Raw genomic sequence first — 52074 nt, forward strand, 5'->3', positions numbered from 1 at the left:
AAGCTTCTTAAACTTACCTGTCCAGAACCAATGAATTATAAGTATATGCGAAAGCTTATCGCTCAAGATAATTCAATTAAAAATAGTGTAATTAAAGATCCTCAATCATTAGATATTATAAAGGAAATGAATACACTTGACTTTGAACTATATGAATATGTCAAAAATGAACTATTCCCTAAAAGGTTGGCTTTACATGAGAAAGAACTTAACAAAGTAATCTTACCTAAAGAGAGATATAAAAATCATTTAACGCTCAATTATCAAATGAGTGTTGGCTTTAATAAGTTTATTTATAGACAACTAATAAAGTTATTAAATTAAAAAAATAGGAGTGGGAGTAAAAATGAATACTACCTCATATTACTTTGAGAATCTTGGAAATAGATTTCAATACCTATCAAAGTTTAGATTTCAAGTTTATTTTGAAAGTCTTGGTAAAAGGTAACTTACTTGAATAACAAGATGTATTTTAAATTTAAACAAGAAAGCATATTAAAACCCCGGAAAGTCAATCTAGACATTTTTCGGGGTTTTATATACTCCGTTTATTTTTACAAATTATTTTCAATAGTTTAAACTTTTGTTGAAATATTTCTTTAGCTTAAAATAAACGAAGAGAATTTTTCCAGCTGATAATTAAAATCAAATTTCTTTTCAAAAATAAATTCCCTTGGAGTATCTATTAAACCTAATATTACATCCCTTATATTAATATCTGAATAAAAAACAGCATTATTCCTAAATTCTTCTTTTTTTAAAGTTTCATGAAGAATCATAACTTTCTGATGTGCATATGCTAAATTAAAAGTACCTGTAATTTGAAAATTATACATATCATTATCTGATGTAATTTCAACAAAAGGTAATATATAATCAGACTTTTTTAAATAAGAGTGAAATTCTATATTACTGAGAAAATCCTTCCAATAAATTATATTAGATTCAATATTATTTTGTTCAATTAGTTTTTCTAAATGTTCTATATTTTCAGTATTACTACTCCCTAGAAGAATAAACTTTATATTTTTATATTCTCTGAAACTAGAAATTTGTTGAATTAACTTTTGATAAGGTCTCCTTTTAAAATTAATACTGCCAGGAATAGTTATCCAAACTTCCCCATCTTCTTTAGGAATATCAATTAATTTATAATTAGGGAAATATATAGGGTAAATTGAAGTGAATTTTGTTTTTGATTTGGTCGTATTTCTTAAAAGATAATCAGCTAAAATAAAATATTTTTTACACTTTAAGCCTATTATTTTTTGACCAATGCTTCTTTGTAATTTTTTCGTATTATGTAAAATACCAATAAATTCTATCTTTTTAGGATATGGAAAAAGTGATAGCTTTTTAGCAATATCTCCTTGTCCTGTATTAAAGATAATTTTATCAAAATCTTTGTTTACTACGTATTTTCTTACTTTCCATAAATCTGTTAAAGATGAATTATCGATATCAAATGTTTTCACTTCATCAAATTCATCTTGAAAGTCACTTGAAGAATGTAATAAATTAGGCGTTCTTATTAAAGTAATTTTCACATCACTCATTCGTTTGAAAAAAAGTAGCTGTGTATAAATACATTCAGCATGTGATTTACTTAACTCAATAATTCCTATTTTCATTTTATCTATTGAACTTTCTAAAATAACTTCTGACTTTTAAAGTAATTACTCCAAAGAAAGCCTCTTTAAAAATACTTGTACTCATCTTAGATGTACCTCTAGTTCTATCTGTAAAAACGATAGGTACTTCTTGTATTTTATAACCATACATCCATGTTTTGAATTTCATTTCAATTTGAAAAGCATATCCTACAAAATGAATCTTATCTTTTGTGAGTATAGTATTTAAAACTCTGTTTGTATAACATTTAAAACCAGCTGTAGTATCATTTATTGGAAGTCCAGTAATGAATTGTACATATTTGCTAGCAAAATAAGACATTAGAACTCTTCCCATTGGCCAGTTTACCACATTGACTCCAGACTTATATCTTGATCCAACAGCCATATCGTTGCCATCTTCTTTACACGCTTTGTAAAGTTTTTCAAGGTCATTTGGGTTGTGAGAGAAATCAGCATCCATTTCATAGATAAATTGATAATCTCTTTCCAATGCCCATTTGAAGCCATGTATGTAAGCAGTACCTAGTCCATTCTTGCCTGTTCTTTCTTCTAAAAATAGACGATCAGGGAATTCAGCTATCAACTCTTTGACCTTCTGACCTGTACCGTCAGGTGACCCATCATCAACAATCAGCATGTCGAAAGGTGTCTCGAGATTCATAACCGCACGTATGATTAACTCTACGTTTTCAATCTCGTTATATGTTGGTGTTATTACTAGATTTTCTTTCACGGTGCAAAGATAGAAGTTTGTTTGTAGATAAAGAAAATAAGGTTATTGAATACGTTAATTCAGGCAATTATTTAATAATTTTATAATTTTTATATTCACCAATGATGTAACCGCCCGTTATTTTCTTGATCAGTTGTTTAAAACCTTCTTTATAAGAGATATTATTTAGAGATAGATCTCTATCAAATTCCCAATTCATCTTTTGTATTCTGGGTAAAAAACACTTGGATGACTATCTGTAAATAAGTCAAGGAGGTCTATTGATGAAAAATCACATCTTTAGCAGCGAATTTTTCATTTTGAATAACTAACACTAAGACGATATATGTGGAATGACTTGAAATAAAAAAAAGATGTTGTGTTGAAAGATTCAATATTATTTAGAAAGAAGAAAATCAACAAATTCTCTTACAGCTCCTTCACCACCACTTTTTGTAAGATGCTTGATGTTAGGAATTGCTTTTATTTTTGGTAATGCATTGGCAGGGCAAGCAGCAACTCCTACATTAGATAGTAATTCAAAGCAGTTAATATCATCCCCAATGTAGGCAGTTTCCTCAAGGGTAATTCCTAGTTCATCACAAATACTCTGAGCTGTTTCAAGCTTTCCACCATGCTTTTTTCCTTGATATAAGAAATCAACTTTCATTTTTTGACCTCTTCTTTCTACCATTTTGGTATTTTCAGAAGTGACAATGCCAGTTTTGATCCCATTTTCTCTCAATAATTGAAAAGCCATACCATCATGAGTGTTGAATTTTTTCAATTCATCACCTGATTCTGTGTAATACATTCCTGCATCAGTAAGTACACCATCAACGTCAGATAAGAAAAGTTTAATCGTCTTCTCTTCTTTCTTTTCATTAATTATATATTTCTTCATCAACTTTTCAGCAATCACCCAATCATCCGGCTCATCAATCTCAGTCATGGTATATTCAGGCATTTTATACACTGCAATTTTCCCACTGAGACGATTATGATCTTGCTTTATATTCTTGATTGAATTGATATAAAATGCACCATTTTCAATAAGAGCACCATCAAAATCTTGTCTTCTTGGGCGAGCTTTATAATCGTAATTTAAAGGTGTACCTTCTTCACTCCAGAAAAAACGTTTGACAACAGATACACTCAGTAAAGAATCATTTCCAGAAGTTTCAAGTAGTTGAATACCTTCTATTAAGTCAGAAGCTTGTAGTAAAGGTGAAGTAGCTTGAATTAACATAAAGCGATCTTCATCTTTTAAATCTTGCTTTGCTATATATTCTAACATGACACTTTCTGTAGAAGATATGTCTTGAGCATTTTCCTCTAACCGACGGTATACTTTTAATTTACTAAAACCAAAAGCATTTACAACTTCTTCAATATCGTCACTATCAGTGGCAATGATTAATTCATCAATAGCTTCAGTATCTTGCGCAGCCAAAGCTGTCCAATACACTAAAGGTTGACCACAGAAAGGTTTAATATTCTTTTTTGGAATTGATTTACTACCTCCTCTAACGGGTATAAAAGCAACTGTTTTCATATTTATTTCTAAAAGAAAAGAGTTGAATTTAAGGTATTAAAAACAACTCTTTTTGGTTTTACTTTATATTGATTTTACTTAAGCTTTTCTGTACTTAAGTTTATCTCTTTGAACCTGCTCGATATCAAGAATTTCTTTTTCTTTATAAGATAATGCTTGGTGAGTAGCCTTTAAATCACGACATAACTTTTTCAAACCTGTTGGTTCTAAAGAAGCAGCATGGTCAGTACCTTTCCAAGTTCTATCTTTTGTAAAGTGTCTTTCTACCCAAGTAGCACCCAATGTATAGGCAGCCATATCAATAGCAATGCCTAAATGGTGACCAGAGAATCCTAAAAGTTTTACTCTATCTTGGTATGCAGCTTTTAAATTATTGATTTCTAAAAGACATACATCTTCAAAAGGAACTGGGTAGCCAGAAGTACAGTTGTAAACAACTAAACGGTCTTTAGCAGCACCTGTTTCTTCAAAGAAAGAAATGATTTGCTCTACTTCATCCTTTAATGTCATACCAGTAGAAACGTGTACTTCACCAGTATATTCATCACGAAGTACTTTTAGCATATCAAAGTTATTGTTACAAGCTGAAGGTACTTTGATTAATTCAGGATTAATAGAAACGATTTCTTTTGCAGAAGTAACATCCCAAACAGAAGTAGAATAAACAATACCTAAAGACTCACAATAGTCTTTTAATTCTTGGTGTTGCTCTACTGTAAACTCCAAAAATTCTCTATGCGCACCATAAGTGTCACCGTAAGAGTTTCTTGGATTAGGGTGAGGAGCATTGTATTGTTCTTCAGTAAGAAGTTCATTATTAGTTCTTTTTTGGAATTTCGCTACATCTGCATCACACATGTAAGCCAATTTGATTAATTCTTTAGCGATTTCCATTTCGCCCATATGATTACATCCAATTTCAGCAATAACTTTTGGTGCAATATATTCCATATTTTTATCGATTAAATTTTCTAAAATAACTTCTGACTTTTAAAGTAATTACTCCGAAGAAAGCTTCTTTAAAAATACTAGTACTCATTTTGTTAGTACCTCTGGTTCTATCAGTAAATATAATAGGTACTTCTTGGATTTTATAACCATACATCCAAGTCTTGAATTTCATTTCAATTTGGAAAACACATCCTACAAAATGAATCTTATTTTTCTTAAGTAAAATATTTAAAACTCTGTTCGTGTAAAACTTAAAACCAACAGTAGTATCATTTATTAGAAGTCTAGTAATGGATTATACATGTTTATCAGCAAAATAAGAAATTAAAAACTCTTCATATTGGTCAGTTTACCACATTGACTACAAATTTATATCTTGATCAAGTAGCCATCTTCTTTACACGTTTTGTAAAGTTTTTAAATTCATTTAAGTTGTGAAAAAAAACAACATCCATTTCAAAGATAAATTGATAACCGCTTTCCAATGCCTATTTAAGCCTTTTATGTAAGTACCTAGTTCATTCTTGGCTATTCTTTCTTCTAAAAATAGAAGTTCAGTGAATTTAGCTATCAACTCTTTGACCTTCTGACCTGTACCGTCAGGTGACCATCATCAACAATCAGCATGTCGAAAGGTGTCTCGAGATTCATAACCGCACGTATGATTAACTCTACGTTTTCAATCTCGTTATATGTTGGTGTTATTACTAGATTTTCTTTCACGGTGCAAAGATAGAAGTTTGTTTGTAGATAAAGAAAATAAGGTTATTGAATACGTTAATTCAGGCAATTATTTAATAATTTTTATATTCACCAATGATGTATCCACCCGTTATTTTCTTGATAATTTGTTTAAAACCTTCTTTAAAAGAGACTTTATTTAGAGTAAGATCTCTATCAAATTTCCAATTCATCTTTTGTATTCTGGGTAGAAAAACACTAGGGTGACTACCTGTAAATAAGTCAAGAAGGTCTATTGATGAATAATCAAACTCAATTTCAGAATGATAAATGAAATCATCAATTACTTTTACTTTTAGTTTTTGATTTTCTTCTTTTCGAAAACCTTGAGTATCTTTATAAGAGAAAATTGAGGGATCATTTTTTATAATTCTCACTTCTTTACGATACTATTTTGTCTAGAATCCAACGTAATCATAAGATCCATAAAAATGCTTGTATTGAAAAAATAATCCTTCTAAATCTTGATTCTCTTTATATAGAAGCATTGCCTCTTTTACAGCAAGGAGATATTTTTCATGTAGTCCTTCATCTCCTTGAATATAAAAACACCAATCCACATCCGCCGAAATATTTTGGAGTGCTTTATTTGTTTCAGTGGCAAATACTTCACCTCCTTGTTTTAAATTTTCATCCCAAATAGTCGGAATAATTTTAATCTTTGGATCAATATTTTGAATTAATTCAGCGGTTTGATCTTCTGATTTTCCAACAGAAATGATAAATTCATCACACAAAGGAAGGATAGATTTAATTGCTTCTACGATAGGGTAATCGTATTTGATAGCATTTTTGATAAAACTAAAACCAGCAACTTTCATAGGCTTAACTGTACTGATTTTTATTATTTAAATTTCAAATCTACTTTTCAACCCCTTCAAAGTACTTCTGCATTACTTGAAGTTGAATTGTAGTTTCACGACTTTCATTCTCGAATTGAGCTACATAATCATTTGCATTTTTAATGATTTTTTGAGCTTCCTCAATATTATTACTGTAGTAATTTAATTTCTCTTCAAGGTCAGAAAGATCATCTTTAACATGTACATAATGATGGTCTGGAATCAAGGTTCCTTCCATAAACCAAGTTTCAAATTGAGGAGTTGGCATCACAGCTAAAGAATTAGAAGACATCACCCATTTAAGGTTAGTCGCTACATCATTCCCTTCCCAACAGTAGATAAATTTATAATGTAATTGTTCTTCAATACTCATCTTTGATTTGAGCCAATTACCATTGCTAACATCTTTTCTTAAATTTACAGATCCCACATTACACATTGGATGATTTGCAAATTTTTCAAGAAAATAAATTCTGTTGGTATGATTTACAAAGACATTTCCTCTAGCCACAAGCATATTTTTTTTGTCTTTGTAATCAATCCAATCATCAATGAAATTGAAATGCCTGATTTTATTTAACTTCAAAAGAACATTATTTTCATTTCCTTTTTTGATTGGTCTACTTTTAACAATTGAAGGAGTAGAAGGAATTGTGATAACATCACCAAATTCAAAATCTACCTTATTAAGAGGGTTGAAATATTTTAGAATATTCATTGTATCTAAAAAATAGACACTAGAATGTTCTTTTCTTTTGAATTGATTTATTTGAAGGGCTTTTTCTGATAACTTAAACTTCCCTTCTTTTTTCATGTAGTAATTGACTCTATTTTCAATATACTCTTTGTCTTTTGTAGTGTTTAATTTTCCTTTTAGAATTAATCTATAAAAAACACGAGGGATCAAGTATAAACTACCAAAATTATTGACATAATAGGTTAATTTTAATGGTATATGCCTAAAGTGTAAAAGGGAGGATAAGAAATACTTAAGATTCGTCATAGCCTTAATGAATTGATCTTTGCTTGTGTATATATTAATTTTAATGGATAAAGTTGTATAATCCATAGGAATTGATGCAAAGATATTACATTTCTAGACTATAGTAGTTCCATTCCTCCTTTTAAACTGAAAAGTTTAGGATTATTTTTTTGGTAAGCTTCGTAAACTTCAATGGCTTTACGACTTCTTTTACCTGATTGACAGTAAAAAATGATGTTTTTAACCTTGGGAATTTCATCCAAACGATCTTCTAATTCAGCCAAGGGAATATGTAATCCGCCAATATCATCAATGTTACGTTCATATTCTTCACGAACATCAATTAAGACAGAGTTATCAACATTTTCATGGAGTAACTTTTCAACTTGTGCATAATCTATCTCAATTTCATCATCTGGAATAGCACAGAAGTCAAAGTTATACTCACCTAATGTGGATATGTTGGCAACTTTTGAATTTCGCTTAAATTTTAAAGATTGAAATGACATATCAAGTCCACTTACTAACAACAATTGCCCACTGAGTACATTTCCAGCTCCAGTTATGATCTTAATAACTTCAGTTGCTTGCATTGTGCCCATAATCCCAACCATAGAACCGACCACTCCAATTTCATTACAATTAGGAGCTTCTTCTTGAGAAGGGGGATTAGGGAAAATACACCTGTAAGTAGGTCCATCTTGATAATTGAAAACAGAAAGTTGCCCATCAAAGCTTTGAATTGAGGCAGAAACCAAAGGTTTATCTTCAATTATACATGCGTCATTGATGAGGTATCTTGAAGAAAAATTATCAGTACCATCAACAACAACATCAGCTTTTTGGATAATATCTAAAGCATTTTCTTTAGTGAATTGTTCTAGAATTACGTCAACTTTACAATCGGGATTCATAGCCAAAAGTCGTTCCTGAATAACAACGGCTTTTGGCTTTCCTATATCATTTGTAGAGAATAATACTTGACGTTGAAGGTTAGAAATTGACACCACATCATGATCCACAATAATAAGATGACCTATTCCGGCTGCACCTAAATATTGAAGAACAGGACATCCTAAACCACCCGCTCCAATCACAAGTACGGAAGCATTTTTAAGTTTCTCTTGTCCTTCTGCACCGATTTCTTTTAATCGGATATGTCTGTCGTATCGTTTATATTCCTCTTTTGTCAACATAGTCATTCTCTTCTGAATACTGTATTAAGACTGTAACGCTAAGTCCCAATCTTTCCATACCACTTCATAACCTTGTCGTTTCACCATATCAGCAAATTCATCTACTGATCTCTCATCAGAAATTTCAAACTGTTCCAATGATTCTGGTTCTACAACGTATCCACCAGGATTTGTTTTTGAACCGGCGGAAGCTGAAGTAATTCCCAATTTAATGATATTATCTCTGAAAATTGGATGTTCTCTTGTTGATAAAGACAATTCTACTTCTTCATCAAAAAGACGGTAAGCACAAATTAACTGTACTAACTCTCTATCATTCATTTCTACTTTAGGTTCTAAACCTCCCGAGAAAGGTCTTAATCGAGGAAATGAAATAGAATATTTTGTTTGCCAATAGGTACGCTCAAGGTAATCTAAATGTAAGGCAGTAAAGAAAGAGTCTGTTCTCCAATCTTCTAAACCGATCAATACACCAATGCCAATTTTGTGAATTCCAGCTTTTCCTAGACGGTCAGGTGTATCTACTCTATAATCAAAGTTTGATTTTTTTCCTTTCGGATGATGTTTTTTATAATCGTCTTTGTGATATGTTTCTTGATAAACAAGAACAGTATTTAAGCCTGCTTCAATTAATTCTTCATACTCGTCTTGATCCATGGGTTGTACCTCCATAGAAATATGAGAAAAGTAAGGTTTCATTAATTTGATTGCATTTTTAATGTACTGAACACCAACAGTTCTATTCGCTTCACCAGTCACTAATAGGATATGTTCAAAACCCATAGCACGAATAGCTTCTGCTTCACGAATGATTTCATCATCAGAAAGTGTTCTTCTTCTCACTTTATTATCTAAAGAAAAACCACAATAAGTACAGATGTTTTGGCATTCGTTAGAAAGATACATCGGTGTATACATTTGAATCGTATTTCCGAATCTCTTCTTAGTCAATTGATGACTTAACTGTGCCATTTGCTCTAAGTATGGGGCTGCAGCAGGAGATATTAAGGCTTTAAAATCCTCAAGATTACGTTTTTCTTTTCCTAAAGCACGCTCCACATCATGAGCAGTTTTAGCATAAATACTCGCCTTAACGTCGTCCCAATTATGTTGATAAAATAAATCTTGATACATGATTTATTGAGTTAAGAATTAAGAGTGAAGAGTTAAGAACGTGATTAGAAAAGTATATTCGTTATTAACTCTTAATTTTTAACTCTTCACTCTTTAAAGTTGGTTTAAAAATCCAGTAAGTGGTGAACTTGCCTCTGCAGTTACTCTTGGTTGAGCAACTTGTGCTAAGTGTGCAGCTCTACCAGCTTCAACCGCTTGTCCAAAAGCTCTTCCCATTGCTACAGGATCACCTGCAACGGCAATAGCAGTATTAACTAAAACGGCATCAGCACCTAATTCCATCGCATGTGCTGCATGAGAAGGTGCACCAATTCCGGCATCAACTACTACAGGTACATTACTTTGCTCGATGATGATTTCTAAGAAATCTAAGGTTTTTAATCCTTTATTACTTCCAATAGGAGCACCTAAAGGCATTACTGCATCACATCCAACTTCTTCCAATCTTTTACATAAAACTGGGTCAGCATGAATGTAGGGTAAGACCACAAAACCTAATTTTTTTAATTGCTCTGCCGCTTGAAGTGTTTCAATCGGGTCAGGCATTAAATATTTTGGGTCTGGATGGATCTCTAATTTCACCCAATTAGTTCCTAGTGCTTCTCTTGCTAATTGAGCAGCAAAAACGGCTTCTTTGGCAGTTCTTGCACCAGAAGTATTTGGAAGTAAACTAAATTGGTCATGTTGTAAATGCTTTAATACATCGTCCTCAGGATTATCCACATCTACTCTTTTAAGAGCGACAGTTACTAATTCTGAGCCTGATGCAACCAAAGCATCTTCCATAAGATCGTTTGACATAAACTTTCCTGTACCTGTGAAAAGGCGAGAGTTGAATGTTTTATCAGCTATAATTAATTGATCCATAAGGATAACTTTTTAATACATTAAGTTTATAAAACTGGAGTTCTATTTAGGAGATCCGTCAACACTGTGACAGTATTTACAGGATGAACTGCATTTGCAATAACTCCTGAAACAGCTATACCATGAACTCCCGTCTGTAGTATACTTTCCACATCCATGATCTCAATTCCACCAATTGCAACAATTGGAGTATCAATGCCTCTTTTTTTACATTCGTCCAAAATGTTCTGATAACCTTCAAGACCTAAAATAGGGCTTAATTTCTTTTTCGTTTGTGTGAAACGAAATGGTCCAAGACCAATGTAATCTACACCAAAGTCGTACAGACGTTGTATATCATCAATAGTATTTGCAGTTCCTCCAATAATTTTACCTTCACCAATGATTGCTCTGACTTCATTAGGAGGAAGATCTTCTTTTCCTACATGAACACCATCTGCATTGACTGCTTTGGCTACATAAGGATTATCATTGATCAGTAAAACAGCATTATGAAGGTCTGTAATTACTTTTGCTTTTCGTGCTAAAACAATGTACTCGTCACTGCTGATATTTTTAGCTCTTAATTGAATCCAACGACAGCCAGCTTCACATGCTTCTTGAATATGTTGAAGATGGTTTTTATCTTTTTTCTCTGTCGAAATATAGTGTAGTTTGTTTATCATAACTGAGGTGTAATGAAGTGATGTTGCCCTAATTTACCAGGATCACTTGCCATAAAATCTTCAATATATTTTTTTCCTAAACGACAAGCTTCTTCCATGGATTTACCATGTGCAAGGTAGCTACTGATAGCAGATGAAAGTACACAGCCTGAACCATGCTTTTCAAAAACTTCCATTTTTCTACCTTCTATTTTTGTGATATTTCCTTTATAGATCAATAAATCATTTCCTTTTTCAGTTGGATGATGCCCACCTTTCAAAAGTACGTGTGTCAAATGACTTATTTTTTTAGCTTCTTCCAGTGGATCATTTTCTGTTAATTTCCCCATTTCAATCCAGTTTGGAGTAATTAAATCCACTTTTTGTAACACTTTGTGTAATTGTATAGTGTTGTTTTTATCATGAAAATCAAAACCTGCACTAGCACTCAACACAGGATCAAGTACTACTTTACACATTGGAAAGAATCCTTTGATAAGATCAATCCAATTTTTCATCAAATTAAAATCTTCAACTATACCAATTTTTAATACATGGATAGGATATCTTTCAATTATGGGTAATAATTGCGCAGTAACTACATCAGCACTTACCCAATTAAGACCGATAAACTCTTCGCCAGTTTGATAGGTCAATGCTGTACAAACTCCAAAACCATGAACATCTAATGCTTCAAAAGTTTTGACATCTGATAAGACTCCGGCTCCAGCTGAAGGATCAAATCCGGCAAGTATTAAGGCATTAGGTCTAGTGTTTTCCATGACGATTTTAATTCGTGTGCTTTTTGTTTAATTTCCTTAGAAGAAGCATCCCATAAATATCCCAAAATTGCTACTCCTGTAAAATAAGACCTTTCTAACTTCAAAAGAGTTTTAGGAGTAATACCTCCTAATGCAATGATTTGATGATGTGGAAAACGTTGTATTTTCATTTTAGTCAAAATCTCATCATTAGCGTGATAACCTTTTTTGGAAAGACTATCGAAAACAGGGCTTAAAAATAGGTAATCAAATATAGAAGGAATTTGGTCAATTTCATCCATTTGATGTACGGATGAACTTATTCTTAATCCTTTAATTTTATAGACTTCAATACTTTTAAGCGGACTATTTTGCCTTAAAGATTCTTTAAAATGAATTCCACCAACTTGATAATCATTAATTAGATTAAAATGTTGATGTAATGTAAGCCTAGAATGATAGTGTGATGGAATGTGATCAAGTACTTCTTTAATATCTTCTAATGAAGCTTTCGGTTTTCTAATATGAATTATATCGACACCGTTGTTTAGCCAAAATTCAATTTGAGACGCTTCGTTAGAGAAGAAAAACTCTTTTGTAATTCCTACTATCATCTTGAGTTAAAAGTGAAGAATTAAGAATGAAAAACGTAGTTTGTTACTAGTTACGTTCTTCATTCTTAACTTTTAATTCTTCATTAAATTTTAGTGGTAAAGCTCGCTACCTAATTCTTTAAATTCGGCAGATTTCTCTTCCATACCTTTTTCTTGCTCTTGCTTTGCAGCGAAGTCACGAACATCTTGTGTGATCTTCATCGAACAGAAGTTAGGTCCACACATCGAGCAGAAGTGAGCAACTTTTGCACCTTCAGCAGGAAGTGTTTCATCGTGGTATTCACGAGCAGTATCTGGGTCTAAAGATAAGTTGAATTGATCTTCCCAACGGAATTCAAAACGAGCTTTAGACATTGCGTTATCTCTATATTGTGCACCAGGGTGACCTTTTGCTAAGTCAGCTGCGTGTGCTGCAATTTTATAAGTAATTACACCTTCTTTTACGTCAGCTTTGTTTGGTAAACCAAGGTGTTCTTTTGGAGTTACGTAGCAAAGCATTGCAGTACCGTACCATCCAATTTGAGCAGCACCAATTGCTGAAGTAATATGGTCATAACCTGGAGCGATGTCCGTAGTTAATGGTCCTAATGTATAGAATGGAGCTTCATAACAATCTTGTAACTGAGCATCCATGTTTTCTTTGATCATGTGCATTGGAACGTGACCAGGACCTTCAATAATTGTCTGTACGTCATGTTTCCAAGCAATTTTCGTCAACTCACCTAAAGTTCTTAACTCTGAAAGTTGAGGCTCATCGTTTGCATCAGCAATTGAACCAGGACGAAGACCATCACCTAATGAGAACGCTACGTCATAAGCTTTCATGATCTCACAAATCTCTTCGAAGTGTGTGTAAAGGAAGTTTTCTTTGTGATGTGCTAAACACCATTTCGCCATGATTGAACCACCACGAGATACGATACCAGTAACACGTTTTGCTGTCATTGGAACGTAACGTAATAAGACACCAGCGTGAATAGTGAAATAATCGACACCTTGTTCAGCTTGTTCAATTAAAGTATCACGGAAAATTTCCCAAGTTAAGTCTTCGGCTTTACCGTTTACTTTTTCTAATGCTTGGTAGATAGGCACTGTACCGATTGGTACTGGAGAGTTACGGATAACCCATTCACGTGTTTCATGGATATTTTTACCTGTTGATAAATCCATGATTGTATCAGCACCCCAACGACAAGCCCAAACAGTTTTTTCTACTTCTTCCTCAATAGAAGATGTAACCGCTGAGTTACCAATGTTAGCATTGATTTTCACCAAGAAGTTACGACCAATAATCATTGGCTCAGATTCAGGGTGGTTAATATTGTTAGGGATTACAGCACGACCTGCAGCTACTTCATCACGAACGAATTCAGGAGTAATTTTGCCAACAGGAGTATTGGCTCCAAAGCTGTGACCAGGGTGTTGCGTTCCAAATTTACCTTCTTGTTCTTCGATTCTTTGGTTTTCACGAATCGCAATATATTCCATTTCAGGAGTAATGATTCCCTTTCGTGCATAGTGCATTTGAGAAACATTTTGTCCTTTTTTCGCTTTTAATGGCTTTTTAATATGCTCAAAACGCAAGTAATCTAGTTCAGAATTTTCTAAACGTTCAGTACCGTAATCAGAAGAAAGTTTTGGAAGTTCTTCCACATCTCCACGGTCTAAAATCCAATCCTTACGAAGTTTATCTAAACCTTTTCTTACATCAATTTCAATAGAAGGGTCAGTATAAGGACCACTTGTATCATAAACTGTAATAGGTGGGTTCTTTTCTACTTTGTTTAAGAATTTATGATTCGTATCCGCTTGCTCTATTTCACGCATGGCTACTTTGATATTGTGAATTTCACCATCAACATAAATCTTTTTAGATCCAGTAAAAGGTTCACGTGAGATGACCTCCTGACTTGGGATTTTGTCTTTTTTTCTCATGATATAAGAAGTTTAGGCTATACTTGATTACTTAGCCGGTTTTTTAGCTCAACTTTGAAAAAATGTCATGTAGGGTGAATCAATTAAAAAGTAGATTACCCTTCAACAATTAAAAATTACCCGCCTTGTGCAGGAGCGACTATCGTGATATGATCATTTTCTGAAACAGCATGAGAAGTCCAACTATTTTGAGGGACAATTTCATCATTGATCGCAACAGCAACAGTGCCGCGACTCACAGAAATATTCATGTGTTCAAGAACTTGTGCAACAGAGAATGCACTTGGAAGTTTGATAGACTTATTGTTTACAGTGACGTTCATTTCAAAATCAATCTAGAAATGTTAAAATCAATACAATCAATAAACCTTAGGAGGGAACCTGTAGAGAAGACTACAAGTAGATAGAAATGGACTTTTCCCTTCGTCGGTACTAACCGCATCAGGTTCAGAGGGTATTTCTCAGATCGAATAAACGATCACCCCTAAAGTAATTTAGATGTGGCAAAATTAAGAAAAAAAATAATGATTATACAACTTTCTCTTTTCAATTTATATTTTGATGGAATATATCTAATTTTGCACTCTTTAAAATAATTAGATCTAATTGATATCCCTTATTAATCATGTCAGAAGAATACAAAGGTCAAGGTCACATGCTTCATTTAAAATTACCAACAGATCCAAAATGGGTAAGCATGGTGGAGAAAAACAATATTGAGGAAATTTTAGTTGATCATGCCTACTGTGAACAAAAGGCAGCAACAGCGAGTATGTCTATTATTGTAAATTATCCTGAATTGGATGAATTGGTAGACACGTTAATGCCAATTGTTGCAGAAGAATGGGAGCATTTTGAAAGAGTGGTGAAGCAACTTCGTAAAAGAGGACTTTCATTAGGAAGAATGCGTAAAGACGAATATGTCAATGCTATTGTAAAATTTGCTAGAAAAGGCGGTTCAAGAATGGATCAGTTGGTGGATAAACTTTTAGTGAGTGCATTGATTGAAGCTCGTTCTTGTGAACGTTTTAAACTGCTTTGGAAAGGTCTAGATGATGAAGATCTTAAGGAATTTTATTATGAATTAATGATTTCTGAGGCAGGGCATTATGTTACTTTCATTGAATTGGCAAGAAAGTATAAAGCAAAAGAAGAAGTGGATGCACGTTGGCAAGAGTTCTTGAAATTTGAGGCTGATCTTCTTAAGAATATGGATGTGAGAGGAGATCGTATGCACTAGAAAATATATTTACTGCATTATTTAATTAAACTAGTCAATAGATCAATATTAATTGATTAGTTTTGCACCGTGATATTTTTAGAAGAAATAGAAAAAAGAATGATTTTCAAGGTTGATGATATAGCCTCTTTTCGTTTAAAAGCTTGGTATTGGGGAAAGGATGAAACTTATTGTACATATCTGTATGATCATGGTATCGAATACCCTAATGGAGGATTTAAGCACCTTTTAGCTGTTGGAGCGAAAAAAGTTTGTCAACCTGAAGAAGGAAATTCTTTTGAGACTGTTGAGAAATTTCATAAAACGCATCAAAATTGGATGTTCGGGCATTGGAGTTATGACCTAAAAAATGAGGTCGAATTACTTTGTTCAGATCATCAAGATGGGATAGATATGCCTCAGACATTTTTCTACATCCCTAAAACTTTATTCATCTTTGAAGATGATAGAGTTGAGATAATCTCTGAAGGAGATGCCGAGGCTATTTTTTATCAAGTTTCTAAAATTGAAGTTCCTTCTATTTCAAAAGGATGGGGAGGTCAAGTTTCTCCAAAAATATCACAAGACATTTATCTAGAAACAGTTAAGAAGATTCAAAATCATATCTTAGAAGGAGATGTTTATGAAGTAAATATCTGTATGGAATTCTTAGCGAAAGAAGCTGATGTTGATCCTTTTGATTTGTATCAAAGAATATCTGAAGTAAGTCCAGCTCCATTTTCAGCTTTTCATAAAGTAAAAGATAAATTTGTTGCTTGTGCTTCTCCAGAAAGGTTCATGAGAAAAACAGGTGATAAAGTAACTTCTCAACCTATCAAAGGTACAATCCGTAGAGGAAATACATCTGAGGAAGATCAGCAACTAAAAGAGCAACTTCGTAATGATGAAAAAGAAGTTGCAGAAAATATGATGATTGTTGACTTAGTGAGAAATGACTTGGCAAGAACTTGTAAAGCTGGAACAATCAAAGTACCTGAAATCTTTGGAATATATGGTTTTAAATCTGTTTTTCAGATGATTTCTACCATTGAAGGCGAAATCAAACAAGGTATCTCTATGACAGAAGTTTTGAAAAAAGCATTTCCTATGGGAAGTATGACTGGTGCTCCAAAAGTTATGGCAATGGCTTTGATTGAAACTTACGAAAGAACAAAAAGAGGACTTTATTCTGGATCAATAGGGTATTTCACACCCAATGGAGATTTTGATTTTAATGTAGTAATTAGAAGTGCATTTTATAATGCAGCAGAAAAGTATCTTTCTTTCCAAATAGGAAGTGCGATTACGATTGATTCAAAAGCTGAAAAAGAATACGAAGAGTGTTTATTGAAAGCAAAAGGAATGTTAGATGCACTCGATGCTAAGATGAAATTCTAATATTGATATAAATCGTATAGTGTTTTAATAAGAAAGGTGATCAATACGACATTAAAAAATGCTTTTACTTTTTTTGCATCTACTTTCATTGCTAAACCTGCTCCAATCCAACTTCCTAAAAAAGCACCAAAAACACCTACTAATCCGTAATGCCAATTGACTAGTCCTTCGAATATAAAATAGGAAAGGGCAGATGTAGAAGAAATCATTGCTAGACTTTTAGAAAAAGCTACACTTTGCATTACAGACATTTTTCCAAAAAAAGAAAGTAGGAAAAAACAGATTACACTAGTACCCGGACCAAAAAAAACACCATATAAACCAATAAAGAATGCTGTTGGATAAATTACTTTCGAAGAAAAAGTAGGAATATCTTTTGTGTCATCTCAAGGGTGTTTTTTACTATACCACTCTAATCCAAAAAGAGAGCAGATTATCAAAAATAGCATATATAACATATACTTTGCATTCAGTAATTTACTCAGTTCTGCACCAAAAATTGCCATTACTAATGAAATAGAGCAGGCTATAATAAGTTGTTTATTAATTTTCAATAACCCTCGTTTATAATACCTTGTTGTAGCTGTAACAGCTGCAGTCGTAAGTATTACTTTATTAGTACCTAGAATAAATGCATCAGGTATGCCCAAATAAATTAGTGCAGGTAGAGAAAGCATTCCACCTCCACCTGAAATTGCTGTGATGACAGAGGAGAAAGTACAAATGATAAACCATAAAATATGTTTTACGATAGGATCCTCTAACATTGTTTAGTTAATATAAGTGATAGTATAGGATAATAAATATGATACAAATGGTACAATATATTCCCATAAGTGGTAAACCAACTCTCATGAAATCTTTTGTTTTATATCCACCAGGACCATAAACAATCCAATTGGTTTGGTAACTAACGGGGGTCAAAAATGCAGCTGATGCAGCAAAAGCGATGGCAACAAAAAACGGTGTACTTGGTAATTCTAACATCTGACTTACAGAATAAGCGATCGGAAAGACAATGGATATTGCGGCAACATTTGTAACAAAAGAGGTAAGAAGTACTGTTATCAAGAATAAACCAATTAATACACCTATGACCCCAAAAGGTAAGAAAATAGTGATAAATACCTGACTGACAATCTCAGAGGCACCCGAATCAATAAATGCATCACCTAAGGTTAGTGCAGACATCAAAAGTATAATGAGATCAATATCCAGTTCTTTATTGACGGCATTAAATGTAGTTGCCTTTATAAGTAATAACCCGGCAAATAATACGATTGCACCTGTAAGAATAGTGATCATTCCTGAACCTATCAAAAAGACTATAATCGCTAAGGCAATTAAATAGAGAACTTTATGTTCTTGTTTTACAACAGGAAGATTACTTTCAATAGTAGACAAAACATAAAATTCTTTATAAGATTTCATATTTGAGAAGAAAGTATCACCTGCTGAAAGTAAAAGCATATCACCTGCTTGAAGATTAATTTTATCTTTTTCTCCTGTTACTTTTTGACCATTACGATGTATCGCTACAAGTTCGACATCATATTCTTCACTAAAATTTATTTTACTCAAATTTTTTCCATCCAAGAAGGAATTGGCAGGGATCACAGCTTCCACAATTTCGGCATCATCTTCATGATTTGGCACATCTAATCCCAAACCTGAATTGACAATGACCATAATATTGTCAGTTTGTCCCATAAACATCAATTGATCTTTCGCCTTAAACTTGAAATCATCTGGAACAGGTGTAAAAACTTCATTTCCTCTATGTACTTCTATCAAGTAGGCTCCTTCGAAATTCTTGATAGTTGACTTATCAACCGTTTTACCAATTATTTTTGAAGATCGATGGACTTCTAATGCCATTAAATACTCTGGAGCAATTGCTTTAGCATCATCAAAAACTTCTTTGTTTTCTGGTAAAATATTATAACCGATTGTTACTAAATATATAATACCTAGAATAGTTACTATTACGCCTAAGTAAAGGAAGTCAGAGTACTCTAAAATAGGTAGGTTATTCGCTTCGATAAAACCATTTAAAACTAAGTTTGTTGATGTACCGATAATCGTAATCATACCCCCTAAAATAGTACTGAATGATAATGGAATGAGTAATTTAGAAGGATGAGCACCCATTCTTTTACACCAATTATAGACATAAGGCGTTAATCCTGCTACTACAGGTGTATTATTAGTAAAGGAAGATAAAAATGCAGCAAATGATGTAACCTTCAATAAAAATAATTTAGGATTCTTGGATTGACCAATCATTTTATCCAAAGACTCTTGTAAATTAAAGGTGCGATATAGATGAGTAGTAACAATTACAAGTACAATGATAGTCGCTACTGAAGGGTTACTGATTGATCTTAAAATGTCATGTGAAGTAATAATCCCCGAGATCAATAAAATTACTACCCCTATGAAGAAAATAACAGACGGTTTACCACGTTCTCTTAATAGTCCTACGACTACAAGTATGACCGTGACTAATACAATCCACTTTTCTACTTCTTTAGGGAAGTAATGACCAATATATAGAAAGGGAAAATAAGAGTTAGGCATATTTTTGGGTTATAGTATTATAACCAATATAAACGATTGAAGGTTAGAAAAAAGTGATGATTATCAATGTACTATTACTAAAGATTGAATTTTTTTTTCAGTTCTTGAATAAATCTAGCCACTTGATTTGAAATTTTAAAAACATATAGGGAATAATCCTATTTTGAAGATAAATATATGAAAGTAAGTCCAGAGTTTAGAGGAACAGCAACTATTGTCGTCGTAAGTTTATTATTACTGATGAGTTTCGTTTCATTTCTAAGGTCTTCTCAAATTGAAAAAAGAGAGGTTTCTGAAATTCTTTTAAACCAAGAATACAAGATTGCCAATTTCCCTTTTCATGCTAGAGAATACTATAGAACTGAAGATAGAAAGACGCTATTGGGCCTAAAACAAGAAGCTGATAAGATATTATCACAACTTACAGCGATGGAAGAAGGTAATAAAGAGTTATCAACTGAAAAACAGACTTTCCTTGTTTTATCTACTTTAGGTGATAACGATCTTTCTCATTCACTAGAACTCTATCGAAAAAGGTTTGAAGAATATTCTAATCAAATAGATGTGATGTGGGATGCAAGTATTAAAGCAAATACAGCAGTGAGTAATACTCAATTAACAAGGAGAGGTTTAGACCCTTCAGTGAACAACCCATCAAATACTGTCAAAGAGGGAGAAGGGAATGATGTAGTAGGAAAAGCGTTAGATTTTTTAGAAAGAAGAAATTCTTCATTATTACTTCATAATCGAGAAACAAGATTTCAACTAGAAGAAAATATTAAAAAGACAAAGACTAAAAACTTAATATTTAATGGGTTATTAGTTGTATTAGGAGTGATGTTACTCATTTCTCAAGGAGCATTTTTTAGAAATAAAATTTTGGTTCCAATGAACCTATTGAGAAAAAATCTAGAATATTTTACTTCTGACAAAGGAGATGAAAGTATTTCAGATGTAGAAGTCATTGAAACAAAAGTGAATCACTTAGAGGATGATTTTAATAGAATCACCATGATGATTGAGCATTTGGGAGAAAAAGATTTTGAAGTAAATACGGAAGGACTAAATCCTAAACTTGAAGAGTCATATGATAAAGCAAGAAATACACTTCGCCTTTTAGCCAATGAAGAATTTGTTTCAAAATGGATTACAGAAGGTTTAGCGAAAACAACTGAAACATTAAATGGTGAACATTTTGATTCCATTAATGATATGAGTTATTCCTTTGTCAGGTTTGTCACTCGACACTTAGGTGCTCTTCAAGGTGGTGTTTTCTTACGTTTAGATGAAAAATCAGAAAAGGTAGTGAATCAGGTGGCAAGTTATGCCTATGGAAAGAAAAGATTCCCTCAAAAGAAAATATCCTCAGATGAAGGCTTAGTAGGACAGGTAATGTTAGAAAAGGAATTGATTTATGTGGAAGATCTTCCAGAACATTATACAGCTATTTCTTCAGGTTTAGGAGAAGCGGCGCCTACAAGTATTATTATTATTCCAGTAGTTCATGGAGCTGAAGAAGTGTACGGAGCAGTTGAGATTGCATCTTATAAAAAACTTTCAGCTCATGAAATAGAATATGCAAAAGCAGCATGTGAACGTTTTGCTTCTGCAATTGCTGTTTACATGATGAATGAAAATACACGTCGATTATTAAAAGAATCGATGGAAGTAAACGAAAACCTAAAGCATAAAGAGGAATCATTGCTAGAAAAAACAAAAGAAATGCAAGGATTCCAGGATGAGCTTAATGTCAAACTAAAGGAATTATCTACAGAATCGAACCTTAATAAAAATATCTTAGATGCAATTGGTAAAACAATGGCAATTATAGAATTTGATTTAGAAGGAAGAATTCTCGAAGCTAATAACATGTATCTCTCTGTAATGGGATACAAAATTGAAAACCTTCAAGGGAAACATGAACGTGTACTTGTTCCTGCTGAAGAAGTAAACTCAATGCGTTATAAATTACTTTGGGATAGCTTAAATAATGGATCTTATATTTCTGGTGAATACTGTAGAATAAATAAAAAAGGGCAAGAAATCTGGTTAAATGGTACTTATAATCCAATTTTTGGTTTAGATGGTAAGCCTTACAAGATTATTCAATTTGCAGAATTTACAACTGAGCAAAAAGCAAAAGATCAAACCAATAATGAAAGACTACAATCTTTTGGAATCAAATTCCCTGTTTTAGACCTCGATCTAGAAGGGAAAATTAAAGCAGCTAATGCTTCATTTACTGATGTATTAGGTTATGCAAGAAAAGAATATAGAAATATTGCTTTAGTAGAATTGTTTGAAAATGCGAAGGAAATAAGAACCTTTAAAAGAATTCTACGAGATATTAAAGCAGGGACCAATGCCATTGAAACTTTCAATTTCGTAACAAGAGAAGGACATGTTAAAACAATAGAATTAAATATTTTCCCTCTCAAAAGTCTTTCTGGTGATGTTCAAAAGTTCACTTTATTTATGGTGGATAAAACGGATGAAACATATATCAGAAAAGAATTAGCAACTGAATCAGAATCACTAATCCTTCTGCAAAATGAAGTAAATTCTAGATCTGCGATATTAGAAGGGATGTCAATGATTCTTGAAGTAGATCTGGAAGGTAGAATTTTAAGTGGTAACAAGAAGGTAGAAGAATGGACAGGGAAAGTGATGGAAAGTTTTATCGGTCGACCAGTGACAGATATGGTTGCTACATCTTATCAATCTGCTGTATCCAACTTACTTTCTGATGCTGAAGAAAAAGCAGTTAAAACAAGAACATTAGAATTCTTGACAACAAGAAAGAATGGTTTCTGGGGAGAAACAAGTGTAAGAGCTGTTTTGAATGGAGATGTACCTATCAAGTTTACCTTTATCATTTTTGATGTAACAGATAGGGTCGAAAGAGAACAAGGCTTAACAAGAAAAATAGAACGTCAGAAAACAAAAAATACTTTGTTCAGAATGCAGCAAAAAGAACAAAACAAAGAAAGTGGATTTGCTGTATTAGAAGAAATTTTCCAAGATAAAAAGGTTGACTTATCATCAAATGAATGGATTAATCAGTTATCTCTTCCTTCTATTTTGATCGATAATAATGGAGATATAGAAAGTGAGAATAATGAATATAAAAAATTAGGGATCACAGCGACTAAGATGATTCATATTCCAGATTTCCTTTCTGAATCTCAAAAAGAAAAAATCAATAATTCGATTACGAATGCATCCTTGTTAGAAGAGGCAGTTAAACTCAAAACAAAAGATAAAGTACTTCTTATAGTCCCTTTATTCCAGGATGATTCTTATAGAATGTTAGCAATGTTTGCTTAAAGGAAAGGCTTCCAATTTTGGAAGCCTTTTTTATTGATTTTGTCTTTAATTAATATTTTTTTTCTCTATGATAGCCTCGGCAAACCATTTATATTCTTCGATAAAAATATCTACATTTTTTTCAAAACTAGGATCTAATAATACACCTTCATGGTCTACATGATCTTGTACATTGGCTACAGTCATCATTCTATAAATAGGATAAGCCATTAACGCTAAAACTTGTAGTTGTAATGCTTGAGCAGCTCTAATTCCTCCTAGTGCGCCAGCTGAAACACTAATGACTCCAATTGGCTTCCTTTGATAAGTACTTTTAGGATAGAAATCAATTGCATTTTTTAATGCGGATGAAAAACTACCATTATATTCAGGTGATGCAAATAGTAATCCATCTGCTTTATCTAATATTTGACCAAGTTTTTTTACATTCTCATCAGAGTTTTCATGTAATGTTTGATGTAGAGGAGTAAGTGCATACTCTTTTAAATCGATGACTTCTACATCTAAAGAAAACTGCTCTTTCATTCTTTTGGCAATAAAAAGAACAGCTCCATGTGTTTGTCTATCATCTCTAACACTACCGGAAAGGATTACAAATTTCATTTTTAATGTGTTTTATGTTCAGGTAGTTTGAAATTAGAAAAAAGTAAAACAAAACACATTAAAAACAGCTCTATTTTTTCATCTAATTATTTAAAGATGTCAATATATTATAACCGTTTATCTAAATTTGTGATTTTCTATGTTAATTACTTTAGAAACAATTTAAAAGACTTCCATCAAACCATACATCAATGAAAAAGACATTAGCAAGTGATAATTACTCAGGAACAAACCCTGAAATTTTAGAAGCTTTAGCAAAAGTAAATAGTGCACATCAAGGTTCTTATGGAGCAGATGACGCGACAACTGCTGCAACCAATGTTTTTAAAAAATTATTAAAAGAAGATATTGATGTTTATTTCACAATGAATGGAACAGGAGCAAATGTGACTGCATTGTCATCTGTTTGCCCCTCGTATGGAGCTGTCATCTGTTCTTCAGTAGCACACATTAATGTTGATGAATGTGGAGCACCTGAAAAATTCGGTGGTTTTAAACTTTTAACGATCGAAAAAGAAGATGGTAAAATAACTCCAGAAGATATTGCTCCATTTATGGTCAATTTAGGCGAACAACATTGGTCTCAACCAAAAGTCGTATCAATTACTCAAGCTACAGAGTATGGAACAGTATATACTTGTGAAGAGATGAAAGCCATTGCTGATTATGCTCATGAGAACGGTCTATTATTACACGTAGATGGTGCAAGAATCAGTAATGCAGCTGTGTCACTTGGCGTATCTTTTAAAGAAATGTTAGTGGATACAGGTGTCGACTTTGTGTCATTTGGAGGTACAAAAAATGGATTAATGTTTGGTGAGGCAGTCATCTTCTTGAATACAAGTATTTCAAAAGATTATAAATATGTCAGAAAACAAGGTATGCAATTACTTTCAAAAATGCGCTTTATTAGTGCTCAGTTTGAAGCGTTGTTTGGTTCTGACTTATGGAAAACAAATGCATTGCATGCTAACAACATGGCTAAAAGACTGGAGGAAGGCTTATCAAAAGTAGATGGAGTCCAAATTACTCAAAGAGTGGAAGCCAATGGTGTATTCGCTATCTTACCCAAAGAAATAATTCCTGCTTTACAAGAGCAATCTCCATTTTATGTTTGGAATGAACAAACACATGAAGTACGTTTAATGTGTTCTTTTGATACAGCTGAAGAAGAAATCAATGCTTTTATTGAAAAATTAGAAGAACTTACTTCTTTATCTGTTTAAGCATATTATTTATAAAGGATTAAAGGTTATTAGTTATTGATATTCAATGGACTAATAACCTTTTTTTAAAACAATTTTTTCTGAGAATAGTTTATTATCTGTACACTTCAAAAACCTAACTATTTATTCTCATGAAAATCATCGCAAAATATTCCTTCCTAATGTTTTTTGGTTACTTATTGTTGTTTCTAACGATGAAAGCCTTCAACCTTTATCATGTAATTGAACTAAGAGCATTGAATTTTATCATTCATGCATCAGGACTTTTGTATGCACTTAAAGAAATACAAAAAGAAGATCCATCTAAATTCGGATATGTAACAGGTTTTCTGGATGGTATGAAAATTTCTTTGCTAAGTGCAATTCCTTTTGCTCTATTTATGATGATTTATCTCACATTTATAGAACCTGAATTTCTTGCTTATTTACAACAAGAGGCTTTAACGGGAGCATACATCACAAGAGGAACGTTATTCATAGGTTTATGCATGGAAGCTTTTGGTTCAGGTGTTTTAATATCCTATTTAGTAATGCGATACACAGTAATGGTTACAAGACCATATAATTCATAAAACTTTTATAATTGTATAAAATTTTTTTAACTCTAGGAATTACTTCTAGAGTTTTTTTGTATATGTGTAAATGTAACTTAATAAAGAAAATGCTATCCTTAATTAAGATTTTTTTATAATAATCTGATCTTAAAATAAATTAACCCGTAATAAATTAAAGAAGAAATTATAAAAGTCTAATAAGAATGAACTAATTGGTATGATATTTTGTTCAAAAAAATCGTACTTAAAATCTACTACATTTAATTATTACTTATTTATAGAAAAACCTCTCAAAATTTTTCGCTCAATGAGGTTCTTCTTCAAATGTTATCTAAATCTTATTTTTTGAAATCTAACTATATGTCAGTTTTAATGTTAGCTGATGTTTAGTTAAAAGCTTAATGTGTTATGAAAAAATTATACTGTACTATTATTATATTATTTTTAATTCCAATTTCAGTTATGGCTCAACTTTGTTTGACTCAACCAACTGGAACTACTTGGAATGAGTCATGCTCATATGCTGATTTCACAGAAAGAGTAGATTTTGGAATAGTAAACAATAGCGATATTACCTTAACTGTTGACAATTTTACTTTTGGGTCAGTAAATGGGTTTGGTGATGATTTAACTTTTACAGTTCCAGTAGGTTCTACATTAACAATAACAGGAAATTTACTAATAGAGTATAATGTTACTTTGTTAGTTAATGGTACTTTAAATGTTGATGGAGGTATAATTGTATCAGGAAGTGCTTTTGGAGTTGATAATGGAGGAGCTACTTTCAATATTTCTGGTTCTGGTAATATAAATACTTCTTATTTGGAAAGTGGCTGGGCAAATGATGCTTTTGGAAGAGATCCTGCTGCTGATGGAGGTTTCACAGGGGAATTACCAGTCGAACTTACATTTTTTCAAGCAACAACTACTTCTACTAGTGTAAACTTAGAATGGGAAACAGCTACAGAATTAAATGCATCTCATTTTGATGTTCAACGTTCATCGGATAGGAAAAACTGGGAGACGTTAGGTATTGTTCAAGCAAATGGAAATTCACAAACAGCAATATCATATGAGTTTGAGGATGAAAGCCCTGCTACAGTAGCTTATTATAGATTATTTCAAGTTGATTTTGATGGAGCAAGTGAAGTTTTTGGACCAATTCAAGTGAATTTTGGTGAAGGGAAGCTTCCTTTAAATGCAGTTGTAATGCCCAATAATATTTCAAATGGAGAGTCTATTCAAATTGGAATGTCAGGATTAACATTAGGATCAGATTTAAAAATTACTGTGTACAATAATCAAGGATATACAGTAGTAAATAAAAATATTAAAAATATAGAATCGGGTACATTACTAAAAATGATGGATTTTACTCAAAATTTACAAAAAGGGATGTACTATATTGTTTTCAATTCTGGGAATGAAATTACGAAAGAAAAATTACTAGTTAGATAATTGACTTCTTTCTTTAAAAAAGCTCATGGTTAAATAAATCATGAGCTTTTTTTGTGCTTAATCTTCTAATAATTCAATTTCATTTTCCTTAGTAATTAAAGATCTTTAGAAATAATGTAATCTATGAAAAGTGCTATTTTTAGGTGTTTGTAATAGCGCTAAATTGAGAGTGTTTAATATTAAATATCTGATTCTTTTTATGTTAATATTCATCTTAAATCTTGACTTTTATTTTTATTTAATAATATTTGTAACTGTATAAGCTATTATACTAATGAATTATCGATCTTATAATTCGTTTAAATCTTATTATTAAACTAGTCTACTCATTATTTAAGAAATACTATTCATCTGAAAAGAAGCTACAACTGCACACTAATAAATTAACAACTAAACTGAACGATTATTGGTGTTATCAATCTTTCTATTTCTAAGATGAATTAAACTAAATGTATCATGAAGAAAATATTTTTATCTATACTATTAACAAGTCTGAGTCTTTATTCTTTTGGGCAATGTTCATTACCTTCAACGTTAACTGCTGGTATTACATTTACAGATGGTTGTAGTTTAGGAGCAGGTGAAGTTTTTACTTCTAATAGAAATAACCTCAATAATTTTGCAACCTATGAATTAATTGTTGAAAGTAATGAGAACGTAACTTTAAATTTTTCTGAATTAAGTATTAATGGCAGTTCTATTATTCAACAAATTCTTTTAAATGTTAAAGAAAATGGAACTTTAACAATAAAAGGGACTTTTAATTTGGGAGAGCATGCAGCTTTAGAAGTAGCTGGTAATTTGATAATTGAAGGGGATTTCAATACACCTGGAACTGATGTAGGATATCCCGTGATTTCAGTTTATGCTTCTGGTAATTTAGCAGTAACAGGTAATGCTGAAATAAATGATACAAACGGTGTAATTGAAGGTACTTTTACAGAAAATGGTGGAGATGAAGTAACAGGGCCAAACTTACCAGTAGAATTAACATATTTCGAAGCGTCTTCTAAAGATGGAGCTACTTCATTAACTTGGGAAACAGCTTCAGAAGTAAATTCTTCTTATTTTGAAGTTGAAAGATCAACAGATAAAAAGAATTGGTTTTCTTTAGGTTCTGTAAATGCTGCAGGAAATTCTCAAACGCTTTTGAAATATTCATTTGTTGATGAGGAAGCTTTACCAGGTGCTTATTATAGATTAAAACAAGTAGACCTTGATGGACGTACAGAGTATTTCGGTCCAATTGAAGTATTACAAGAAGGAGTGAATGCAACTTTGTCTGCTGTAATAATGCCAAATCATATTTCAGTAGGAGAATCTTTACAAGTTAGTTTATCAGGATTATCATTAGGTGCCGATGTAGGTATTCAAATTTATAATAATAAAGGTAATCTAGTTTATACCGAAGAAATTAAAAGCGTTTATTCTAATACACTTTTAAGACCTATGAATTTCCAGAATATTCTTGGTTCTGGATTATATCATGTTGTTCTAAAGTCTGGAAATAAACTAGTTAAAGAGAAATTACTAGTAAAATAATAGCAATAAATTTTTAATGAAGAGGTCTATGGTTGTAAAATCATAGACTTTTTTTGTGCCTAAAATCGTGATAAAAATGAAGAAAATCTCAAAAACCTTTCAATGTAATGAATATTAGGTCTCCCATTATGTATAACTATCAATAACTTGATTCTCATGAAAAATAATAAAAAAACACCCCGTTTTTGATGTACTATTTTAGTCTAATAAGCCAATTCTAGTTCGATTTAAACCATCTTTTTCAAGAATTTATTACGATTCATAAATCAAGATAATCCAACTAAGGAACTATCATCCCGTTTGAAATAACATAACAACATTACACTGAAAACTAAAATTAAATGAAAACTAAAACCACTTTTTTATAAGTGAAAATAGATTACTTATTTTTTGTTTCAACTAAATATTTAATAACCATTAGAATAAAATACTAGTCCGTTATTTATTGTTTTTCAAATTTTTAAAGACACTTAAAGTGATTTTTACAGAAGTTATTTTTTGAATAAATATTTAGGTAAAAGAGTATATATAACGAGTGAAATAATAAGATTGAACAGTGCCATTAGTTTCTAATGGTACTGCTTTGTGTTTAATTATTTTGAAAAACCAAGATGTTGAATTGCAAAATTTACTAATTCAGGAGAAGAATTGAAATTCAGTTTTTTCAATATATTTTTTCGGTGAGTAGTTACTGTATGAGGACTAATATGTAGCTTTTCAGAGATTTGATTACTACTTAATCCTTCTGCAATTGATAGAATAATCTCTTTTTCTCTTTTGGTTAAATTAGTTTTAGTAGTAGACACAAATTCATCAAATAGTACCTTTTGTACTTTTTCTTCTTTGAACTTGATCATGCCTCTAACTCCTTCATATACAACACTGTGATTTACTTCAAAACATACTCCAGCTGAGAGTGCAGGTAAGTTATCTTCATTAAATTTTACATAAGAAGCATGTTCAATTATTGACTTCTCAGTTCCATTAGGAGTTTTAATCTTATAATGTAACTCAAAAACACATCTTTTTTGATCTGAAGGAGAAAACTGAGAAACTACTTTATTCATTTTTGGAAATAATACACTGCTTAAAGTTTCAAAATCCTCTTTCACAAGTAAATCTTGAAGTATTGAGGTTCCTTTATTAGCAAAATCTACATCCTCAAAACCAAAAAGAAGATGAACATCTTGTCCCATATGTAGGTATTTTTGTGAATGTAGATCTAATACATATGGAACAGCCGTTGCAGGGAAATTCAGTTGAGTAAAAAGGATATAAGGCTGTAAATAGCGATCAATTTCTTGTTTAGAAATCCCTTTTTGAGTCCATAGATTGTCAAGATAGTCTTGATAAGTAGAAGTAGATGTAGACATAAAAAAATAGCATAGAGTTATTAAGAATAACAATATGCTACTTTTTTTTGATATACGATATATATATTTATTTTTTTGCTTCAAAAGCTTCAATTGGTAAGTCAGTTGCAATTACATCAACTCCCAATTTCCAGGCTTCTTGATATTCTTGTGTTCTTTTCTTAGCATCTTTTACTTTGTCACTTGTATGGAATGTTGCAGAAATACAGTAGATTCCCTCTTTGTGTAATTGCTGATATAATGCAGCATCTTGAAGTTTTACACCTGTAAAAGCAATCATTCTATTGAATGGAATTCCAGAATTCTTAGCAGCTTCCCATCCTTCAGAATCCATGATTGTAACAGAAATCATAAGTTCAGGAGCCAATTGATGGACTAATTTTGCATCTTCCCAATTATAAGTAATCACAGCAGCATATTTTTGAACTCCTGCTTCTTGGATAGCTTTCACAACTTTTTCAAAAGGGACACCACGTTTTACATCAACAGTAAGTAATGCATTTCCTTTTTTTGTCCATTTCAATACCTTTTCGAAAGTATCAAATTTATATTTTGTCAAATTACCTTCATCGTCTTTTAGACGGATTTTTTGTAATTCTTTCCAAGTGTAATTTCTAACAGATCCTGATCCTGTAGTTGTTCTGCCAAGTTCATTGTCATGCATTAAGAACATCACACTGTCTTTACTCATTTCAACATCTAATTCGATAACAGGGACATCAACATATTTAATAAGGTGCTTGAAGGTAGGAATACAGTTTTCTGGAAAACCAATGTATGGACCTCCTCTGTGTGCACTTACTAATTGCTTAGGTGTTGATGCATTATAATCAAGGTATTTGTAGAGATCGTCTACATTTTTAAAATCTAATGATTGTGCTTGGATCTGAAGCGAACCAATAAAAAGGAATAAGGTAATTAGAGTTGTTCTCATTTTTTTATTGTAGGGATAATGAAAATTAGATGAGAAAATAAAAACGTGCGTCTATAAGCCGAGTTCTGTACCTCCATTGCAAGCAATGTGGTCCCTGTCATTTATCTAGGCCTACAATCGCTCGTAGGCTCCATCGACCTACCCATCTTATCTGTTTTAACAACAATGAAGCGAGCAACTTCATTCCCGAAGGACAATAAGACCTATTTGGTCTTTCATCTCACAAGGTTTACCATGCCATTCATGTCACCACAAATGCGGTGAGCTCTTACCTCACCGTTTCACCCTTACCCGAAGGCGGTTTACTTTCTGTTGCACTTTCTGTCACCCATTACTGAGTGCCTTCCCGTTAGGAAGTGTGATGCTCTATGATGCTCGGACTTTCCTCTTCCATAAGGAAGCGACAAGGCGACGCACGTTTACCACAAAGTTAATAGTTAAGACTTAAGAGTGAAGATTTAATAATGAATAGTTAACAGTTTTTATCATACAGCCTTCAGAAAGAACATTTTAATGTTAACTGTCAACTATTTATTAACTTTGCATTTGAAACAAAGTCATATAAACATGAAAATTAAAGAAGCCGAATTTGTCACAAGTAATACAGATGCCACTAAATGTCCTGAACCAAAGATTCCGGAATATGCATTTATTGGTAGATCGAATGTAGGTAAATCCTCTTTGATCAATGCTTTTACGGGTAAAAACAAATTGGCAAAAACCTCTTCTACTCCAGGTAAAACACAATTGATCAATCATTTTATCATTAATAATGAATGGTATTTATGTGATTTACCGGGTTATGGCTATGCTCAAGTGAGTAAAACAGAGAGAGAAAAATTCATGAGAATGGTAAGAAAGTATCTTGCTACAAGAGAAAACTTAATGTGTACTTTTGTTTTAGTGGATATTCGTCACGAACCATTGCGAAATGATTTAGACTTCATGGCTTGGATGGGTGAGAAAGAATTACCATTTGCGATAGTTTTTACAAAGGCAGATAAATTAGGTCAAGGTAAAATCAGTAAAGCGGTTGCTACTTATAAAAGAGAATTAAAGAAGCAATGGGAAGATTTTCCTCCTATGTTTATTACTTCTTCAGAAGATAAAACCGGCGTGAACGATTTGAGGAAATATATAGCAGATATTAATTCTTACTGGGAATCATAAAAAAGTTTGAATCTTTTTTTGCTGAAAATCAGGTCTATTTAAATTAGTTTGCATTTTTTTTAATTTTAGATTTTGCAAATTCAAAAAATGCTACTACTTTTGCCACGCTTTAAAGGAAAAACGTTCCTAAAAATAAAGCAGAATTTGAAAATATCTTCTCCTTTAGCTCAGTTGGTTAGAGCATCTGACTGTTAATCAGAGGGTCCTTGGTTCGAGTCCAAGAAGGAGAGCTAAAAAATCAAATTCATTCTCCTTTAGCTCAGTTGGTTAGAGCATCTGACTGTTAATCAGAGGGTCCTTGGTTCGAGTCCAAGAAGGAGAGCAAAAAATAAAATTCCTCTTTAGCTCAGTTGGTTAGAGCATCTGACTGTTAATCAGAGGGTCCTTGGTTCGAGTCCAAGAAGAGGAGCACAAGCCTTAGCAGAAATGTTAAGGCTTTTTTGTTGTCCAAAGATGACTGAAATCCCCAAAATAATAATATTATCTTATTGAAATCATAAGAGTTAGCGGATAAATCAATTATCTTTGCCGAGCAATTTTAAAAATTAATGTATCCTATCTAATTACAGATTAGATACTTTATCATATTGAAATCAACCAATAAAGATATTTTTTATGAAAGCATACGTTTTCCCAGGACAAGGAGCTCAGTTTACTGGTATGGGTAAAGAGCTTTACGATTCTAATGAAGAAGCAAAAGCACTTTTCGAAAAGGCAAACGAAATTCTTGGTTTCCGTATCACGGACGTAATGTTTGAAGGTACTGCAGACGAATTAAAGCAAACAAACGTAACTCAACCTGCTGTATTTTTACATTCTGTAATCACTGCTTTATGTGCAGATGAATTTACTCCAGATGTTGTTGCAGGTCACTCTTTAGGTGAATTTTCTGCATTAGTAGCTTGTGGAGCATTAAACTTCGAAGATGCTTTACAATTAGTAGCGAAAAGAGCTGCAGCGATGCAAAAAGCATGTGAGATGAATCCATCTACAATGGCTGCTATCTTAGGCTTAACTGATGAGGAAGTAGAAAAAGTATGTGAAGGTGTTGAAGGTGTTGTTCCTGCCAACTATAACTGCCCAGGTCAATTAGTGATCTCAGGTAGCAAAGAGGGTATCGAGAAAGCATGTGAAGCAGCAAAAGAAGCTGGAGCAAAGAGAGCTTTACCTCTTCCTGTAGGTGGTGCATTCCACTCTCCATTTATGGAGCCTGCAAAAGAGGAATTACAAAAAGCAATTGAAGAGACTGTGTTAAATACTCCAAAATGCCCAATCTACCAAAATGTAGATGCTAAGCCTCAAACTGATCCTGAAGTAATCAAGCAGAATTTAATTGCTCAGTTAACTGCTCCTGTAAAATGGACGCAAATTGTTCAAGCAATGATTGCTGATGGGGTAACTGAGTTTATTGAATGTGGACCTGGTAAAGTTTTACAGGGTTTAGTGAAAAAAGTAGACCGTAAAATGCCAACTTCTTCTTTATAGGAGAATGATTAGGTTTAATTTAATATAAGAAGCACTGTTGTGGAATTGATCTGCAGCAGTGTTTTTTTATGCGTAAATGGCAGTTGATATAATATCAGTAAGGTGATTTTTATAGATAGGTGTACTCAATGCAAATTCAACTCCCATATTAATAAGTTGTTTTCTTGCTCCTTCTAATGAATAAGGCGTTGTACCAATAATAGTGATGTCTCTATTTTTATCTTGACAATAAGTTTGTAACATGTCTATTGTTTCTTGTAGCTGATTACCTAGTGTTTCAGCATCTAAAAAAACCATTCTTACAGAAGTATTATCGATAAGAGTTAATAGTCTAGAAGTTTCAGAAATTACATTGATTTCTAAACCTTCATCAGAAAGCATCTTTTTTAGATAATGTGCATTGATAATATTATCATCAACCACAATTGCTGTCTTCTGTACTTTAGGCTTTTCTATACCATTTGTAAATGCCATCGTCATATTAGTTGTATCTTGGTCCTAAATTCTTTGTGTATCTTTAGCTTTTCTCTTTATAAATAACAGTTATCAAACTAAATTTATCTATGACGAGAATCAAGCTTTTACTATTATTAACGGAAAAAAGTAATAAATCGATATATGATTGTAAGAAAAAATGTAAAAAATATTTGTAAAAGTTCATTTATCGTAATCTTTCTAATTGTCAGTGTATTAAGTAGTTGTAACCAAAAAGGGGACGGAGACTGGCAAAAAGAGCGAAAAGTGGCTACTGAGGTACAAAATCCAGATGATGATTTTTTAGTCACATTAGAAACAAAGTATGGTGTAATAAAAATGATATTATTTAAGGAAACACCCATACATCGTGCAAATTTCATCAAATTAGTACGTCAAAATTACTATGATAGTTTGCTGTTTCACAGAGTGGTAGATGGATTTATGATTCAAGGAGGGGATCCAGATTCTAGATTTGCAGATCCAGGGGAGAGTCTTGGGAAAGGAGAAATAGGAGAGCAATTACCTGCAGAAATAAATTATAAATATTTCCATAGGAAAGGAGCTTTGGCGATGGCTAGAAAAGGGTCTTTAAACCCTGAAAAAAAGTCAAGTGGTTGCCAATTTTATATTGTACAAGGAAGAACTTACACAAAAGAAGAGCTTTACGATACAAAAACAGATACTAAAAAGGTAAATCAATACTTTTCTTCCTTAATTGATGACCCAGAATATTCTCGTATTGGAGAAGCATATGCACAATTAGGAGAAAGAGGTGATATTGAAGGACAAAAGAAATTAATGAAAAGGTGTATTCCTTTAATGGAAAAAAAATATGATGTTAGTCTGATTGATAAACCGACTAGGAAAGAACGAAAAGCATATACGACAGTAGGTGGAACTCCTTTTCTAGATAGAGAATACACTGTGTTTGGTCAAGTCGTCGAAGGTTTGGATGTAATAGACAGTATCGCAGCTCAAAAAGTAAACCGACAGAAAAGACCTCTTGAAGATATCAAAATGTCAATGAAAGTAGAAGAAGTGCCCTCTATTTACATTGAACAATACAAAAAAACATTACACTTATAAACATATTTCAATTATGAAACTATTCTATTCATTACTTATTTCAATGCTTTTGTTTGGATGTAATTCTCAAACGAAATCAGATGTATCATTTTATGGAGCCTCTTTTGATACAGAGGATGCAATTGCTTCTACTTCATTGATGGATGAACTCAATCAAAAAGAAAAAGTATCAATTAAACTTGAAGGGGAAATTCAAGGAGTATGTCAAAAGAAAGGCTGTTGGATGAAATTACCGTTGGATGAAAGTGGTCAAGATGTTTTTGTGAAATTCAAAGATTATGAATTTTTTGTACCAATGGATGCTACAGGAAAAAAAGCAGTAATTAATGGTGTTGCAACTAAAGAAACTATTGATGTAGCCACATTAAAACATTATGCTGAAGATGCTGGAAAATCTCCTGAAGAAATAGCAAAAATAGATAAGCCACAAGTGAAATATACTTTTATGGCTGATGGTGTTGCAATTGAAAATTAAGATGAAAATCAAATTATCTTTAATCACCACACTTCTTTTCTTTATCATAATAAGCATTAGTTGTGATACAAAAGAAAAACCAAAAGTAGTTCAGTATCCTAATGGAGGTTCTGAATTAGCTTTATTAATGAGAAGTGCAACGGATCAATTAGAACAACAAAAAATGGCTGTTCTTAATGGAGAATCACTTCAAAATTACCCCTTAGATGTTTCCCATCTTTTAACAGCTATACCTACAGAAGAAGGTAAAAATTTAACAGATGGATATCAACAGAAAGCGGATCAATTCCTGAAACATATTCAGAAAAGAGATTCAATACCTATTTCAGGGCAGATTGAATATTATAATATGACCGTTTCCATGTGTGTCAATTGTCACACAACGGAATGTCCAGGTCCCAATATGAAGATTAAAAAGCTGTATATTAAACAATAACCTTAAGGTGAAGTTACTATGGAAAAAAGTACTTCACCTTTTTTATGCTTTCAAGTTTTAGTTTTCTCCTAAATCAACTTTAATGACATCGAAAAACCTGCGTTTTAACATAAACAATAGTTTACATGGAATATTTTTTAAAATTAATTAAAATAAAACCTTGGAAACTTTTTTATTACTTCGGGTTTCCCTATGTTTGTCTCAACAAATAACGCTTAGTTATTTCATTCAAACTTTTAATATGTCTAACTAAATCATTCGGAATATTCATCGTGGTGGTAAATGATCAATTACGGATACGAATCATTAAAGAAGCACGACATCAATTTCAAGGACAAGGATTAAAAAGAGTAACAATGTCAGATATTGCTGAGCAATTAGGCATTTCTAAAAAGACCTTGTATAACGTTTTTAGCAACAAAAAAGAACTCATAGAATCTACTCTTGCCTATCATATGGAAGAAGATTCTAGATTTATAGAAGAAGTAGGTAATCTTAATACAGATGGGGTATATAAACTCGCTAAAGTATTTACTTTTTTCTATGAAAGAATGCGTGCGATAAACCCTTCAGTGTTCATGGACCTAAAGAAATTCTATCCAGAAATTTGGAAGAAATATGAATGCCATAAAGAAGGTTGCTTTCATGAAACGTTAATTGAAGTGATAGAACAAGGCTGTTCAGAAGGCTATTTCTATCAAGATATTGATGTTGAGATGTTAGTGATAATGCGCATGTGGCAAGTTGAAGCAGCTTTTGATCCTTCAATTTTTTCACATGATCGGTTTCCATTAGCAAAATTGCAATTGGAATTTTTCAAACATTTTATTCGAGGTATAGCAAGTCCTGACGGTGTCAAATTATTGGATAAATACCTAGAAGATTTAATCACAAACGGAACACAATCTACAAATTTATGAAAAACGTCCTTAAAGGGGCGGTAGCTTTATTAAGCTTACTGTTTAGTTATCAACTATCTGCACAAGAAACCTCTACTACTGAAGATGGTACGCCTTTATACAGTGTGCAAGATTGTATCAATTATGCCTTCAAAAATACGGGTGTAATCAAAAATGCAAAATTAGAAGAAGGAATTTCTCAAGCGAAAGTGGGAGAAATAATCTCTATTGGTTTACCACAAGTTAGCTTTGATGCAAACCTTATCGATAATTATAAAATTCAAAAAGCTTTCTTACCTGAAAATGCATTTGATCCTGATGGAGACCCTAATAAAACTATTGGTGTTGAGTTTGGAACAAAATACAATTCAAATTTACAGCTTCAAGCCAATCAATTAATCTTTGATGGTACATTCTTTATCGGTGTACAAGCAGCAAAAGTATATACTGAATTAGCTTCAAAAGAATTAATTAGATCTAAAATTGATGTTGTTGATGCAGTAACTCAAGCCTACTACTATGTTTTAGTGCAAAGGGAGTTTTTAAAATTGATTATTGAAAATAGAGAGATTTTAGAAAGCCTTTTCAACGAGACAAAAGCAATGTATGAAGCAGGTATGGTTGAGGAAACGGAATTAAACCGTATCGAAGTGAATTACAATAGCCTTGTTATTCAAGAAACTCAGTCGAAGCAAATGAATATTATTGCTGAGAAGCTATTAAAATTCCAAATGGGAATGGATATCAATGAAAATATAGAGTTAGCTGAAAAATTAGAAAACTTTAGAGATTTCATTGTTACCCCAACTGATTTAGCGAGTGCTCAAAACCGTATTGAATATTCAATTTTACAAACAAATATCAGATTGAACGATTATGATATTAGAGCTGTAAAAGCTGAATATTGGCCTAAATTATTTGCCTTCGCAGCTTATGGATATAATACAGGTGGGCAAGAAATTGCTGGTCTTTACGGAGATGACCGTACTTTTGGTAATGTTGGCGTTTCTTTGAACATTAATGTTTTTGATGGTTTAAATCGTCACAAAAGAATCGAGCAAAGAAAACTTAAAGGACAACAGCTATTAAATACTCGTTTAGATTTAGAAAGACAGATTTCAATTGAGCAAGAGCAGTCTAGAATTTTATTTGAAACAAATATGGCGACATTAAATCTTCAAGAAAAGAATATGGGTGTTGCTGAGAAAGTATATACTAATACTCAAATTAAATTTAAAGAAGGTGTTGGTTCATCAGTTGAAGTAACAACTGCTTCACAAGATTATGCACAGGCATCTACTGACTTTTATACATCTCTTTACGAAGTATTACTTGCAAAACTGTCTTACGAAAAAGCAAATGGTCGTCTTCTTGATTATGTAGATGATGAGAATCACGCAGAAGACGAAAAAGTAATCAAGAAAAATAACGGCAAATAAAAAAAGAAAAAAATAGATATGAATTCTAGATATAAATTAATCGCACTATTGTCTGCAGCTTCAATACTCGCTTCTTGTGGTGGTGAAGAAGAAGGAAATACTTTAGAAGCAAAGCAAGCTCAACTTATTGAATACAAACAACAATTAGTAGAGGTAGAAAGTAACATTAAAGCATTAGAAGTAGAAATCAAGGAAATGGGTGGCAATAAAGTAGATGCTAACACATTGAAGCCTGTTACTATTTTTGATGTAAATATGTCCACTTTTAATCACTTTGTAGATGTACCTGGTGATGTTACTTCGAGTAAAAATGTTGTGGTAGCTCCTGAAACAACTGGTCGTATCATTAAAAGATATGTAAGAGAAGGTGCTTACGTGAGAAGAGGTCAATACTTAGCAAAATTAGACGTTGAGTTAGTTCAAAAACAAATTGATGAGGTCAATACAAATTTAGAATTAGCAAATGTCTTGTATGAAAAGCAAGAGAAACTTTGGAAACAAGGTATTGGTTCAGAAGTTCAATTTTTACAAGCAAAAAATAACAAAGAATCTTTAGAAGCTTCATTGGCTAGTTTGAAAGAGCAAGAACATAAAGGGTATGTAGTTGCACCAATTTCAGGAAAAGTAGATGAAGTTTTCATGAAAGAAGGAGAAATGGCGCCAGCTGGACAGCCTTACGCTCGTCTTGTAGATGTTTCTAATGTAGAAGTTGTAGCGGATGTTTCTGAAGCTTACAGTAGAGTTGTAAAACGTGGAGACAAAGTAAAAGTACGTTTTCCAATGCTAGATATTGAAAGAGATATGCGTGTCGATGTAGTTGGTCAAACAATTAATCAAGTCAACAGGACTTTCAAAATTAGAATGCGTTTATCTGAAAAAGATTTGAACATTAAGCCAAATACAATGGCAATTGTGACAATCAATGACTTCTCTCAAGACAGTGCAGTGGCTATTCCTAGTAATTTAGTACAGAAAAATACAAAAGGAGAGACATTTACCTATGTTCTTGAAAACAAAGACGGTAAAGATAATGTTGTCAGAAAAGTAAATATTGAAACAGGTAAATCTTACAAAGGCAACACAATGGTGACTTCAGGAATTTCTTCAGGAATGAAGGTGATCGATAAAGGTTATTCTGAAGTGATCAATGGTGAGCAAGTAAGAGTTGTTGATTATCAAATTTAATTTGAGGCAAACTAATGGAAGAAAATAAAAACATAAACTTAAAGAAAGAAGAACCAACCAATTCTAAGGAATTCGGTTTGAGTAGCTTCTCGATTAATAACAGTACTTCGATATTTATCCTTACTGTAATTATAGCAGTTTTTGGAATGGTTTCTTATGTCGGAATGCCTAAAGAGCAATTCCCTGAGATTCGTATTCCTATGGTATATATCCGTACGATGCACCCTGGTAACTCTCCAGTAGATATCGAATCATTGATTACTCGTCCTATTGAAAAGGAATTGAAGTCAATGAAAGGTGTGAAAGAAATTATTTCTACTTCTGCTCAAGATTTCTCTGTTATTACAGTTGAATTCAATGAAGATGTAGAAATTTCTAAAGCACTTCAAGATACAAAGGACGCAGTGGATAAATCTAAAAGTGAATTGCCTACAGATTTAGATACTGATCCTGATGTACAAGAAATGGACTTTTCAGAGATTCCAATTATGGTTATTAACCTTTCAGGTGATTTTGAAATTCAAAAACTGAAAGATTATGCGGAAGATCTTCAAGATGAATTAGAAGAGTTTAGAGAAGTATCTAGAGTAGATATTACAGGTTCTGTAGAAAGAGAAATTCAAATCAATGCAGACCTTTATAAAATGGATGCGATGCAATTGGCATTCTCTGATATCTCTAATGCAATCGCAAATGAGAACGTAACAATGTCAGGTGGTGATGTGAAAATGGGAAATGGTTTCCGTAGAGCATTACGTGTAGATGGTGAGTTCAAAAATGTTGAAGAGATCAGAAACGTTATCGTAAAATCTGAGAATCAAAATACTATTTACTTAAAAGATCTTGCTGAAATTAAAGATAGTTATGTTGAACGTAAGAGTTATGCTCGTTTAGCCTCTTCAAACTTTAATGCAAAAGGTGCTTACCCAGTAGTTTCTTTGAAAGTTGTAAAAAGAGGGGGTGAAAACCTTATTGATGCAACAGATAAGATTATGGCTTCATTAGACAAAGCGAGAGCTACTTACTTACCTAATAATCTTGATATTGTAATCACTGAGTCTCAATCAAATGAAATGAAGGCTTCTCTTAATAACTTAGAGAACAGTATTATTTCAGGTATGATTCTCGTAGTTATTGTACTTCTATTCTTCATGGGATTAAGAAATGCAATGTTCGTAGGTATGGCTATTCCATTATCAATGTTCTTGTCATTCTTAGTATTAAGTATGATGGGTGTTACAATTAACATGGTAGTGCTTTTCGCTTTAATTCTTGCTTTGGGTATGCTTGTGGATAATGCAATCGTAGTGATTGAAAATATCTATCGATTGAGGGAGTCAGGTATGACAAAGAAAGAAGCGGCAAAACAAGGTACAGGTGAGGTAGCATTAGCGATTATCTCTTCTACAGCAACAACTTTAGCAGCCTTCGTTCCACTTGCATTTTGGGGTGGAATCATGGGTGAATTTATGAAGTATTTACCGATTACTTTGATCACTGTATTAGCATCGTCTCTATTTGTAGGTTTGGTAATCAACCCAGTGATAGCTTTCAAATACATGAAGGTCGATTCTGAAGAAGCATACAAAACTATTCATAAAGGAAAAGTTAAGGTTGGGTATGTTCTAACAGGTATGGCAATTGTTGCTTTGGTATTAAAATTTGCTGGAGGCCCTGAAAAGACTTATTCTTGGTTTAATATCTTCTTACTAGGAGCAAGTATCGCATTCTTGGATGGTATTTTCTTAAAGAAAATGGCTTATTTTTTCCAAAATACAGTACTAACAAAGTTAGAGTCTATTTATTTAACTACACTAAAATGGGCTTTAAGTGGAGCTAAACCTTATGTTTTAGTTGGTGGAATCACAATTTTCTTAATTTCTGTTTTTGCACTTTTCGGAGCAAAAATAGGTAGTGGAAAAGTAGAAATAGAATTCTTCCCAGATTCTGATCCTAGATATGTTTACATGTACATTGAGGCTCCACAAGGAACCGATGTAGAGGAAACAAATAAAATAGCTTTAGATCTAGAGAAAAGACTGTATAAAGAATTAGCACCTTACAGTGATATTATTGAATCTATTGTATCAAATGTAGGTGAAAATACGAATGATCCTCAAGATGGAGCAGCTAATACTGTAACACCAAACAGAGCGAGAATTGCTGTTGGATTTGTACCATTTGAAAAACGTAATGGAAGAAGTTCTGTAGAAGTAATGACACTCTGTGCTCAAATCGCAAAAGATATTCCTGGTGTTGAGATTGTGACTGATAAAGAACAAAATGGCCCTCCTACTGGTAAGCCAATCTCAATTGAGTTGACTGGAGAAGACTATTTAGTATTGATCAAAGAAGCAAGTAATATGAAAGCTTTGATCGAGCAATCAGGAATTCCTGGTATCGATAAATTATCTATTGATATTTCAGTAAGTAAGCCAGAATTATTGGTGAATATTGATCGTAACAAAGCAAGACGTTTCGGAGTTTCAACAGGTTTGTTAGCTCAAAACATGCGAACTGCCATTTATGGTCAAGAAGTATCTAAATTCAAAGATGGAGAAGATGATTATCCTATTCAATTACGTTTAAAAGATGAGTATCGCTATGATTTATCAACTTTAAATGATCAAAGGGTAACTTTCAGAGATAATCAAGGAACATTCCATCAAGTTCCTGTTTCTTCTGTAGCAAAACTAGATTATAGTTCTACCGTAGGAGAAATCAAAAGAAAGGATTTAGATAGAGTAGTAACTCTGAGCTCAAATGTTTCGAAAGGTTATAATAATCAAGTGGTAGTTGATAATGTGAAAAGTTTACTTTCAACATACGAAATGCCTGCTCAATACAATTATAAATTTGGTGGAGAACAAGAAGATCAGGCTGAATCTATGGCATTCTTAGGAAAAGCAATGTTAATCGCGATGTGTGCTATTTTCCTTATTCTTGTATCTCAGTTCAACTCTTTTGTAAAACCGTTTATCATTATTGCATCAGTAGTATTCAGTATGATTGGTGTATTCTTAGGATTAATCATCTTTGGTGATAAATTCTCGATTATCATGACTGGTATTGGTATTATTTCATTAGCTGGTATTGTAGTTAATAATGCAATTGTATTAATTGACTGTGCGGACCAATTAGTAGTTGCGAAAAAGATAAAATTAGGAATGGAACCTGAAGATCGTTTACCGATAAAAGATCTTATTGATTGTATCCAACAGGCAGGTTTCACACGTTTACGTCCAGTTTTATTAACTGCGATTACAACCGTTCTAGGATTAATTCCATTAGCAACGGGTATGAACATTGATTTCTTTGGAATGTTTGCTCATTATAATCCAGATATCTATTTTGGTGGTCCAAATGCAGATACTTGGGGACCAATGGCAATGACAGTAATTTATGGTTTAACTTTCGCTACTTTCTTAACATTAGTGATTGTCCCAGTAATGTTATTGTTAGCTGAAAAGCTAGGTTGGTTCATTGATGATTTATCTTCAAAAAAGAGTCCGAAACAGGAAGAAGAAGCAGTATATTAATAAGAGTGAAAGGCTGTAAATTACAGTCTTTCATATTGCATAAATAAAAAAGGGTAAGAATCTCATAGAAATTCTTACCCTTTTTATATGTTTAAATGATGACTACCAAACTGTTTCAGCTGTGGCTTTACTATTCATCATTGCTTTTCTCATTTCGATCACTTTATCTATACCTTCTTCTAAAGGAGTGAAATCACGATCAAGAATTGTTTTCAATTTATCAACATCAGGTTGTCTTCTTGTCATGTCACCTTCTTTTAATGGTGGTAAATGAATAATTTCAGAAGATGATCCTGTTTTTTTAATAATGATCTCAGCTAATTCTTTAATAGTAGTAATTCTGTCATTACCAACATTAATAACATCGTTCACTACTAAACCTTCTTCAAGCATTTTAATAGTTGCATCAAGATTATCTTGAATATAAAAGAATGTTCTTGTTTGTGAACCATCACCATAAATTGTAATAGGTTCATTTCTTAAAGCTGCATCAATAAATTTAGACATTACAAAGTCAGTACTTTGTTTTGGTCCATAAGTGTTAAAGAAACGAAGGATTGTATAATCTAAATCGAACTCTTGCTTAAATGAACGGCAATAAGCTTCACCTACGTTTTTAACGATCGCATAAGGTAGTCTAGAATTCAAAGGAGTTGTATGCTCATGTTGTGGTAAATGAACAGGTTCTCCATATACTTCTGAAGAAGACGAGAAGAAAACTCTCTTCACACCTGTATTTTTAGATAACCTCAATACGTTATCCATTCCTTGAAGATCTTCAAGTACCATTACAGGGTTTTCTAAAGTTCTTTTTACACCTACAACTGCAGCATAATGAAATACATAGTCAAAATTGTAAGCGGTCATGATAGCAGCAATTTCTTCATAGCGATTCACATCACATTTGATGAATTTACAGTTTTCATGTGTTGGGACTTTCCACTTTTCGCCAGTTAATAGATTATCAACACAAACGACAAAGTTATCAGGATTTTCAAGTAACTTATCTGCGACAGAACTAGGGACAAAACCAGCTCCTCCAGTAATCAGAAATTTCTTCATTATTTTTAAATCTACCTCTATTTATAAAAAATTATAGAGTAAAAGGTGTAAGACATACAATAGAGTAATATCCTTTCGGACAAAGATAAAACGTTGAGAATTAATTTTCTCAATCATTGTTTCTATTTAATATAATAATTTTTAGGTATTTATTTCAAGGAATTGCTTAATAGATTTCTTAGTTGCGAGTAATATTAACTTATCGCCTTTTTGTAATACGGACTTTAAATCCTTTGGATTTCGGATGAGATGTTCTTTATATACAGTTACTCCTAGATGATTTCTTTCTTCAAATAATCTTCTAAGTGCAATAATATCAGCATTATAAGTGACTTCTATATCTAAATCTTCTAAATATTTCCCATATAATCTTCGAGGAACTATTACCTCAACAATTTCATAATTGTCAGGTAATGTCATGAAAGATTGAATTTCAGGGTTTAATAGCATTTCAGCAGTCATTTTACCAACTTCATCTTCTGGTAAAATAATTTCAGTTACTCCTAATTTTTGTAGAATAATCATTTGTTGCTCACTAACAGCTCTAGCAATGATTCTTTTTACATTTAATTCTAGGAGTAATACTGTTGTTAAGAGAAGACCTTCTACGTTTTCTCCAATAGCTAAAAGCACAGCATCCATTTCATGAATTGACTGTGCTTTTAGTGCTTTTATATCTGTAGAGTCAAGGGCAACAGCATAAGCGACATCATCTTTTACGATATCAACTCTTTCGATTTCTCTATCGATTGCCATGACTTCAGCACCTAACTTTGAGAGGTTCTTAGCGACTGAAGTACCAAATTGTCCGAGACCAATAATTGCAAATTTACCTTCCGCCATAGTATTTATGAATAAATCAGACGGGAAGTTATACTCTTAAATTTTCTGAAGCAAGTATGTTTTTACAACTTCTAGTGCTTTATCGAAATTAGAATCATTTCTTACAATAATATCTACCGTTTCTTTGTGCGGTTTGATATAGTTTTCATAAGCCGGCATTACATGGTTTTCGTATCTATACAATACATCATTAATGTCATATCCTCTTTCAACATTATCACGTTTGATACGTCTACTTAATTTTAGATGTGCTTTTGCTTCAATGAAAAGTTTTAAATCAATAATATCAAAAACTCTTGGATCGTGGAATACAAAAATACCTTCAAGGATAATTACTTTCTTAGGATAGAAAGTTAACATCTTTGGTTCGGCAGCGGCATTATTGAATGTATATTCTTTGATTTGAACCTCTTCTCCATTCTTTAATTTCTGAATATCTTGATAGAATTTTTCAAGATCAATAGAGTACGGAGTATCAAAATTCTTAATACCTTTTTTATCTTCAGGTTGTTTATCTTTTTCGATATAGTAGTTATCCTGAGATACTGTACAGATATTTTCTTCGCCGATTAATTCTGTCAAATTTTTAATAAAGGTAGTTTTTCCTGAACCACTACCACCAGTTATTCCGACTATGTAAGGAGTTTCCATCGATTGATTTTTCATAAAACAATACTTCAAAATTAATACATCTATCTTATAAATCAGTATTTTATATAGTTTCATTAAAAATTAAAAAGGATATCCTCCTAGAGTACAAGATTTATCAGTATTTAGAGCAAAAATACCCATTTATGGGTATTGTCTGATAACCACCTAACCGGTAATTTTGTAAGGTAAGCTAGTGAAAGAGTTTACAATTAGTTTTTCCACAACTGAAGAGAAAACTAATAATAATGTTACCGTGTATCATATTAGACAAGATTTGACTAACTAAAACTTCTTTATCCTTTAATAACACAAAAATAAGAGACTCTTTGTAGTCTCTTTTTTTATTGCCTAGTAAATTAATTATCACTACCTTATAGAAGTCAAATTCTCATATCAACTAACATTTACGATGAAAACCAACATTTTATATAAAATTTTGTTGGTGGGCTTTCTACTTTTATCAACTAGTTACTCAATTGTTATAGCTCAAAGTGAAGCAAAAGTTCACCTCAAAAATCTAGCATTTACCAAAAGCAATCAAAAGTATGTTCAATTTAAATTTAAATTGGTCAATAATCTGGTCATTATACCTATAACCATCAATAACTCAGATACACTAAATTTTATTTTAGATACTGGAGCTTCATATATTGTATTGAGTGATCCTTCCTATGCCGAAAAGCTAAATTTAAGTGATGTTAGTTTTAGAGAAGTTACCTTAAAAGGTATGGGAGAGGATGGTAAATTAAAAGCGTATCATTCTTGGGGTAATTCGGTAAAGATTTTAAATGCAATAGAAGGCTTTAATCAAGATATTATTTATCCAAGTGAAGATATTTTTAAGCTATCTGATAGTATGGGGATGGTAATCCATGGTTTAATTGGATCGACTGTTTTTAAGCATTTTGTAGTCAATATTGATTATCAGAATAAAACAATAATACTTTATAAAAAAGAGTATTATTATGCTAAAAAGAGGAAGCGTTATAAAAAGAAATATGAGAGTATTCCTTTAAGAATCAGTAAAAACAGGGCCTACATTGAAACAGATTTATGGTCTGATGATCATCATAGGCCTCATCAAGTGTCTTTGCTGATAGATACAGGAGCTAGTCATGCCTTATCCATTTTTGAATCAGATCACCATGAAATAAAAGCTTCCTTATCTTCAATAAGAGATCATTTAGGTGTAGGAATAAGTGGAGATTTATACGGTAAAGTAAATCGACTCGAACAATTATCCCTAGGTTCATTCGTATTAAATGATCCAATCGTTAAATATCCTGATTTTAAATCTTTGGGTCTTAAAATCATGGATACAACGAGACATGGAAGTATAGGTGCAGAAGTATTAAGAAGGTTTACTGTAATTTTTGATTATGAAAATGAAGAACTCCTTATAAGAAAAAATGGAGATTTTAAAGATGCCTTTCAATACAATAATTTAGGCCTAGAATTTACAAACCCTTATCCTGGTTTACCTTTCTTTCAGATATCACAGATCAGAGAAGAATCTCCAGCAGCCAAAGCGGGAATTCAACAAGGAAGTATTCTAAAAAAAGTAAATGGACAATCAGTTGCTTCTTTAACGGCTGATCAAATTAGATTACTCTTTCGTGGGAAAATTGGAAGAAAAATTTCATTAGCTGTGGAAGATAATGAAGGAAATAGTAAAACATTCTCTATGGTTTTAGAGGATCCTTTTGACCAGAATTAATACAAATGTTTTACTTCTTTAAAGCCGTAATGTTTAATCTTACCACTTTTCTTAGCGATTGATAAACAGCCATTTTCATTAACACCAAGTATTTGCCCTTCAAATGTTTCAGAGAAACCTGTAGGAGTAGCTTCTTGGAATTGCCCATTTTCATGATACCAAAAAAGATGCGTGTAATATTCTTGCCTTAAGGAATCATATCCTCTTTCTTGAAGTTGTAAATACCTTTTTTCAATATTTTCCAATAGAGATTCGATAATTCTTGGAACTTGAAATGCTTTTCCTGCTTCAATTAACATAGAAGTAGCAGGGAAAATACCTGAAAAATTTTCTTGATTGATATTTAACCCAATACCTACAATACTGTGTGATATTTTTTTACCTACAATAAAATTTTCAATTAAAATACCCCCTAATTTTTTTTTATCAATTAGAATATCATTTGGCCACTTAATCTTCGTGTGCATTGGGTGGATATGATGAACTGTGTCAAAGACGCCAAGTGAAATGGCCACATTTAATTGGAACTGATTTCTAGCTTCTAAAAAATTAGGTTTTAATAAAAAAGAAATTGTAATATTTTTGTCTGGGGTTGATTCCCAACTATTACCTCTTTGACCTCTTCCTTTGGATTGTTCTGGTGTGAGTACAACAGTTCCTTCCTCTAAACTTTTGTTGTCTGAAAGAAGTTGTCCTAATTTATCATTAGTAGAATGACAAGAAGGCATATATATGACACTTTTACCGATAAAAGACGTATTGGCAGAAATATTATACAAGTATTTATTACTTTTGTTTATAAACTTGTTTTAATTTAATGCAAATAAAAAAATGTATTGAATTTGCAGTGCAATTATACAAAATTGAGTTCAATTGAGAACATTTTATCGTATTAGATAGTAATATAGTAAAGTAAATAGATAGAGGATTTACCTCAAAAGAAAAAATATGAGTAAAAAGGAGATTGGAGCGGAAGAATTTGCACACGTAGTTGCAAAAGGAATGCAGGAGATGAAGGCTCAGCAGATAGAAATTTTAGATTTAAGAAAAGTAAAGAACGCAGTTACAGATTTCTTCGTAATTTGTACTGCTACTTCGGATACTCAGCTTGATTCAATTGTTGATAGTATTGAAAAAGAAGTCAAAACTTCAATAGGAGAAAAAGCTTTTGCTACTGAAGGAACTGGCTCCCAAGGATGGGCATTATTAGATTATATTAATGTTGTAGCACATGTATTTTTACCAAAGAAAAGAGAGTTTTATGCTCTTGAAGAACTTTGGGGAGATGCGAAGGTATTCAAACTACCAAGCGAATAGAAAATTAATAACACAAATTAGATCATACATTACGGATGGATCAGAACAAAAGGAATATTCCTAAAACACCTATGCCAAAGAATAATTATCAAGTATGGATGCTTATTGCATTAATTCTTGTTGTTGTTGGCTTAGCCTATTTTAGTAAAAGTAGTACTACTGAAGAAACTACCATTCAAAACTTCGAACAAATGGTAGAGGATGGAGATGTTAAAAAATTATTTATTGTAAACGACAATTTAGTTGAAGTTATACTAACAAATAAAGCTCTACAAAAAAGTAAGTATTCAAAAGTAAAACAAGAGACTACTAACCTTTCTTATATTAGCGAAGAACCAAATTTTAAATTCAAAATTGTTTCAAGTGAATATTTCATTGATTTATTAAATGAAATGCAAAAAGATATTCCAAGAAGTAAAAGGATTCCTTACGAAATTGAGCAAAGAGAGAGTTTTGGGAGTTGGTTCTTTAGCTCAGGGTTCTTATTAATCCTTCTATTTGGTTTCTGGTTCTTAATGAGAAGAATGGCTTCAGGTGGAGCAGGCGGGCAGATTTTTAATATTGGAAAATCTAAAGCTCAAATGTTTGAACCTAATCACATGAAAGTAACATTCAAAGATGTTGCTGGCTTGGATGAAGCTAAAGAAGAAGTAGAAGAGATCGTTGATTTCTTGAAAAACTCAAAAAAATATACAGACTTAGGTGGTAAAATTCCTAAAGGTGTTTTACTTGTAGGCCCTCCAGGAACAGGTAAAACTTTATTAGCAAAAGCTGTTGCTGGTGAAGCAGGTGTTCCTTTCTTTAGTATGTCTGGTTCAGATTTCGTAGAAATGTTTGTAGGTGTAGGTGCAGCTCGTGTACGTGACTTATTCAAACAAGCGAAAGAAAAAGCCCCTTGTATCATCTTTATTGATGAAATTGATGCCATTGGTCGTTCTAGAGGTAAAGGTTCTATGCCTGGATCTAATGATGAGCGTGAAAATACATTGAACTCATTATTAGTAGAAATGGATGGTTTTGGAACAGATTCAGGAGTAATTATCCTTGCTGCGACAAACAGACCAGACGTTTTAGATAGTGCTTTACTAAGAGCAGGACGTTTCGATCGTCAAATTTCTGTAGATAAACCAGATATTAATGGTCGTGAGCAAATCTTTAAAGTACACTTAAATCCTATCAAAGTTGCGAAGGATGTAAATCCTAAAGAATTGGCTACTCAAACGCCAGGTTTTGCGGGTGCAGAATTAGCAAACGTATGTAACGAAGCGGCCTTAATCGCTGCTCGTAACAATAAGCCAGCTGTTGAAATGGATGATTTTATGGCAGCAATTGATAGAGTAATTGGTGGTTTAGAGAAGAAAAACAAAATCATTTCTCCTGAAGAAAAGAAAATTGTTGCTTATCATGAAGCAGGTCATGCTGTGACAGGATGGTTCCTAGAACATGCTAACCCATTAGTTAAAGTAAGTATTGTACCTCGTGGTGTAGCAGCATTAGGATATGCTCAGTATTTACCTAAAGAACAATACTTGAATACAACTGAGGAAATGATTGATGAAATCTGTATGACATTAGGTGGTCGTGCTGCTGAAGAAATCATTTTTGGTCGTATTTCAACAGGTGCTTTGAGTGATTTAGAGCGTACTACTAAAATGGCTTATAGCATGGTATCTATTTATGGTATGAATGATGAAATTGGTAATATCTCATTCTATGATCCAAATAGAAATGAATTCAGCTCTAGACCTTATTCTGAAGCTTTAGCAGAAAAAATTGATACAGAGGTGAAAAAGCTAATTGATAATGCATACCAAAGAACGCTTGACTTATTAAGAGAACATGGAGATGCTTTAGAAAAGTTAGCACAACAATTACTTGAAAAAGAAGTATTATACCAATCAGATCTAGTCAAACTTATTGGAGAACGTCCTTTTGATAAAAAGACAATCTATCAAGAGTTTACAGATGTTGTAGAAGTAAAAGATATTGACGAATCAAGTAATGCTATCAAGCAATCAGAAGAAAGTGCTAATGATTCAAAAGAAGTAAATAACGATGAAGCGTAATTCATTCTTCTAAAATAGATGAAAAGGCTGTCTCAGGTTACTGAGATGGCCTTTTTTTATTATTTTGATATAAATATTCAACTAATCATTAAGTTGTGTTAGAAGCCTTATGATTTATATTAATGAAGATGTTCATTTGAAAAATTTGCATTAGTTGAAAAAAAACACCTTCTTGCAAGAATTACATATTTTGTTTGAACAAATTATAGGTGAACAATGTCTATAGAAAAAGATATAAATCAAAAAGAATTTAAGAATGCATACCAAAAAGTATACATTAACCTGATGTATACTAATAGTTGGATGCAGGACTTATCTAAAACGTGGTGTAAGCAATTTGAAATTACACAACAACAATACAATGTATTGAGAATTCTAAGAGGTGCTCATCCTTCTTGTATGAACCCAGGAAGCATCAAAGAAGTGATGATTGATAAAAGCCCTGATTTAACTCGTTTGATTGATAGACTAATTGATAAAGATTTTGTTCAAAGAGAAACGTGTGGAAGTAATAGAAGGAAAGTAGATGTTATTATCACACAAAAAGGGTTAGATAAGTTAGCAGAGTTAGATCCGCATGAAGATAGTATGTTGGATAATGTAAGAAACTTATCCGAAGACGAAGCGAATCAATTAAGCAATTTATTAGATAAGTTGAGAAATTCAGCAGACTAAAAATTTAGATATAAAAAATGGTTGTTAATCCAGATTAATCTTGGGTATTAACAACCATTCTTCTTGTTACTCTATTGCTGCCATTTAAAACAGAAACAAAGTATAATCCTTCTGTGATTTTTGTTTGTGGTTTAAACTGAAAATGTATGTCAGTTTTATCCAAAGACAAATCCATTCTGTAAACTAGGTTTCCAATTGTATTATACAATAATACTTGTACTGGGAAATTTGTATCCACACCGCTAACTTTCATTTTTACATCAATTGTATTTTCGATACAAACGATATTTTTTGGTGTGATTTCAAGTACTAATTCAGCATTCTTCTTGATTATATAATCATTTTTGACAGGTTTGGAGAGCGTATCTGCACTCAAATGCAAAGCGGAGAAAAATAATGTTATAGAAAGAAGAATTACTCTTTGAAAAACCTTAGTGATATAATTTTCACGTGTTATCATAGTAATTATAAAGTATTTGTGCTACATAAGCATATGAAATTTGATGTACAATTAATATGCAAAAAAAAAGTTAGTTTATCAAATAAAAAAGCCAACACTAAAAAAGTGCTGGCTTCGTGATCCCGCTGGGGCTCGAACCCAGGACCCTCTCCTTAAAAGGGAGATGCTCTACCAACTGAGCTACGGAATCGTCGTATTTCTACGAGTTTTATTTTAGAAGTGATCCCGCTGGGGCTCGAACCCAGGACCCTCTCCTTAAAAGGGAGATGCTCTACCAACTGAGCTACGGAATCGTCGTATTTCTACGAGT

General features: G+C 32.4%; 47 protein-coding genes, 5 tRNA genes, 1 other RNA gene, 2 pseudogenes and 1 riboswitch (1 of these 56 cut by a window edge). Of the genes and pseudogenes, 24 read left to right on the forward strand and 31 right to left on the reverse strand.

Going from position 1 to position 52074, the window contains the following annotated elements; genetic code table 11:
- Positions 1 to 324 (forward strand): annotated as a pseudogene (locus ACXAHM_RS15810) (sulfotransferase family 2 domain-containing protein); its annotated part reaches 417 nt to the left of the window's first position; the annotation flags it as partial.
- 275 nt (positions 325 to 599) lie between these two features.
- On the opposite strand, the gene ACXAHM_RS15815 reads toward ACXAHM_RS15810, so the two are convergent.
- The 17 genes from ACXAHM_RS15815 to thiS form a co-directional block, all read right to left on the reverse strand.
- Complete coding sequence (locus ACXAHM_RS15815; RefSeq protein ID WP_474961554.1) at positions 600 to 1631, reverse strand: glycosyltransferase family protein; 1032 nt, start codon at positions 1629 to 1631, stop codon at positions 600 to 602.
- A gap of 1 nt (position 1632) precedes the next feature.
- Positions 1633 to 2367 (reverse strand): polyprenol monophosphomannose synthase, encoded by a 735-nt coding sequence (locus ACXAHM_RS15820; RefSeq protein WP_474961558.1) that lies wholly within the window; start codon positions 2365 to 2367, stop codon positions 1633 to 1635.
- 67 nt (positions 2368 to 2434) lie between these two features.
- Positions 2435 to 2566 (reverse strand): hypothetical protein, encoded by a 132-nt coding sequence (locus ACXAHM_RS15825; protein WP_474961560.1) that lies wholly within the window; start codon positions 2564 to 2566, stop codon positions 2435 to 2437.
- A 177-nt stretch (positions 2567 to 2743) separates the two neighbouring features.
- The gene (locus tag ACXAHM_RS15830) at positions 2744 to 3901 is read right to left on the reverse strand and encodes a cytidylyltransferase domain-containing protein (RefSeq protein WP_474961562.1); all 1158 of its coding nucleotides are present in this window, start codon (positions 3899 to 3901) and stop codon (positions 2744 to 2746) included.
- 78 nt (positions 3902 to 3979) lie between these two features.
- Complete coding sequence (locus tag ACXAHM_RS15835; protein WP_474961565.1) at positions 3980 to 4852, reverse strand: N-acetylneuraminate synthase family protein; 873 nt, start codon at positions 4850 to 4852, stop codon at positions 3980 to 3982.
- 4 nt (positions 4853 to 4856) lie between these two features.
- Complete coding sequence (locus ACXAHM_RS15840; protein ID WP_474961568.1) at positions 4857 to 5024, reverse strand: hypothetical protein; 168 nt, start codon at positions 5022 to 5024, stop codon at positions 4857 to 4859.
- A gap of 622 nt (positions 5025 to 5646) precedes the next feature.
- A complete protein-coding gene (locus ACXAHM_RS15845) occupies positions 5647 to 5970 on the reverse strand; it encodes a hypothetical protein (RefSeq protein ID WP_474961571.1) in 324 nt (107 codons plus the stop codon).
- A gap of 21 nt (positions 5971 to 5991) precedes the next feature.
- Positions 5992 to 6414 (reverse strand): hypothetical protein, encoded by a 423-nt coding sequence (locus ACXAHM_RS15850; protein ID WP_474961574.1) that lies wholly within the window; start codon positions 6412 to 6414, stop codon positions 5992 to 5994.
- Between the two features lie 40 nt (positions 6415 to 6454).
- The gene (locus tag ACXAHM_RS15855) at positions 6455 to 7438 is read right to left on the reverse strand and encodes a glycosyl transferase family 90 (RefSeq protein ID WP_474961576.1); all 984 of its coding nucleotides are present in this window, start codon (positions 7436 to 7438) and stop codon (positions 6455 to 6457) included.
- Positions 7439 to 7536: 98 nt separating this feature from the next.
- A complete protein-coding gene (moeB, locus tag ACXAHM_RS15860) occupies positions 7537 to 8613 on the reverse strand; it encodes a molybdopterin-synthase adenylyltransferase MoeB (protein WP_474961579.1) in 1077 nt (358 codons plus the stop codon).
- Between the two features lie 24 nt (positions 8614 to 8637).
- Entirely contained in the window at positions 8638 to 9747 is a 1110-nt protein-coding gene (thiH, locus tag ACXAHM_RS15865; protein ID WP_474961581.1) for a 2-iminoacetate synthase ThiH, read from the reverse strand.
- Positions 9748 to 9840: 93 nt separating this feature from the next.
- Entirely contained in the window at positions 9841 to 10614 is a 774-nt protein-coding gene (locus ACXAHM_RS15870) for a thiazole synthase (protein WP_474961583.1), read from the reverse strand.
- Positions 10615 to 10640: 26 nt separating this feature from the next.
- Positions 10641 to 11279 (reverse strand): thiamine phosphate synthase, encoded by a 639-nt coding sequence (locus tag ACXAHM_RS15875; protein WP_474961585.1) that lies wholly within the window; start codon positions 11277 to 11279, stop codon positions 10641 to 10643.
- Positions 11276 to 12040, reverse strand: a complete 765-nt coding sequence (locus tag ACXAHM_RS15880) for a hydroxymethylpyrimidine/phosphomethylpyrimidine kinase (protein WP_474961587.1) — start codon at positions 12038 to 12040, stop codon at positions 11276 to 11278. Before ACXAHM_RS15880 ends, ACXAHM_RS15875 begins: the two co-directional genes overlap by 4 nt.
- Positions 12013 to 12633, reverse strand: a complete 621-nt coding sequence (locus tag ACXAHM_RS15885) for a thiamine phosphate synthase (protein WP_474961590.1) — start codon at positions 12631 to 12633, stop codon at positions 12013 to 12015. The genes ACXAHM_RS15880 and ACXAHM_RS15885 overlap by 28 nt, the downstream gene beginning before the upstream one ends.
- A gap of 90 nt (positions 12634 to 12723) precedes the next feature.
- Positions 12724 to 14568, reverse strand: a complete 1845-nt coding sequence (gene thiC, locus ACXAHM_RS15890; RefSeq protein WP_474961593.1) for a phosphomethylpyrimidine synthase ThiC — start codon at positions 14566 to 14568, stop codon at positions 12724 to 12726.
- A 116-nt stretch (positions 14569 to 14684) separates the two neighbouring features.
- Positions 14685 to 14891, reverse strand: a complete 207-nt coding sequence (gene thiS / locus ACXAHM_RS15895; RefSeq protein WP_474961597.1) for a sulfur carrier protein ThiS — start codon at positions 14889 to 14891, stop codon at positions 14685 to 14687.
- 78 nt (positions 14892 to 14969) lie between these two features.
- A riboswitch (TPP riboswitch) is annotated at positions 14970 to 15064 on the reverse strand.
- 129 nt (positions 15065 to 15193) lie between these two features.
- Here thiS and ACXAHM_RS15900 point away from each other — a divergent pair.
- Both ACXAHM_RS15900 and ACXAHM_RS15905 read left to right on the forward strand, forming a co-directional pair.
- Positions 15194 to 15808, forward strand: a complete 615-nt coding sequence (locus tag ACXAHM_RS15900) for a MiaE family protein (protein WP_474961599.1) — start codon at positions 15194 to 15196, stop codon at positions 15806 to 15808.
- Positions 15809 to 15907: 99 nt separating this feature from the next.
- Complete coding sequence (locus tag ACXAHM_RS15905) at positions 15908 to 17185, forward strand: anthranilate synthase component I family protein (protein ID WP_474961604.1); 1278 nt, start codon at positions 15908 to 15910, stop codon at positions 17183 to 17185.
- Here ACXAHM_RS15905 and ACXAHM_RS15910 read toward each other — a convergent pair.
- Together ACXAHM_RS15910 and ACXAHM_RS15915 are read right to left on the reverse strand one after the other, a co-directional pair.
- Positions 17182 to 17952 (reverse strand): annotated as a pseudogene (locus tag ACXAHM_RS15910) (sulfite exporter TauE/SafE family protein). The gene ACXAHM_RS15905 and the pseudogene ACXAHM_RS15910 overlap by 4 nt on opposite strands.
- Before the next feature lie 7 nt (positions 17953 to 17959).
- Positions 17960 to 19765 (reverse strand): SLC13 family permease, encoded by a 1806-nt coding sequence (locus tag ACXAHM_RS15915; RefSeq protein ID WP_474961608.1) that lies wholly within the window; start codon positions 19763 to 19765, stop codon positions 17960 to 17962.
- Between the two features lie 177 nt (positions 19766 to 19942).
- Here ACXAHM_RS15915 and ACXAHM_RS15920 point away from each other — a divergent pair, with 177 nt between their 5' ends.
- Complete coding sequence (locus tag ACXAHM_RS15920; RefSeq protein ID WP_474961611.1) at positions 19943 to 23092, forward strand: PAS domain S-box protein; 3150 nt, start codon at positions 19943 to 19945, stop codon at positions 23090 to 23092.
- A gap of 45 nt (positions 23093 to 23137) precedes the next feature.
- On the opposite strand, the gene ACXAHM_RS15925 is transcribed toward ACXAHM_RS15920, so the two are convergent.
- Positions 23138 to 23695 (reverse strand): NADPH-dependent FMN reductase, encoded by a 558-nt coding sequence (locus tag ACXAHM_RS15925; protein WP_474961615.1) that lies wholly within the window; start codon positions 23693 to 23695, stop codon positions 23138 to 23140.
- Between the two features lie 191 nt (positions 23696 to 23886).
- Here ACXAHM_RS15925 and ACXAHM_RS15930 point away from each other — a divergent pair, with 191 nt between their 5' ends.
- The 4 genes from ACXAHM_RS15930 (at position 23887) to ACXAHM_RS15945 (ending at position 28475) form a co-directional block, all read left to right on the forward strand.
- Positions 23887 to 24921, forward strand: coding sequence for a threonine aldolase family protein (locus tag ACXAHM_RS15930; protein ID WP_474961619.1), 1035 nt, complete (start codon positions 23887 to 23889; stop codon positions 24919 to 24921).
- A gap of 131 nt (positions 24922 to 25052) precedes the next feature.
- Positions 25053 to 25493, forward strand: coding sequence for a hypothetical protein (locus tag ACXAHM_RS15935; protein WP_474961623.1), 441 nt, complete (start codon positions 25053 to 25055; stop codon positions 25491 to 25493).
- A gap of 390 nt (positions 25494 to 25883) precedes the next feature.
- Positions 25884 to 26933, forward strand: coding sequence for a T9SS type A sorting domain-containing protein (locus ACXAHM_RS15940; protein WP_474961628.1), 1050 nt, complete (start codon positions 25884 to 25886; stop codon positions 26931 to 26933).
- Positions 26934 to 27389: 456 nt separating this feature from the next.
- Positions 27390 to 28475 carry a hypothetical protein gene (locus tag ACXAHM_RS15945; protein WP_474961632.1) on the forward strand — a complete coding sequence of 362 codons (1086 nt, stop codon included), beginning with the start codon at positions 27390 to 27392 and terminating at the stop codon, positions 28473 to 28475.
- Positions 28476 to 29068: 593 nt separating this feature from the next.
- On the opposite strand, the gene ACXAHM_RS15950 is transcribed toward ACXAHM_RS15945, so the two are convergent.
- The 3 genes from ACXAHM_RS15950 to rnpB form a co-directional block, all read right to left on the reverse strand.
- Positions 29069 to 29848 carry a response regulator transcription factor gene (locus ACXAHM_RS15950; RefSeq protein ID WP_474961635.1) on the reverse strand — a complete coding sequence of 260 codons (780 nt, stop codon included), beginning with the start codon at positions 29846 to 29848 and terminating at the stop codon, positions 29069 to 29071.
- A gap of 67 nt (positions 29849 to 29915) precedes the next feature.
- Positions 29916 to 30782, reverse strand: coding sequence for a glycerophosphodiester phosphodiesterase family protein (locus ACXAHM_RS15955; protein ID WP_474961638.1), 867 nt, complete (start codon positions 30780 to 30782; stop codon positions 29916 to 29918).
- A 38-nt stretch (positions 30783 to 30820) separates the two neighbouring features.
- An RNA gene (gene rnpB / locus ACXAHM_RS15960) (RNase P RNA component class A) lies at positions 30821 to 31202 on the reverse strand.
- Positions 31203 to 31349: 147 nt separating this feature from the next.
- Between rnpB and yihA the strand changes: the two genes are divergently transcribed.
- From yihA to fabD, 5 genes are all read left to right on the forward strand, one after another.
- The gene (gene yihA / locus ACXAHM_RS15965; protein ID WP_474961642.1) at positions 31350 to 31952 is read left to right on the forward strand and encodes a ribosome biogenesis GTP-binding protein YihA/YsxC; all 603 of its coding nucleotides are present in this window, start codon (positions 31350 to 31352) and stop codon (positions 31950 to 31952) included.
- Positions 31953 to 32108: 156 nt separating this feature from the next.
- Positions 32109 to 32182 (forward strand) — tRNA-Asn (locus tag ACXAHM_RS15970).
- A gap of 18 nt (positions 32183 to 32200) precedes the next feature.
- Positions 32201 to 32274 (forward strand) — tRNA-Asn (locus ACXAHM_RS15975).
- 13 nt (positions 32275 to 32287) lie between these two features.
- A tRNA-Asn gene (locus tag ACXAHM_RS15980) sits at positions 32288 to 32361 on the forward strand.
- 206 nt (positions 32362 to 32567) lie between these two features.
- Positions 32568 to 33437 carry an ACP S-malonyltransferase gene (gene fabD / locus ACXAHM_RS15985; RefSeq protein ID WP_474961647.1) on the forward strand — a complete coding sequence of 290 codons (870 nt, stop codon included), beginning with the start codon at positions 32568 to 32570 and terminating at the stop codon, positions 33435 to 33437.
- Between the two features lie 66 nt (positions 33438 to 33503).
- Here the strand turns inward: fabD and ACXAHM_RS15990 are convergent, their stop codons facing one another.
- Positions 33504 to 33911, reverse strand: a complete 408-nt coding sequence (locus tag ACXAHM_RS15990) for a response regulator (protein WP_474961651.1) — start codon at positions 33909 to 33911, stop codon at positions 33504 to 33506.
- A gap of 144 nt (positions 33912 to 34055) precedes the next feature.
- Between ACXAHM_RS15990 and ACXAHM_RS15995 the strand changes: the two genes are divergently transcribed.
- The 7 genes from ACXAHM_RS15995 to ACXAHM_RS16025 all read left to right on the forward strand — a co-directional run bounded on the left by ACXAHM_RS15995 (position 34056) and on the right by ACXAHM_RS16025 (position 42973).
- Positions 34056 to 35000, forward strand: coding sequence for a peptidylprolyl isomerase (locus ACXAHM_RS15995; RefSeq protein WP_474961653.1), 945 nt, complete (start codon positions 34056 to 34058; stop codon positions 34998 to 35000).
- Between the two features lie 13 nt (positions 35001 to 35013).
- A complete protein-coding gene (locus ACXAHM_RS16000) occupies positions 35014 to 35475 on the forward strand; it encodes a DUF4920 domain-containing protein (protein WP_474961657.1) in 462 nt (153 codons plus the stop codon).
- A 1-nt stretch (position 35476) separates the two neighbouring features.
- Positions 35477 to 35911 (forward strand): hypothetical protein, encoded by a 435-nt coding sequence (locus ACXAHM_RS16005; RefSeq protein ID WP_474961659.1) that lies wholly within the window; start codon positions 35477 to 35479, stop codon positions 35909 to 35911.
- Between the two features lie 275 nt (positions 35912 to 36186).
- On the forward strand, positions 36187 to 36831 hold the full coding sequence (locus ACXAHM_RS16010; RefSeq protein WP_474961662.1) for a TetR/AcrR family transcriptional regulator: 645 nt from the start codon (positions 36187 to 36189) through the stop codon (positions 36829 to 36831).
- The gene (locus ACXAHM_RS16015; protein ID WP_474961665.1) at positions 36828 to 38249 is read left to right on the forward strand and encodes a TolC family protein; all 1422 of its coding nucleotides are present in this window, start codon (positions 36828 to 36830) and stop codon (positions 38247 to 38249) included. Before ACXAHM_RS16010 ends, ACXAHM_RS16015 begins: the two co-directional genes overlap by 4 nt.
- A gap of 18 nt (positions 38250 to 38267) precedes the next feature.
- Entirely contained in the window at positions 38268 to 39434 is a 1167-nt protein-coding gene (locus tag ACXAHM_RS16020; protein ID WP_474961667.1) for an efflux RND transporter periplasmic adaptor subunit, read from the forward strand.
- A 14-nt stretch (positions 39435 to 39448) separates the two neighbouring features.
- Positions 39449 to 42973 carry an efflux RND transporter permease subunit gene (locus ACXAHM_RS16025; protein ID WP_474961669.1) on the forward strand — a complete coding sequence of 1175 codons (3525 nt, stop codon included), beginning with the start codon at positions 39449 to 39451 and terminating at the stop codon, positions 42971 to 42973.
- 102 nt (positions 42974 to 43075) lie between these two features.
- Here ACXAHM_RS16025 and ACXAHM_RS16030 read toward each other — a convergent pair whose 3' ends face one another.
- The 3 genes from ACXAHM_RS16030 to udk all read right to left on the reverse strand — a co-directional run bounded on the left by ACXAHM_RS16030 (position 43076) and on the right by udk (position 45544).
- Entirely contained in the window at positions 43076 to 44035 is a 960-nt protein-coding gene (locus ACXAHM_RS16030) for an NAD-dependent epimerase/dehydratase family protein (protein WP_474961671.1), read from the reverse strand.
- 141 nt (positions 44036 to 44176) lie between these two features.
- Positions 44177 to 44887, reverse strand: coding sequence for a potassium channel family protein (locus ACXAHM_RS16035; RefSeq protein ID WP_474961689.1), 711 nt, complete (start codon positions 44885 to 44887; stop codon positions 44177 to 44179).
- A 27-nt stretch (positions 44888 to 44914) separates the two neighbouring features.
- A complete protein-coding gene (udk, locus tag ACXAHM_RS16040) occupies positions 44915 to 45544 on the reverse strand; it encodes a uridine kinase (protein WP_474961673.1) in 630 nt (209 codons plus the stop codon).
- Between the two features lie 394 nt (positions 45545 to 45938).
- Here udk and ACXAHM_RS16045 point away from each other — a divergent pair, with 394 nt between their 5' ends.
- The gene (locus ACXAHM_RS16045) at positions 45939 to 47246 is read left to right on the forward strand and encodes an aspartyl protease family protein (protein ID WP_474961675.1); all 1308 of its coding nucleotides are present in this window, start codon (positions 45939 to 45941) and stop codon (positions 47244 to 47246) included.
- Here the strand turns inward: ACXAHM_RS16045 and ACXAHM_RS16050 are convergent.
- On the reverse strand, positions 47243 to 48025 hold the full coding sequence (locus tag ACXAHM_RS16050) for a biotin--[acetyl-CoA-carboxylase] ligase (protein ID WP_474961678.1): 783 nt from the start codon (positions 48023 to 48025) through the stop codon (positions 47243 to 47245). The genes ACXAHM_RS16045 and ACXAHM_RS16050 overlap by 4 nt on opposite strands.
- Before the next feature lie 169 nt (positions 48026 to 48194).
- Here ACXAHM_RS16050 and rsfS point away from each other — a divergent pair, with 169 nt between their 5' ends.
- From rsfS to ACXAHM_RS16065, 3 genes are all read left to right on the forward strand, one after another.
- A complete protein-coding gene (rsfS, locus tag ACXAHM_RS16055) occupies positions 48195 to 48563 on the forward strand; it encodes a ribosome silencing factor (RefSeq protein WP_474961680.1) in 369 nt (122 codons plus the stop codon).
- Between the two features lie 35 nt (positions 48564 to 48598).
- Entirely contained in the window at positions 48599 to 50629 is a 2031-nt protein-coding gene (ftsH, locus tag ACXAHM_RS16060; RefSeq protein WP_474961683.1) for an ATP-dependent zinc metalloprotease FtsH, read from the forward strand.
- Between the two features lie 216 nt (positions 50630 to 50845).
- Positions 50846 to 51304, forward strand: coding sequence for a MarR family winged helix-turn-helix transcriptional regulator (locus ACXAHM_RS16065; RefSeq protein ID WP_474961685.1), 459 nt, complete (start codon positions 50846 to 50848; stop codon positions 51302 to 51304).
- 34 nt (positions 51305 to 51338) lie between these two features.
- Here the strand turns inward: ACXAHM_RS16065 and ACXAHM_RS16070 are convergent, their stop codons facing one another.
- From ACXAHM_RS16070 to ACXAHM_RS16080, 3 genes are all read right to left on the reverse strand, one after another.
- Positions 51339 to 51764 (reverse strand): hypothetical protein, encoded by a 426-nt coding sequence (locus ACXAHM_RS16070; protein WP_474961687.1) that lies wholly within the window; start codon positions 51762 to 51764, stop codon positions 51339 to 51341.
- A gap of 117 nt (positions 51765 to 51881) precedes the next feature.
- A tRNA-Lys gene (locus ACXAHM_RS16075) sits at positions 51882 to 51954 on the reverse strand.
- 30 nt (positions 51955 to 51984) lie between these two features.
- Positions 51985 to 52057 (reverse strand) — tRNA-Lys (locus ACXAHM_RS16080).
- Positions 52058 to 52074: the final 17 nt, after the last annotated feature.

The organism is Flammeovirga sp. AWQ4_249, assembly GCF_056161045.1.

Coding starts and splice junctions, on each gene's coding strand:
- ACXAHM_RS15920 (WP_474961611.1), top strand. CDS start 19,943: ATGAAAGTAAGTCCAGAGTTTAGAGGAACAGCAACTATTGTCGTCGTA.
- ACXAHM_RS15840 (WP_474961568.1), bottom strand. CDS start 5,024: ATGAAATTCAAGACTTGGATGTATGGTTATAAAATCCAAGAAGTACCT.
- ACXAHM_RS15875 (WP_474961585.1), bottom strand. CDS start 11,279: ATGATAAACAAACTACACTATATTTCGACAGAGAAAAAAGATAAAAAC.
- ACXAHM_RS15815 (WP_474961554.1), bottom strand. CDS start 1,631: ATGAAAATAGGAATTATTGAGTTAAGTAAATCACATGCTGAATGTATT.
- ACXAHM_RS15940 (WP_474961628.1), top strand. CDS start 25,884: ATGAAAAAATTATACTGTACTATTATTATATTATTTTTAATTCCAATT.
- ACXAHM_RS16015 (WP_474961665.1), top strand. CDS start 36,828: ATGAAAAACGTCCTTAAAGGGGCGGTAGCTTTATTAAGCTTACTGTTT.
- ACXAHM_RS15925 (WP_474961615.1), bottom strand. CDS start 23,695: ATGAAATTTGTAATCCTTTCCGGTAGTGTTAGAGATGATAGACAAACA.
- rsfS (WP_474961680.1), top strand. CDS start 48,195: ATGAGTAAAAAGGAGATTGGAGCGGAAGAATTTGCACACGTAGTTGCA.
- ACXAHM_RS15990 (WP_474961651.1), bottom strand. CDS start 33,911: ATGGCATTTACAAATGGTATAGAAAAGCCTAAAGTACAGAAGACAGCA.
- ACXAHM_RS15855 (WP_474961576.1), bottom strand. CDS start 7,438: ATGACGAATCTTAAGTATTTCTTATCCTCCCTTTTACACTTTAGGCAT.
- thiC (WP_474961593.1), bottom strand. CDS start 14,568: ATGAGAAAAAAAGACAAAATCCCAAGTCAGGAGGTCATCTCACGTGAA.
- thiH (WP_474961581.1), bottom strand. CDS start 9,747: ATGTATCAAGATTTATTTTATCAACATAATTGGGACGACGTTAAGGCG.
- ACXAHM_RS15935 (WP_474961623.1), top strand. CDS start 25,053: ATGAAAATCATCGCAAAATATTCCTTCCTAATGTTTTTTGGTTACTTA.
- ftsH (WP_474961683.1), top strand. CDS start 48,599: ATGGATCAGAACAAAAGGAATATTCCTAAAACACCTATGCCAAAGAAT.
- ACXAHM_RS16020 (WP_474961667.1), top strand. CDS start 38,268: ATGAATTCTAGATATAAATTAATCGCACTATTGTCTGCAGCTTCAATA.
- moeB (WP_474961579.1), bottom strand. CDS start 8,613: ATGTTGACAAAAGAGGAATATAAACGATACGACAGACATATCCGATTA.
- ACXAHM_RS16025 (WP_474961669.1), top strand. CDS start 39,449: ATGGAAGAAAATAAAAACATAAACTTAAAGAAAGAAGAACCAACCAAT.
- ACXAHM_RS15830 (WP_474961562.1), bottom strand. CDS start 3,901: ATGAAAACAGTTGCTTTTATACCCGTTAGAGGAGGTAGTAAATCAATT.
- ACXAHM_RS15995 (WP_474961653.1), top strand. CDS start 34,056: ATGATTGTAAGAAAAAATGTAAAAAATATTTGTAAAAGTTCATTTATC.
- ACXAHM_RS16005 (WP_474961659.1), top strand. CDS start 35,477: ATGAAAATCAAATTATCTTTAATCACCACACTTCTTTTCTTTATCATA.
- ACXAHM_RS16065 (WP_474961685.1), top strand. CDS start 50,846: ATGTCTATAGAAAAAGATATAAATCAAAAAGAATTTAAGAATGCATAC.
- thiS (WP_474961597.1), bottom strand. CDS start 14,891: ATGAACGTCACTGTAAACAATAAGTCTATCAAACTTCCAAGTGCATTC.
- ACXAHM_RS15850 (WP_474961574.1), bottom strand. CDS start 6,414: ATGAAAGTTGCTGGTTTTAGTTTTATCAAAAATGCTATCAAATACGAT.
- ACXAHM_RS15900 (WP_474961599.1), top strand. CDS start 15,194: ATGTCAGAAGAATACAAAGGTCAAGGTCACATGCTTCATTTAAAATTA.
- ACXAHM_RS15945 (WP_474961632.1), top strand. CDS start 27,390: ATGAAGAAAATATTTTTATCTATACTATTAACAAGTCTGAGTCTTTAT.
- yihA (WP_474961642.1), top strand. CDS start 31,350: ATGAAAATTAAAGAAGCCGAATTTGTCACAAGTAATACAGATGCCACT.
- ACXAHM_RS15930 (WP_474961619.1), top strand. CDS start 23,887: ATGAAAAAGACATTAGCAAGTGATAATTACTCAGGAACAAACCCTGAA.
- udk (WP_474961673.1), bottom strand. CDS start 45,544: ATGAAAAATCAATCGATGGAAACTCCTTACATAGTCGGAATAACTGGT.
- ACXAHM_RS16045 (WP_474961675.1), top strand. CDS start 45,939: ATGAAAACCAACATTTTATATAAAATTTTGTTGGTGGGCTTTCTACTT.
- ACXAHM_RS16030 (WP_474961671.1), bottom strand. CDS start 44,035: ATGAAGAAATTTCTGATTACTGGAGGAGCTGGTTTTGTCCCTAGTTCT.
- ACXAHM_RS16070 (WP_474961687.1), bottom strand. CDS start 51,764: ATGATAACACGTGAAAATTATATCACTAAGGTTTTTCAAAGAGTAATT.
- ACXAHM_RS15880 (WP_474961587.1), bottom strand. CDS start 12,040: ATGGAAAACACTAGACCTAATGCCTTAATACTTGCCGGATTTGATCCT.
- ACXAHM_RS15835 (WP_474961565.1), bottom strand. CDS start 4,852: ATGGAATATATTGCACCAAAAGTTATTGCTGAAATTGGATGTAATCAT.
- ACXAHM_RS15825 (WP_474961560.1), bottom strand. CDS start 2,566: ATGAATTGGGAATTTGATAGAGATCTATCTCTAAATAATATCTCTTAT.
- ACXAHM_RS15905 (WP_474961604.1), top strand. CDS start 15,908: ATGATTTTCAAGGTTGATGATATAGCCTCTTTTCGTTTAAAAGCTTGG.
- fabD (WP_474961647.1), top strand. CDS start 32,568: ATGAAAGCATACGTTTTCCCAGGACAAGGAGCTCAGTTTACTGGTATG.
- ACXAHM_RS16000 (WP_474961657.1), top strand. CDS start 35,014: ATGAAACTATTCTATTCATTACTTATTTCAATGCTTTTGTTTGGATGT.
- ACXAHM_RS15955 (WP_474961638.1), bottom strand. CDS start 30,782: ATGAGAACAACTCTAATTACCTTATTCCTTTTTATTGGTTCGCTTCAG.
- ACXAHM_RS15950 (WP_474961635.1), bottom strand. CDS start 29,848: ATGTCTACATCTACTTCTACTTATCAAGACTATCTTGACAATCTATGG.
- ACXAHM_RS15915 (WP_474961608.1), bottom strand. CDS start 19,765: ATGCCTAACTCTTATTTTCCCTTTCTATATATTGGTCATTACTTCCCT.
- ACXAHM_RS15885 (WP_474961590.1), bottom strand. CDS start 12,633: ATGATAGTAGGAATTACAAAAGAGTTTTTCTTCTCTAACGAAGCGTCT.
- ACXAHM_RS15870 (WP_474961583.1), bottom strand. CDS start 10,614: ATGGATCAATTAATTATAGCTGATAAAACATTCAACTCTCGCCTTTTC.